The organism is Dorea sp. OM07-5, assembly GCF_003481355.1.
GTDB lineage: Bacteria > Bacillota > Clostridia > Lachnospirales > Lachnospiraceae > Dorea_D > Dorea_D hominis.
Window position 1 is genome coordinate 384 of the sequence record NZ_QUKZ01000017.1, and the last position, 57,671, is coordinate 58,054.

The 57,671-nt window shown below is 41.9% G+C and carries 56 protein-coding genes and 2 pseudogenes (1 of these 58 only partly in view); 52 read left to right on the plus strand and 6 right to left on the minus strand.

Annotated elements, in window-relative coordinates:
- Positions 1–151 precede the first annotated feature (151 nt).
- Positions 152–802: a GntR family transcriptional regulator gene (locus DXC04_RS13045; RefSeq protein ID WP_021861294.1), complete on the minus strand. Its 651-nt coding sequence runs from the start codon at positions 800–802 to the stop codon at positions 152–154.
- Between the two features lie 397 nt (positions 803–1,199).
- Here DXC04_RS13045 and proC point away from each other — a divergent pair, with 397 nt between their 5' ends.
- The 6 genes from proC to feoB all read left to right on the plus strand — a co-directional run bounded on the left by proC (position 1,200) and on the right by feoB (position 7,643).
- Complete coding sequence (gene proC, locus DXC04_RS13050; protein ID WP_021861295.1) at positions 1,200–1,994, plus strand: pyrroline-5-carboxylate reductase; 795 nt, start codon at positions 1,200–1,202, stop codon at positions 1,992–1,994.
- Positions 1,995–2,408: 414 nt separating this feature from the next.
- Positions 2,409–2,627, plus strand: a complete 219-nt coding sequence (locus DXC04_RS13055) for a cation transporter (protein ID WP_021861296.1) — start codon at positions 2,409–2,411, stop codon at positions 2,625–2,627.
- Between the two features lie 57 nt (positions 2,628–2,684).
- On the plus strand, positions 2,685–4,553 hold the full coding sequence (locus DXC04_RS13060; RefSeq protein ID WP_118661184.1) for a heavy metal translocating P-type ATPase: 1,869 nt from the start codon (positions 2,685–2,687) through the stop codon (positions 4,551–4,553).
- Between the two features lie 324 nt (positions 4,554–4,877).
- The gene (locus DXC04_RS13065) at positions 4,878–5,090 is read left to right on the plus strand and encodes a FeoA family protein (protein WP_021861298.1); all 213 of its coding nucleotides are present in this window, start codon (positions 4,878–4,880) and stop codon (positions 5,088–5,090) included.
- Between the two features lie 68 nt (positions 5,091–5,158).
- Positions 5,159–5,380 (plus strand): FeoA family protein, encoded by a 222-nt coding sequence (locus DXC04_RS13070; protein ID WP_021861299.1) that lies wholly within the window; start codon positions 5,159–5,161, stop codon positions 5,378–5,380.
- A 79-nt stretch (positions 5,381–5,459) separates the two neighbouring features.
- Positions 5,460–7,643, plus strand: a complete 2,184-nt coding sequence (gene feoB / locus DXC04_RS13075) for a ferrous iron transport protein B (protein WP_118661185.1) — start codon at positions 5,460–5,462, stop codon at positions 7,641–7,643.
- Positions 7,644–7,762: 119 nt separating this feature from the next.
- Here feoB and DXC04_RS13080 read toward each other — a convergent pair whose 3' ends face one another.
- A complete protein-coding gene (locus DXC04_RS13080) occupies positions 7,763–8,128 on the minus strand; it encodes a metal-dependent transcriptional regulator (protein ID WP_021861301.1) in 366 nt (121 codons plus the stop codon).
- A gap of 201 nt (positions 8,129–8,329) precedes the next feature.
- Between DXC04_RS13080 and DXC04_RS13085 the strand changes: the two genes are divergently transcribed.
- From DXC04_RS13085 to DXC04_RS13100, 4 genes are all read left to right on the plus strand, one after another.
- Positions 8,330–8,467, plus strand: coding sequence for a FeoB-associated Cys-rich membrane protein (locus DXC04_RS13085; RefSeq protein WP_021861302.1), 138 nt, complete (start codon positions 8,330–8,332; stop codon positions 8,465–8,467).
- An 18-nt stretch (positions 8,468–8,485) separates the two neighbouring features.
- Entirely contained in the window at positions 8,486–8,929 is a 444-nt protein-coding gene (locus tag DXC04_RS13090; protein ID WP_021861303.1) for a transcriptional repressor, read from the plus strand.
- Positions 8,930–8,990: 61 nt separating this feature from the next.
- The gene (locus DXC04_RS13095; RefSeq protein WP_021861304.1) at positions 8,991–9,356 is read left to right on the plus strand and encodes a heavy-metal-associated domain-containing protein; all 366 of its coding nucleotides are present in this window, start codon (positions 8,991–8,993) and stop codon (positions 9,354–9,356) included.
- A gap of 91 nt (positions 9,357–9,447) precedes the next feature.
- Positions 9,448–10,059, plus strand: a complete 612-nt coding sequence (locus tag DXC04_RS13100; protein ID WP_118661186.1) for a DUF3841 domain-containing protein — start codon at positions 9,448–9,450, stop codon at positions 10,057–10,059.
- A gap of 112 nt (positions 10,060–10,171) precedes the next feature.
- Here the strand turns inward: DXC04_RS13100 and DXC04_RS13105 are convergent, their stop codons facing one another.
- Positions 10,172–11,287, minus strand: coding sequence for an acyltransferase family protein (locus tag DXC04_RS13105; RefSeq protein ID WP_117538388.1), 1,116 nt, complete (start codon positions 11,285–11,287; stop codon positions 10,172–10,174).
- Positions 11,288–11,531: 244 nt separating this feature from the next.
- Here DXC04_RS13105 and DXC04_RS13110 point away from each other — a divergent pair, with 244 nt between their 5' ends.
- From DXC04_RS13110 to DXC04_RS13120, 3 genes are all read left to right on the plus strand, one after another.
- Positions 11,532–12,245: an IMP cyclohydrolase gene (locus tag DXC04_RS13110; RefSeq protein ID WP_118661187.1), complete on the plus strand. Its 714-nt coding sequence runs from the start codon at positions 11,532–11,534 to the stop codon at positions 12,243–12,245.
- A 53-nt stretch (positions 12,246–12,298) separates the two neighbouring features.
- A complete protein-coding gene (locus DXC04_RS13115; protein WP_021861308.1) occupies positions 12,299–13,477 on the plus strand; it encodes a phosphoribosylaminoimidazolecarboxamide formyltransferase in 1,179 nt (392 codons plus the stop codon).
- 91 nt (positions 13,478–13,568) lie between these two features.
- Positions 13,569–14,963 carry an NAD(P)/FAD-dependent oxidoreductase gene (locus DXC04_RS13120; RefSeq protein WP_117538390.1) on the plus strand — a complete coding sequence of 465 codons (1,395 nt, stop codon included), beginning with the start codon at positions 13,569–13,571 and terminating at the stop codon, positions 14,961–14,963.
- Here DXC04_RS13120 and DXC04_RS13125 read toward each other — a convergent pair.
- The gene (locus DXC04_RS13125) at positions 14,953–15,492 is read right to left on the minus strand and encodes a TetR/AcrR family transcriptional regulator (protein ID WP_021861310.1); all 540 of its coding nucleotides are present in this window, start codon (positions 15,490–15,492) and stop codon (positions 14,953–14,955) included. The two genes, DXC04_RS13120 and DXC04_RS13125, sit on opposite strands and share 11 nt — an antisense overlap.
- A gap of 119 nt (positions 15,493–15,611) precedes the next feature.
- Between DXC04_RS13125 and DXC04_RS13130 the strand changes: the two genes are divergently transcribed.
- The 17 genes and pseudogenes from DXC04_RS13130 to hflX all read left to right on the plus strand — a co-directional run bounded on the left by DXC04_RS13130 (position 15,612) and on the right by hflX (position 31,728).
- A complete protein-coding gene (locus DXC04_RS13130) occupies positions 15,612–16,475 on the plus strand; it encodes a DegV family protein (RefSeq protein ID WP_021861311.1) in 864 nt (287 codons plus the stop codon).
- Position 16,476: 1 nt separating this feature from the next.
- Positions 16,477–16,602: pseudogene (locus tag DXC04_RS13135) on the plus strand (LysR family transcriptional regulator); the annotation flags it as partial.
- 267 nt (positions 16,603–16,869) lie between these two features.
- A complete protein-coding gene (locus tag DXC04_RS13140) occupies positions 16,870–18,207 on the plus strand; it encodes an MATE family efflux transporter (RefSeq protein WP_118661199.1) in 1,338 nt (445 codons plus the stop codon).
- A 37-nt stretch (positions 18,208–18,244) separates the two neighbouring features.
- Complete coding sequence (gene eno, locus DXC04_RS13145) at positions 18,245–19,594, plus strand: phosphopyruvate hydratase (protein WP_021861313.1); 1,350 nt, start codon at positions 18,245–18,247, stop codon at positions 19,592–19,594.
- A gap of 86 nt (positions 19,595–19,680) precedes the next feature.
- Positions 19,681–19,926: a preprotein translocase subunit SecG gene (secG, locus tag DXC04_RS13150; protein ID WP_117538392.1), complete on the plus strand. Its 246-nt coding sequence runs from the start codon at positions 19,681–19,683 to the stop codon at positions 19,924–19,926.
- Positions 19,927–20,018: 92 nt separating this feature from the next.
- On the plus strand, positions 20,019–22,166 hold the full coding sequence (gene rnr, locus DXC04_RS13155; protein ID WP_118661188.1) for a ribonuclease R: 2,148 nt from the start codon (positions 20,019–20,021) through the stop codon (positions 22,164–22,166).
- Positions 22,159–22,629, plus strand: coding sequence for an SsrA-binding protein SmpB (gene smpB, locus DXC04_RS13160; RefSeq protein WP_021861316.1), 471 nt, complete (start codon positions 22,159–22,161; stop codon positions 22,627–22,629). The genes rnr and smpB overlap by 8 nt, the downstream gene beginning before the upstream one ends.
- A 22-nt stretch (positions 22,630–22,651) precedes the next feature.
- Complete coding sequence (locus DXC04_RS13165; RefSeq protein ID WP_117538395.1) at positions 22,652–22,891, plus strand: hypothetical protein; 240 nt, start codon at positions 22,652–22,654, stop codon at positions 22,889–22,891.
- Positions 22,892–22,948: 57 nt separating this feature from the next.
- Positions 22,949–23,626 carry a response regulator transcription factor gene (locus DXC04_RS13170; protein WP_117538396.1) on the plus strand — a complete coding sequence of 226 codons (678 nt, stop codon included), beginning with the start codon at positions 22,949–22,951 and terminating at the stop codon, positions 23,624–23,626.
- Positions 23,627–25,111 (plus strand): sensor histidine kinase, encoded by a 1,485-nt coding sequence (locus DXC04_RS13175; protein WP_021861319.1) that lies wholly within the window; start codon positions 23,627–23,629, stop codon positions 25,109–25,111.
- Between the two features lie 96 nt (positions 25,112–25,207).
- Positions 25,208–25,813, plus strand: coding sequence for an imidazole glycerol phosphate synthase subunit HisH (hisH, locus tag DXC04_RS13180; protein WP_021861320.1), 606 nt, complete (start codon positions 25,208–25,210; stop codon positions 25,811–25,813).
- A gap of 15 nt (positions 25,814–25,828) precedes the next feature.
- Positions 25,829–26,590, plus strand: a complete 762-nt coding sequence (hisF, locus tag DXC04_RS13185) for an imidazole glycerol phosphate synthase subunit HisF (protein WP_118661189.1) — start codon at positions 25,829–25,831, stop codon at positions 26,588–26,590.
- 96 nt (positions 26,591–26,686) lie between these two features.
- On the plus strand, positions 26,687–27,355 hold the full coding sequence (locus DXC04_RS13190) for a uracil-DNA glycosylase (RefSeq protein WP_021861322.1): 669 nt from the start codon (positions 26,687–26,689) through the stop codon (positions 27,353–27,355).
- A 232-nt stretch (positions 27,356–27,587) separates the two neighbouring features.
- Positions 27,588–27,947 (plus strand): ArsR/SmtB family transcription factor, encoded by a 360-nt coding sequence (locus DXC04_RS13195; protein WP_021861323.1) that lies wholly within the window; start codon positions 27,588–27,590, stop codon positions 27,945–27,947.
- 42 nt (positions 27,948–27,989) lie between these two features.
- Positions 27,990–29,852 carry a heavy metal translocating P-type ATPase gene (locus DXC04_RS13200; protein WP_021861324.1) on the plus strand — a complete coding sequence of 621 codons (1,863 nt, stop codon included), beginning with the start codon at positions 27,990–27,992 and terminating at the stop codon, positions 29,850–29,852.
- Between the two features lie 75 nt (positions 29,853–29,927).
- Positions 29,928–30,452 carry a tetratricopeptide repeat protein gene (locus DXC04_RS13205; protein WP_118661190.1) on the plus strand — a complete coding sequence of 175 codons (525 nt, stop codon included), beginning with the start codon at positions 29,928–29,930 and terminating at the stop codon, positions 30,450–30,452.
- A gap of 34 nt (positions 30,453–30,486) precedes the next feature.
- Positions 30,487–31,728 carry a GTPase HflX gene (gene hflX, locus DXC04_RS13210; protein ID WP_118661191.1) on the plus strand — a complete coding sequence of 414 codons (1,242 nt, stop codon included), beginning with the start codon at positions 30,487–30,489 and terminating at the stop codon, positions 31,726–31,728.
- Here hflX and DXC04_RS13215 read toward each other — a convergent pair.
- A complete protein-coding gene (locus tag DXC04_RS13215; RefSeq protein ID WP_118520683.1) occupies positions 31,707–32,549 on the minus strand; it encodes an AraC family transcriptional regulator in 843 nt (280 codons plus the stop codon). The genes hflX and DXC04_RS13215 overlap by 22 nt on opposite strands.
- A 168-nt stretch (positions 32,550–32,717) precedes the next feature.
- Between DXC04_RS13215 and dapF the strand changes: the two genes are divergently transcribed.
- From dapF to addA, 3 genes are all read left to right on the plus strand, one after another.
- A complete protein-coding gene (gene dapF, locus DXC04_RS13220; protein WP_021861328.1) occupies positions 32,718–33,575 on the plus strand; it encodes a diaminopimelate epimerase in 858 nt (285 codons plus the stop codon).
- Between the two features lie 61 nt (positions 33,576–33,636).
- Positions 33,637–37,101 (plus strand): PD-(D/E)XK nuclease family protein, encoded by a 3,465-nt coding sequence (locus DXC04_RS13225; RefSeq protein ID WP_118661192.1) that lies wholly within the window; start codon positions 33,637–33,639, stop codon positions 37,099–37,101.
- A complete protein-coding gene (gene addA, locus DXC04_RS13230) occupies positions 37,101–40,718 on the plus strand; it encodes a helicase-exonuclease AddAB subunit AddA (protein WP_118520679.1) in 3,618 nt (1,205 codons plus the stop codon). The genes DXC04_RS13225 and addA overlap by 1 nt, the downstream gene beginning before the upstream one ends.
- A gap of 21 nt (positions 40,719–40,739) precedes the next feature.
- Here addA and DXC04_RS13235 read toward each other — a convergent pair whose 3' ends face one another.
- Positions 40,740–41,285 carry a hydrolase gene (locus tag DXC04_RS13235; RefSeq protein ID WP_118661193.1) on the minus strand — a complete coding sequence of 182 codons (546 nt, stop codon included), beginning with the start codon at positions 41,283–41,285 and terminating at the stop codon, positions 40,740–40,742.
- A 227-nt stretch (positions 41,286–41,512) separates the two neighbouring features.
- Here DXC04_RS13235 and DXC04_RS13240 point away from each other — a divergent pair, with 227 nt between their 5' ends.
- The 19 genes and pseudogenes from DXC04_RS13240 to purM form a co-directional block, all read left to right on the plus strand.
- Positions 41,513–41,722: a small, acid-soluble spore protein, alpha/beta type gene (locus tag DXC04_RS13240; RefSeq protein WP_118520677.1), complete on the plus strand. Its 210-nt coding sequence runs from the start codon at positions 41,513–41,515 to the stop codon at positions 41,720–41,722.
- Positions 41,723–41,858: 136 nt separating this feature from the next.
- Positions 41,859–42,557, plus strand: a complete 699-nt coding sequence (locus tag DXC04_RS13245; protein ID WP_117538405.1) for a WecB/TagA/CpsF family glycosyltransferase — start codon at positions 41,859–41,861, stop codon at positions 42,555–42,557.
- A gap of 173 nt (positions 42,558–42,730) precedes the next feature.
- Positions 42,731–43,819 (plus strand): PucR family transcriptional regulator, encoded by a 1,089-nt coding sequence (locus tag DXC04_RS13250; protein ID WP_117538406.1) that lies wholly within the window; start codon positions 42,731–42,733, stop codon positions 43,817–43,819.
- Positions 43,820–43,850: 31 nt separating this feature from the next.
- The gene (ftsE, locus tag DXC04_RS13255; protein WP_021861335.1) at positions 43,851–44,537 is read left to right on the plus strand and encodes a cell division ATP-binding protein FtsE; all 687 of its coding nucleotides are present in this window, start codon (positions 43,851–43,853) and stop codon (positions 44,535–44,537) included.
- Entirely contained in the window at positions 44,527–45,435 is a 909-nt protein-coding gene (gene ftsX / locus DXC04_RS13260; protein ID WP_118661194.1) for a permease-like cell division protein FtsX, read from the plus strand. The genes ftsE and ftsX overlap by 11 nt, the downstream gene beginning before the upstream one ends.
- 79 nt (positions 45,436–45,514) lie before the next feature.
- The gene (locus tag DXC04_RS13265; protein WP_117538408.1) at positions 45,515–46,624 is read left to right on the plus strand and encodes a murein hydrolase activator EnvC family protein; all 1,110 of its coding nucleotides are present in this window, start codon (positions 45,515–45,517) and stop codon (positions 46,622–46,624) included.
- A gap of 16 nt (positions 46,625–46,640) precedes the next feature.
- Positions 46,641–47,813 (plus strand): S41 family peptidase, encoded by a 1,173-nt coding sequence (locus tag DXC04_RS13270; RefSeq protein ID WP_118661195.1) that lies wholly within the window; start codon positions 46,641–46,643, stop codon positions 47,811–47,813.
- Between the two features lie 124 nt (positions 47,814–47,937).
- The gene (locus DXC04_RS13275) at positions 47,938–49,233 is read left to right on the plus strand and encodes a dihydroorotase (protein WP_021861339.1); all 1,296 of its coding nucleotides are present in this window, start codon (positions 47,938–47,940) and stop codon (positions 49,231–49,233) included.
- A 78-nt stretch (positions 49,234–49,311) separates the two neighbouring features.
- Positions 49,312–50,232: an orotidine-5'-phosphate decarboxylase gene (gene pyrF, locus DXC04_RS13280; RefSeq protein ID WP_021861340.1), complete on the plus strand. Its 921-nt coding sequence runs from the start codon at positions 49,312–49,314 to the stop codon at positions 50,230–50,232.
- Between the two features lie 11 nt (positions 50,233–50,243).
- On the plus strand, positions 50,244–51,029 hold the full coding sequence (locus tag DXC04_RS13285; protein WP_021861341.1) for a dihydroorotate dehydrogenase electron transfer subunit: 786 nt from the start codon (positions 50,244–50,246) through the stop codon (positions 51,027–51,029).
- A complete protein-coding gene (locus DXC04_RS13290) occupies positions 51,029–51,931 on the plus strand; it encodes a dihydroorotate dehydrogenase (RefSeq protein ID WP_021861342.1) in 903 nt (300 codons plus the stop codon). The genes DXC04_RS13285 and DXC04_RS13290 overlap by 1 nt, the downstream gene beginning before the upstream one ends.
- 114 nt (positions 51,932–52,045) lie before the next feature.
- Positions 52,046–52,450, plus strand: a pseudogene (locus tag DXC04_RS13295) (sugar transporter); the annotation flags it as partial.
- A 178-nt stretch (positions 52,451–52,628) separates the two neighbouring features.
- Positions 52,629–53,309, plus strand: coding sequence for an orotate phosphoribosyltransferase (gene pyrE, locus DXC04_RS13300; RefSeq protein WP_021861344.1), 681 nt, complete (start codon positions 52,629–52,631; stop codon positions 53,307–53,309).
- Between the two features lie 17 nt (positions 53,310–53,326).
- Positions 53,327–53,479, plus strand: a complete 153-nt coding sequence (locus DXC04_RS15740) for a hypothetical protein (protein WP_021861345.1) — start codon at positions 53,327–53,329, stop codon at positions 53,477–53,479.
- Positions 53,480–53,511: 32 nt separating this feature from the next.
- Entirely contained in the window at positions 53,512–53,976 is a 465-nt protein-coding gene (locus DXC04_RS13305) for a VanZ family protein (protein ID WP_021861346.1), read from the plus strand.
- Positions 53,960–54,304 carry a DUF6142 family protein gene (locus tag DXC04_RS13310; RefSeq protein WP_021861347.1) on the plus strand — a complete coding sequence of 115 codons (345 nt, stop codon included), beginning with the start codon at positions 53,960–53,962 and terminating at the stop codon, positions 54,302–54,304. The genes DXC04_RS13305 and DXC04_RS13310 overlap by 17 nt, the downstream gene beginning before the upstream one ends.
- A complete protein-coding gene (locus DXC04_RS13315) occupies positions 54,305–56,353 on the plus strand; it encodes an aminopeptidase (RefSeq protein ID WP_118520665.1) in 2,049 nt (682 codons plus the stop codon).
- Between the two features lie 42 nt (positions 56,354–56,395).
- Positions 56,396–56,905 carry a 5-(carboxyamino)imidazole ribonucleotide mutase gene (purE, locus tag DXC04_RS13320; RefSeq protein ID WP_021861349.1) on the plus strand — a complete coding sequence of 170 codons (510 nt, stop codon included), beginning with the start codon at positions 56,396–56,398 and terminating at the stop codon, positions 56,903–56,905.
- 23 nt (positions 56,906–56,928) lie between these two features.
- Positions 56,929–57,671: the 5' portion of a phosphoribosylformylglycinamidine cyclo-ligase gene (gene purM, locus DXC04_RS13325; RefSeq protein ID WP_117538415.1), read on the plus strand. 283 nt of this gene lie beyond the right edge of the window; the window shows 743 of its 1,026 coding nt (coding positions 1–743); it begins with the start codon at positions 56,929–56,931; its stop codon lies beyond the right edge, outside the window.

Below are 57,671 nucleotides of genomic sequence, written 5' to 3' on the forward strand. Positions count from 1 at the left end.
ACTATGGCTTACAGGTTTTTCTGTTTCTTCTACAACAGCCAGAGGAAACTGTCTGTGCCGGGTTTTGTAATATTATATAAATAAAAAAGATATCTGATAAAGTAATGAGTAATTACAAATCGGATATCTTTTTTGTGCTGTAATATAGTAGCTAAATATTGCGCGGACCATTTAAAGCAGCGGATTTTCCTGTACCGAAATGGTCTGCTTTTAATATTGCAAAAGCTTTTTCGTAATTGCCTTTGCGCATGTACTGAATCATCTTCTTGAGGTTATCATTTGTCTTCGGGATTGCCATACCATTTTTAATAGAATACTGTCCGATCCGTACAAGTTCTGTCAGATTATTTTCATAGATGCGGTTGATTCGTTCATTTTCAAAAATACTGATGATCTCCCTGTGCATGGCTGCGTCTGCCAGTTCCCAGTTGTAGAGATCTCCGGCAGCCGCACACATACGCACGACTTTTTCCTCAATACGATAGGAATATTCCTCGTATCTGCCGGATGTGAAGATGAGCTCGAAAGCCGCACCTTCAAATAATTCACGGATTTGATAAATTTCCGTGATATCCTCATCTGTAATTTCTTTTACCATCATAGATTTGTAATAGTCGGAAACAATCAGACCTTCATTCTGTAGCATCTGGATAGCGGATCGCACAGGACTGCGGCTCATACCAAGTTCTTTTGTAAGTTTTGCTTCCGTTAGAGTCATTCCCGGCGGATAAGTCAGATTCATAATATTTTCTTTAATAATTGTATAGGCACGATTTGCCAGTGATATATTTTTCTCAGCCATTATACACCTCTTCGTTGTTGTAAGAGTCGTTAATAAAGTATATATAATTATAATTGTATACAAATTATAACGATTTTTAGCGCAAAATTCAATATTAAAATTAAAAAATAGTGTTGACTTTTATAGAAAGTAGTGTTATAGTCACCATAGAAACAAGTTGTATACAAATTTGCGAAATGTATACCATTTTTTCTTTGAAACCATTTCACATTTAAGGAAAGCAGACAGCGATAGCTTCTGCAAGTACAGGATTATATTGTGGATCATAGAGAAGATATGAGGAATTATATCATTTGAAAAAGTGAAGGATACGAGGAAGCATATAATTTAAGAAGAGAAGTGAGAGATATAAGAAGGGAAATGGAACATAACCGCAGGAAAAAGGAAGGTATTTATAATGAAATTAGGATTTATCGGAACAGGCAATATGGCTTCAGCAATCATGGGTGGAGTAATTAAAAAAAATATTTTCCCGGCAGAGGAGATTATCGGAGCAGATTTATTTGCACCGGGACGAGAGAGGGTAAAAGAGCAGTTTGGAATTAACGTTACAGATAGTAATAAAGAAGTTATTGAAAAAGCAGAAGTTGTAATCTTATCTGTAAAACCACAGTTTTATGCAGATGTAATCGCTGAGATCAAAGATATTGTAAAACCGGAGCAGTTAATCATTACAATCGCACCAGGTAAGACATTAACATGGCTTGCTGATCAGTTTGGAAAAGCTGTGAAGATCACACGTACAATGCCGAATACACCGGCTATGGTTGGAGAAGGTATGACAGCAGCATGCCCGAACGAGCATATGACGGAAGAAGAGATTGCATATGTGAAGACAATTCTGGAAAGCTTCAGCAGAGTAGAAGTTGTACCGGAGAAATTGATGGATGCAGTAACAGCAGTCAGCGGAAGCTCACCGGCATATGTATATATGATGATTGAAGCTATGGCAGATGCAGCAGTTTCTGGTGGAATGCCAAGACCGCAGGCATACAAATTTGCAGCACAGGCTGTTCTCGGAAGTGCGAAGATGGTACTTGAGACAGGTAAACATCCAGGAGAATTAAAAGATATGGTATGCTCACCGGCAGGAACAACAATTGAGGCCGTACGTACTCTGGAAGAACTTGGTTTCAGAAGCTCTATTATCGAAGCAATGAAAGTTTGCGAAGAAGTATCTAAGAGCATGTAATGATGCCAGGGGCAATAAACTAAAAACATGATGCACTTGCAGATGAGTGGCTCAGGGCAACTTTTGAATCTAACATCATGTAATATAGAACCTTCTTAAGTTGAGGATTAAAAAGAATATCGGGGAAAAAGCAACTGTTTTACGAAGTATAATCGTGAGGCAGTTGCTTTTTGTGTACGAAGTATACTAATCGAGTAGGGAATGCCTGCTCGATTTAAGGCTACGAGGAAAATGCATGAACTTGTGCGGATGAATTTGTGTAAGCGAGTTGTATATAATGATTGGAAATTTCCATAATAATTTCCGCAAAATATATTGACAGAACTGTAAGCAGGAGTATAATAAAAACAAACATATGAATAACTGTTCATATGATAAAACGAAAATAAGGGATATTTAAAGGAGAACAAAATTATGAAAAAAACTTACAAAATCGATGTTGACTGTGCAAACTGTGCAAACAAAATGGAAGATGCAGCAAAGAAGACAGCAGGAGTGAAAGATGCAACTGTAAACTTTATGGCATTAAAGATGATCGTTGAATTTGAAGAAGGTCAGGATCCGAAAGCTGTTATGCCAGAAGTTCTGAAAAACTGTAAGAAAGTAGAAGATGACTGCGAGATATTTTTATAAGATTTCGGTGGGAAGATTATAAAATAAGATTTGCAAGTATTATTGGGAGGTCCGGTAATGAATAAGAAGCAGAAAAAAGTATTTATCAGAATTATTATTGCATTTGCATTAATCATTATACTGAAATGGATTCCGGTAGAAGGATATGTAAGATTTGCACTGTATATGGTTCCGTATCTTGTCATTGGCTATGATATTTTGAGAAAAGCCGGGAAGGGAATCTTGAACAGACAGGTCTTTGATGAAAATTTCCTGATGGCAGTAGCGACAGTTGGTGCCATTGCACTGGGAGATTATACTGAAGGTGTATCCGTTATGCTTTTCTATCAGATCGGTGAGTTGTTCCAGAGCTATGCAGTTGGTAAGAGCCGCCGTAATATCAGTGAATTGATGGATATTCGCCCGGACTATGCAAATATCGAAAAAGATGGACAGTTAGAACAGGTAGATCCGGATGAAGTTGAAGTAGGAACGACAATCGTGGTACAGTCCGGAGAAAAGGTACCAATCGATGGTGTGATCCTGGAAGGAAGTTCCACTCTTAATACAAGTGCACTGACAGGAGAAAGCCTTCCGCGCGAAGTGAAGGCGGGAGATGAGATCATCAGCGGATGTATTAACATGACAGGTGTACTTAAAATATGTACAACGAAAGAATTTGAAGAATCTACAGTATCAAAGATCCTGGAATTGGTGGAAAATTCAAGCTCCAGAAAATCAAGATCCGAGAACTTTATTTCAAAATTTGCTAAATATTATACACCTGCAGTCTGCTACGGTGCGCTGGCACTTGCAGTTCTGCCACCGCTGGTAAGAATGATTGCTCTGGGACTTGCACCAGAATGGGGAGACTGGATTTACCGTGCACTTACATTCCTTGTAATCAGTTGTCCGTGCGCATTGGTAATCAGTATTCCGCTTAGTTTCTTTGCCGGTATTGGCGGAGCAAGTAATCAGGGGATTCTGGTAAAGGGTTCTAACTATCTGGAGACACTCGCTTCTACAAAATATGTAGTATTTGATAAAACAGGTACAATGACGCAGGGAGTGTTTGAAGTCAGTGGTGTACATCATAATGAGATGGATGCAGAGAAGCTCCTGGAATATGCAGCGCTGGCAGAGTGCTCATCCTCACATCCGATCAGTAAGAGCTTACAGAAGGCTTATGGAAAGTCGATTGACCGTAACCGTGTGACAGATATTGAAGAGATTGGTGGAAATGGAGTAACTGCCAAAGTAGATGGAATCTTGGTTGCAGCAGGAAATGTGAAACTTATGAAGAAACTTGGAATCTCCTATATGGATTGCCACAGTGTGGGAACGATTGTCCATATGGCAGTTGACGGTAAATATGCAGGTCATATTCTTATTTCTGATTTGATCAAACCACATGCAGCACAGGCAATAGCAGAGTTAAAGCGTGCAGGTGTTAAGAAAACGGTTATGCTGACCGGAGATGCTAAAAATGTAGCAGAGCAGGTGGCAGAAGAACTTGGAATCCAGGAAGTACACAGCGAATTACTGCCAGCCGACAAAGTAGCAAAAGTTGAAGAACTGTTGAAACAGAAGACAGAAAAAGAAAAGCTTGCATTTGTCGGCGACGGAATCAATGATGCACCGGTACTTTCCAGAGCAGATATCGGTATTGCAATGGGTGCGCTTGGTTCAGATGCAGCAATTGAAGCGGCAGATATTGTGCTGATGGATGATGATCCGCTGAAAATTGCAAAGGCGATCAAAATTGCAAGAAAATGTATTCGAATTGTTTATCAGAATATTTATTTCGCACTTGGAATCAAGGGAATTTGTCTGCTTCTCGGAGCAATCGGTGTTGCAAATATGTGGATGGCTATTTTCGCAGACGTAGGAGTTATGGTGATTGCCGTATTAAATGCGATCCGCGCATTGTTTGTGAAAAATATATAATACTCGCTTCAAATATAAGTATAAAATCGTATAATAAAAAAGAAGTGATAACACAAATGTTCTTGTGTTATCGCTTTTTTTTATTAAAAATGCCATAGTACCAAGAAAAAACTGCGGCGGCAGATTTCTGATTTTGATGTAACATCCAGAAAATGTTGAAAATTCTTTGGCTTTTGCATGATTAAGTTATAATGACATTGATAGATGACACGGCTATTGAGAAAATATAATCAATAAAAATATTGACAGAAAAGATAAATTAGCATAAACTAACTAAAGTAAAATGAAAACGTTTATCATTAATATGTAGAAGGAAGGGGTAAGATGATGCCGTTAGCAATGGTAAAACCAGGTGAAGAATGTACAATTAAAAAAATTGGTGGAAAAGAAGAGACACGCCGGTTTTTGGAAAACCTTGGATTTGTAGTCGGAGGTATTGTAACGGTCGTGTCGGAAGTCGGAGGTAATCTGATCATTAATGTGAAAGATTCCAGAGTTGCCCTCGGTAAAGATATGGCAAATAAAATCATGGTATAATCCATGAAGCTCGTTCCGAAGGAACATAAAAAGATAACAATAAAGGTATGAAAGAAGGGATTAAGGGAATGAAAACTCTGAAAGATGTAGCCGTTGGGAAGACTGTCAAAGTTGCAAAGCTTACTGGTACTGGTCCGGTAAAAAGAAGAATCATGGACATGGGTATTACAAAAGGTGTTGAGATCTTTGTAAGAAAAGTAGCACCGCTTGGTGATCCGGTCGAGGTAACTGTAAGAGGATATGAACTGTCCTTAAGGAAAGTAGATGCCGAAATGATTGAGGTAGAATAAATTTTTAACCAGTAGTTAGCAGATGCTAACAAGACAGGCGAAACAAGCAGAAAGCAATAATTAATGAAGGAGAAAAAATATGTCAGTAAAAATTGCGCTTGCAGGTAATCCGAATAGCGGTAAGACAACATTATTTAACGCACTGACTGGTTCCAATCAGTTTGTTGGTAACTGGCCGGGAGTTACAGTAGAGAAAAAGGAAGGTAAGTTAAAAGGACATAAAGATGTTGTAATCATGGACTTACCGGGTATTTATTCATTATCTCCATATACACTGGAGGAAGTCGTAGCAAGGAACTATCTGATCGGTGAGAGACCGGATGCGATCATCAATATTGTAGATGGTACAAATATTGAGAGAAACTTATATCTGTCTACACAGATCATGGAACTGGGAATCCCGGTTGTTATGGCAATCAACATGATGGACATTCTTGCTAAGACAGGAGATAAAATCCATCTTGACAAATTAAAAGAAAAACTTGGATGCGATGTAGTTGAGATTTCTGCATTAAAGGGAACAGGAATCAAAGCAGCAGCAGAGCAAGCTGTTAAACTTGCTAACCAGAAGAGTGCAGGGGCACCGGTTCACGAATTTTCAACAAAAGCTGAGAGTGTGATCGAGCAGGTTGAAGGAAAGCTTTCAGGAATCGTATCTGATGATCAGAAGAGATTCTTTGCAATCAAACTTCTGGAGAAGGATGACAAGATTCAGACACAGATGAAACAGACAGTTGATGTTTCTTCTGAAATTAAAGAACTGGAAGATGCATTTGATGACGATACAGAAAGTATCATCACAAATGAGAGATATGTATACATTTCTTCTATTATCGGAGAGTGTGTTACAAAAGCGAAAAAAGGTGAGAAGCTTACAACATCTGATAAAATTGACCGTATCGTTACAAACAGATGGCTTGCGCTTCCAATCTTCGCAGTCATCATGTATGCAGTATATTATGTATCTATTTCAACACTTGGTGGAATTTTAACAGACTGGACAAATGATACACTGTTTGGTGAGTGGATCATTCCGGCAGCACAGAGTTTCTTTGAAGGAATTGGCTGCGCAGACTGGTTAACGGGTCTTATCGTTGACGGTATCATTTCCGGTGTCGGTGCCGTACTTGGTTTCGTACCGCAGATGTTAGTTCTGTTTTTCTTCCTTGCAATCTTAGAGTCTTGTGGATACATGGCACGTGTTGCATTTATCATGGACAGAATCTTCCGCAAATTCGGTCTTTCCGGAAAATCTTTCATCCCGATACTGATCGGTACAGGATGTGGAGTCCCTGGAGTAATGGCTTCTCGTACAATTGAGAACGACAGAGACCGTAAGATGACAATTATGACAACAACATTTATCCCATGTGGAGCTAAACTTCCGATCATTGCCCTGATCGCAGGTGCGCTGTTCAGAAATGCTTCATGGGTTGCACCAAGTGCATATTTTGTAGGAATCGCTGCAATTATCTGTTCAGGTATCATGCTGAAGAAGACAAAAATGTTTGCCGGTGAGCCGGCACCGTTCGTAATGGAGCTGCCTGCTTATCATATGCCTACAGCAGGAAATGTATTAAGAAGTATGTGGGAGCGTGGATGGTCTTTCATCAAAAAAGCTGGTACGATCATCACACTTTCAACTATCGTTGTTTGGTTCTTATTGAACTTCGGATGGACAAACGGACACTTTGGAATGTTGAACTTTGACGGACTTGAAGGAGCAGCAATGGAAGCAGCCCAGGCTCAGTGTGTTCTTGCTAAGATCGGAAACCTGATTGCATGGATCTTCGCACCACTTGGATGGGGTAACTGGAAAATGGCAGTTGCAGCTATCACAGGTCTTGTAGCAAAAGAGAACGTAGTAGGTACATTCGGACAGTTATTCGGATTTGCAGAAGTTGCAGAAGACGGAAAAGAAATCTGGGGAACACTTGCAAGCAGCATGACTCAGATTGCAGCTTATTCCTTCCTCGTATTCAACCTTCTGTGTGCACCTTGCTTCGCAGCAATGGGAGCTATTAAGAGAGAGATGAACAACATTAAATGGTTCTGGTTTGCAATCGGATACCAGTGTATCCTTGCTTATCTTGTATCTCTGTGTATTTATCAGTTCGGTACCCTGGCAACAGGCGGTGGATTCGGAATCGGTGTAGTAGTAGCAATCCTGATTGTGATCGGATTCTTATACATGCTCTTCCGTCCATACAAAGAGAGCCAGACTTTAAATGTTAATATCAAGACTACAGCAAAAGCAAAATAAGCCATAGGTATACATACGTCTAAAAAAAGCAGTTGATTCTAAGTGAGTCAACTGCTTTTTATTAGTGCGACGGAGAAATGTGTCATGCTTGCATGGCAACATTTGACGAACGCATTATTTTAACGCTCTGCAATGTATTTTTTAATCGCTTCAAAACTCTGTCCGCTTATTACATGTTCAATACGGCAGGCATCTTCAACAGCAATGTCGGCATCGACACCGATGGATGTTAGCCAGCCGGTAAGGAAAGTATGACGTTCATAAATCTTGTTTGCAATCTCCAGACCACTTCCTGTCAGATGGATATGTCCGTTCTCGTCTACTTTAATGTAATTGTCAGCACGCAGATTCTTCATAGCGACGCTGACGCTTGGCTTTGAGTAGGATAACTCCTGGGCAATGTCGATCGAGCGTACATTGCCAAGACGGTTTTGAAGAACGAGGATCGTTTCCAGATAGTCTTCGGCAGATTCCCTTATAACCAATACAGATCACCTCTTTTCATATGAAATCTTTTGTTTCCAACATTTAAATTCATTATAGCACAGAAATAAAGTGTCAGCAACGAAACAATAATTATCAGAAAATGATAAAAAATATTTAATAATGGTATTGACAGACAATGATGGTTAGCATATACTAACTATTATAAAAATGAAAATACTTATCATTTAGGAGGCGATCATATGGCAACTTTTATTGTCGGAGCAGTAGTACTTGCAGTTGTTGGACTGATTATCAGAAGTATGGTTAAAGATAAAAAGAACGGAAAATCATTACAGTGTGGATGTGATTGTAAACATTGTAATGGACATTGTCACTAATCGGGGAGGAAGGTACCTATGGCATACGAAAATTCCAATCAGAATTATCAGAGAACGAAGATGCAGAAAGATATGATCATCAAGCGGCTGAGAGAGGAAGGGTGCAGAATCACCAAACAGAGACGGATGCTTCTGGATGTGATTCTGGAAGAAGAGTGTTCCTGCTGCAAAGAGATTTATTATCGGGCATCCAAGGTAGATCCGGGTATTGGAACGGCTACGGTTTATCGTATGGTAAATAAGCTGGAAGAGATCGGAGCTATCAGCAGGAAGAACATGTATAAGATCTCATGCGGTGCAGAGTGTGACCGTGAAGATGCATGTACGGTGGAATTTGATGATAATACAGTAAAGCATTTTTCAGCAAAGACATGGAATCGCGTGATTCTGGCAGGCTTGAAAGCATATGGCTATGTGAATGATCAGAAGATCCGCAGTGTAGAGATGCAGTCTTGCATGTAAGAGTCATAGCAGATCCAGAAGAGACAGTAATATAGAAAAAAGACAATGGGAAGGAATTGCAATGGCAACAATCGTAATTTGTCTGATTCTGGTTGTAATTTGTATAGTCGGAATCAGAAGTATGATAAATCGAACAGCACACGGCTGTTGCGGCGGTGGCGGAGATAATGTGAAGAAGGTTAAGGTTAAAGATAAGAATGTGTCACATTATCCGTACACATGTACAGTCGGAGTCAGTGGAATGACCTGTTCTAATTGCAAAAAGAGAGTTGAGAATGCATTTAACGAAAAAGAAGGTGTTTATGCAGTCGTAGATCTTGCGAAAGCGCAGGCAGTTATACATATGAAGGAAAAAATGCCGGAAGATGAGATTATGAGCACGATTTGGCAGAGCGGTTATGAACCGGACGGATTAAAATTTTCCTAAAAGAAAATGACATTTCTATCTTGACGCTTTATAATAAAACCAGAGGAAAGAGCGGATAAAGTGATCTGCAGACGGATAAGGAGGAAATGTCATGGGGAAGATGATAAGACTGTATACCAGACAGAACGATAAGACACTCAGGCAGCTTGAGCGGGATGGAAGAATTATCAACCACCGCGTATATGTAGAGATGCATTTTGGAGATATTGCTCCACTCTTTATGGAAAGTTATGACTGGTTTACAAAAGAAGCAGCGAAGATGCTTCCAAAGCCGGAAGATGTGCATGCACCGATCTGGTGTTCCATCAGCAAAGATAACTGTTTAAAACCGATTCCGGGAACCGTCGTGTATGTACTGGAAGTACCGGAAGATAAGGTTATTTATTTTGACGATGTGAAATGGGATTATGTACTGAACCGGATATACCTGCCGAATAATGACGAAGATGCGGCGGCCTATAAGAAGCATCTGAAAGAGATCGGAGTAAGCAACAGTTTTGAATTTTTTGAAGGACGTTATAAAGGAATGTATCCGGAAGAAGTTGCAAAGATTCGGGAGAGCTGGAAGAGAGCATTCCGGATTGATAAATGGACAATCTTCAATGTTTGTGGCAATATCTGGGAAATCAGAAAAGAGTGGGTGCGTAAAATCGTTCATCCGGGAGAGGAGATTCCGGATGATACAGATCTGATTGAAGGATAAAGGTATAAAGACAATATACGTCATCACCATAAAAAGAAGACTTCTGAAGTACAGAGGTCTTCTTTTTATATGAGTGCGCCAGGCGGCGTACGTCGCTAATGAAGGAAAGTCTTTAATCTGCTCTGTTAGTGGAAAGGGTACAGCTAAACAACTGCAGCGTTCCAGGTTCCAGTGCCGGATTGGAAACTTCCAGATAATGCACAGGAAGAAAACGGAACGGGAAAGCCAACTGTTGTATGGAAAGTTTAAGTACTGCAGGAAGATTGGAAACCAAGCCGGTCAGTCTGCTGAATGGCAATGCAGAAAACAGCAGTGCCAGAGCCGTACAGAAGAAGAGCAGAATGAGAGATTCTGTCAGAGTATCCACATGATCCAGCAGTGTTGTACATTCTTTCAGATAAGAATAGGTCAGTCCATGAAACAGATAAATTGCCATTGTCCGGCTTCCAATATAGGAAAGCAGATTCTGGCGGTCTGTGATAAGACTAAAAATAGCAAATGTAAGAATGAAGCTTACTGCATAACAGAATAACCGGCAGAAGATTCCTTCGGCGTTTGTCTGTCCTAAGAAATCATAATTGTATCTGCCATAAAAAATTTTCGGCGAATATTCTGTGTGTGTTTCATCTAAAATCAAATAAAGAATAAATGTTGCAATAACACATGCGGAAAAGAGCTGGCATTTTCTTGTGCGGAGAGTATTCAGAGTATCTCTGGAAAATATAGTTCCGGCGAGGAAAAATGGATAAAATACAAGAATCCTCGGCAGGCTTAAAAAATTGTCAGCCATATCACTGCATCCGATCAAGAGCCCAAGTCCGACAGAAAGCAACATATAGTATGGAAGCTTTTTGAAATACGGTGTGACAGCTCTCCATGCAAATAAAGCCAAAATATACCAAAGGGAGAACTTCGGATATAACAGATATAAGCTGGTTTCTTTATGAAGTACATAAATATAGAAAAAATAATATATAAATTCATAAATCAAATACGGAATAACCAGTTTTTGAAATAATTTTGCAAAAGTCAGTTCACGTTTGGAAAAATAGCCGGATATGAAAATGAATGCCGGCATATGAAAGGACACAATCAGCCATTTTAAAGTATATAAAAAATCATTATTGCGATAGGATGGCTCGGTAAAATGTCCGATGATGACCAGAATGATCAATAATACTTTGTAGTTATCGAATAAATAATCTCTTTGTCTGTTCTTTGATTCCATAATATCTGCTCCTGGATTAGCGAATAGATTTTAAAACCGCATTTATTTTACTCTTTTTTATTTCTGCGTACAAGATAAAAATTGCATAAAAATGTAATAAAATTGTAATATAATCTTAACAAAATTAATGCTTTTCAGAGCAAACAAAAGAAAGAGTTCGGTTGTTGACACTTGTATCAATTCCAGATTTCTTATATAATGAATGCACAGCTTAAAACCAATCAGAAGAAGGAGACGTATTCTTATGGAAATGTTAGCAATTGAAAAAGAACTGAAAGAAAATTCCTATCCAGGAAGAGGTATCGTTATAGGCAGAAGTGCAGACGGAAGTAAAGCTGTAACTGCCTATTTTATTATGGGAAGAAGTGAGAACAGCCGGAACCGTGTGTTTGTAGAAGACGGACAGGGAATCCGTACGCAGGCATTTGATCCGGCGAAACTGACAGATCCGAGCCTGATTATCTATGCACCGGTTCGTGTACTGGGGAATAAGACGATCGTTACAAACGGAGATCAGACCGATACGATCTATGAAGGTATGGATAAGCAGATGACATTCGAACAGTCATTGAGAAGCCGTGAATTTGAACCGGACGGACCGAACTATACACCACGTATTTCCGGTATTATGCATATTGAGAATGGAAAATACAACTATGCCATGTCTATTCTTAAGAGTAATAATGGTGATCCTTCCGGATGTAACCGCTATACATTTGCATATGAGAATCCGGCAGCAGGAGAAGGACATTTCATTCATACATACCAGCATGATGCCAATCCACTGCCAAGCTTTGAGGGAGAGCCGAAGCTTGTTCAGATCCCGGATGGAATCGATGCATTTACAGAGCTTCTGTGGAACAGCCTGAATGAAGACAATAAAGTATCTTTATTTGTACGTTATATTGATATCGAAACAGGAGAGTATGAGACAAGAATTGTCAACAAGAACCAGTAAGAACAGAATATAGAGAATATAGAAATCACATATGAAAAGTCAGGAGTGTAAACATGAAAGAATTAGAATTAAAGTATGGTTGTAACCCGAATCAGAAACCATCTAAGATCTATATGAAGAATGGAAAAGATCTGCCGATCCAAGTGTTAAACGGACGTCCGGGATATATTAATTTCCTGGATGCGTTTAATGGATGGCAGCTTGTAAGTGAGCTTAAGAAAGCAACCGGACTTCCGGCAGCAACTTCTTTTAAACATGTATCACCGGCAGGCGCTGCGGTAGGTCTTCCGCTGAGCGATACACTGGCTAAGATTTACTGGGTAGATGATCTTGGAGAGTTGTCTCCGCTAGCAAGTGCTTATGCAAGAGCAAGAGGAGCAGACCGTATGTCTTCCTTCGGTGATTTTATTTCGTTGTCTGATGTGTGCGATGTAGATACTGCAAAGCTGATCAAGAGAGAAGTGTCAGACGGTGTGATCGCACCGGGCTATGAGCCGGAAGCACTGGAGATTTTAAAAGCAAAGAAAAAAGGCAATTACAATGTTATCCAGATCGATCCGGATTATGTACCGGATCCGATGGAACACAAAGAAGTATTTGGAATTACTTTTGAGCAGGGACGAAATGAATTAAAGATTGATGATGATTTCTTTGCTAAGATTGTGACTGAGAATAAAGAACTGACAGAGCAGGCAAAGATCGATCTTGCGATCTCTATGATCACTCTGAAATATACACAGTCAAATTCCGTATGCTTTGTCAAAGACGGACAGGCAATTGGTATCGGAGCAGGACAGCAGTCACGTATCCACTGTACACGTCTGGCAGGTCAGAAAGCAGATAACTGGTGGTTAAGACAGTCTCCGCAGGTAATGAATCTTCCGTTTGTAGATGGAATCCGCCGTGCAGACAGAGATAATGCGATCGATCTTTACATTGGTGAAGATTATATGGATGTACTTGCTGACGGGGCATGGGAGAATATTTTCAAAGAAAAACCGGAAGTATTTACAAGAGAAGCGAAGAGAGAATGGCTGGATAAGCTGACAGATGTATCACTTGGATCGGATGCCTTCTTCCCATTTGGGGATAATATTGAACGTGCCCACAAGAGCGGTGTAAAATACATTGCACAGCCGGGTGGCTCTGTACGTGACGACAATGTGATCGATACATGTAACAAGTATGATATGGTAATGTCGTTTACAGGTATTCGTCTGTTCCATCACTAGATCCATTACCAGAACAGCCGGGGAGTTCTCACCGGTTTGTTCTGTGCCATAGGAGTGTGGCACGAATATAAAACCAGGAAGGTGAAAATAATTGAATAATCAATATGATGTAATTATTATAGGAGCAGGTCCGTCAGGAATTTTCTGTGCCTATGAACTGACGCGGCAGAAACCGGATCTGAAAGTCCTTATGCTGGAAAAAGGAAGATCTATAGAAAAGCGACAGTGTCCGAAGCGTAAGACGAAAGTCTGCGTGGGATGTCAGCCGTGTTCCATCACAACCGGATTTGCAGGAGCAGGAGCATTTTCCGATGGAAAATTATCGCTGTCACCGGATGTCGGCGGTACACTGCCGGAGATTTTAGGATATGAGAAAGCAGAAGAACTGATTCATGAGGCAGATGATATTTATCTGAAATTCGGAGCAGATAAGAAGGTATACGGCATTGAAGACTATGAGGCAATCGAAGCAATTCGTACTAAAGCAATCCGTGCGAATCTGAAGCTGATCGAATGTCCGATCCGTCATCTGGGAACGGAAGAAGGTTATAAGATTTATACAAGACTGCAGGAACATCTGATAAAGAGCGGTGTTGAGATAAAATTTATGACAATGGTGAAGAACATTCTGGTAGAAGATGGTGTTGCAAAAGGTGTGCTCACGGAGCAGGGCGAGGTGTTCTATGCACCGGAAATTGTAGCCGGAATCGGTCGTGAAGGTTCTGAGTGGTTTTCGCATATCTGTAAGGAACATGGCATCGATACCAAGAATGGTACAGTAGATGTCGGTGTTCGTGTGGAAGTGCGTGATGAGATCATGAAGGAACTTAATGAGAAACTGTATGAAGCAAAGCTTGTATACTATACACCAACCTTTGATGATAAAGTGCGTGTATTCTGTACGAATCCGTCAGGAGAAGTTGCGACAGAATATTATGATGACGGGCTTGCCGTTGTAAACGGACATGCTTATAAATCAAAAGATATGAAGACAAAGAATACAAACTTTGCACTTCTTGTATCCAAGAATTTTACAGAGCCGTTTAAATCACCAATCGAATATGGTAAACATATCGCACAGCTTGGCAATATGTTAAGTGACGGTAAGATCCTGTTACAGAGATACGGAGATTTCCGCAGGGGAAGAAGAACAACAGAAGAGCGTCTTCACCGTAACAATATTACGCCGACACTGAAAGATGCAGTGCCGGGAGACCTGTCACTGGTATTTCCACACAGAATCATGGTTGCGATTGACGAGATGATCCAGGCACTTGATAAAGTAACACCGGGTATTGCGTCGGATGAGACATTGCTGTATGGCGTGGAAGTGAAGTTCTATTCCAATAAAGTTGTAGTTGGACAGGATTTTGAGACCAGCATCAAAGGATTACGTGCGATGGGAGACGGTGCTTCCATTACAAGAGGACTGCAGCAGGCATCTGCGAATGGTCTGTGGGTAGCGCGCTGTATCCTTAATCAGTAGTCAGAGAAAGAAGAATCTGTACGATTTCATCGACAGGTTCTTTCTTTTTTCCTTTTTCCCATTCGATGAATGTATTTAAAAGTGCACCTGCGTAAAAATACAGTTCATAGATAGAACCGGAGTAATAAGGAGCGACATAAATACGCATATAGTCATTGATGGCATTAATCATAAGGGAGTACAAACCGGCTTTTTCCAATGTCAGAAACAGAGAAGTGTACTGATCAAAATAATGCAGTGCCTGACGGATCGATGTCTCACGGCGAAGCATGACAAGGGTAATGTCTTTCGGGCAGACTTCCTGATAACCGTCAATGACTTCCTGCAGATAGTTGCCGAGAGCTTCGGTTTTATCTTTGAAATAGTGGTAAAAAGTCATGCGGGATACGCCGGCAGTTTTTACAATGTCGGAGATGGTAATGGAATCAAAGTCTTTTTTGTAAACGAGAGCAATGATCGCTTCTCCGATACACTGTCGGGTAAAACGTGTCCGTTTTGTATATTTTCTGGAAAATAATTTTCGTGTCATGAGAAGGCTCCTTTCTTACACTTTCACGTCTTTTGTAAATTGTATCACAGATATGTATGAGATACAATTAAATGTAGTAATAAAAACTACGTGATAAAGATGAAGGGAAATTATTTAGAATGAGCAAGATTGTGATTTTAGCCGAGACGGGTTCGGATATAACAGAAGAAGTGGCGAAAGAATATGGGATAAAATTAGTGCCGATGCATGTCTCCTTTGGAAAAGATACGAAGGATGACGGAACATTTCCGGCAGAAGAAATCTATGCGTATTATGAGAAGACCGGTGAGTTGCCGCGGACAAGTGGAAGCGTACCGGAAGATTTCCGGCGTGTGATCGCAGAAATCAGAGAGGAAGATCCGGAGTGTGAGCTTTTATATCTGGCATATTCAGCAGTGACAACCTGTTCTTACCAGAGCGCCCAGATTGCAATTGATACAGATGATATTGAAAGAATTGCCTGTGTGGATACAAAACATGTGGCAGCAGGTCAGTATATGGTGGTGGTTGAAACCGCAAAAGCAATTAAGGCGCATCCGGAGTGGACACTTTCTGAGGCGAAAGAAGCGGCGGAGAAGATTTCAGCAAGTGTACATATGTGTTTTATACCTGATACATTGAAATTCTTAAGAGCAGGCGGAAGAGTCAGCAATGGTGCGGCAATTGCAGGAGAGTTGTTAAAACTGCATCCACAGATTGAGATCCTGGATGGATATTTGCAGGCAACGAAGAAGCATCGTGGCAAAATGAAGAAGATTGCAGTAAAAGTAATCCCGGAATATATCAAAGAACAGAAACTGGATCTTAGTGAATTGTATCTGATCTGGTCTCCGGGAATGGATGAACATACAAAAGAAATTGCAGAAAATGCCGCAAAAGAGTGTGGTGTGAAGAAAATCACATGGGTGCGTACCGGGGGTGTGATCACCTGTCACGGAGGTCCGGGAGCATTTGGCGTGGTAGGAATCTGCAGGGAAGGATAATATGACATTACAACATTTAAAATATATTCTTACAGTGGCAGAGAAAGGCTCGATCAGTGAAGCCGCGCGGGAATTGCATATTTCACAACCCAGCCTTTCCAGTGCGATCAAAGAAGTGGAGAAGGAACTCTGCTTTCCGGTAATTTCCGTATCATCAATGTTATGCTGTCTCTGACTCTGCTGGAATGTGTTGCCGGAATGTTACGTGTTTAAAAAAAGATGATTTTCACCTCGGGAAGATACACCGCTGGATCATGTGCTGGCCGGTTAAAGTGTGAACAAGTGATGCTGGTTTACAGAAGTAAAACAGAAGTGTTATACTTATTGCGGTATGAGTAATTGAAAATCTAAAGGAGAGGTGAATCAATTGAAAAAGAATAAATATGAAATTGATATGTGCAATGGAACCATTATGGACAAATTGATTTCTTTTTCTGTGCCGTTAATTTTGTCCGGAATCTTACAGCTTTTGTTTAATGCGGTAGATATTATTGTGGTTGGAAGATTCAGCGGAAGTCAGGCACTGGCAGCTGTCGGTTCAACAACAGCACTTATTAATATTTTTACGAATTTATTTATCGGAATATCACTTGGGGCAAATGTGCTCGCAGCAAGATTCTATGCAGCACAAAAAGATAAAGAAATGTCGGAAACGGTACATACAGCGATTATGCTGGCGCTTATAAGCGGTGTAGTAATGTTGTTTGTCGGTATCTTTTTTGCCAGAGGTGCGTTGGAACTTATGGGAACACCGGATGATGTTATCGGTCAGTCCACTTTATATATGCGGATTTATTTTGCCGGGATGCCATTTTTTATGCTGTATAACTATGGTGCGGCGATCCTTCGTGCAGTCGGAGATACAAAGCGGCCATTGTTGTTCCTGATCGTATCAGGTGTTGTCAATGCGTGTCTGAATCTTTTTCTCGTTATTGCTTTTCATCTGGGCGTTGCCGGAGTGGCAATCGCAACTGTTACTGCGCAGGGAATTTCCTGTGCGCTTGTGCTTCGCTGTCTGCAACGGTCACAGGCAAGTTATCAGTTACGTTTCAGAGATCTTAAGATTCGTGGCTGCTATGTGCAGCAGATTTTCCAGGTAGGACTGCCGGCGGGAATCCAGAGCACAGTTATTAATTTTTCCAACGCATTATTACAATCTTCGGTAAACTCTTTTGGTTCAATTGCAATGGCAGGGTATACAGCAGCCAACAATTTGTTTGGATTCCTGTATGTGTCAACGAACTCGATCACACAGGCATGTATGAGTTTTACAAGCCAGAATTACGGAGTCGGTAAATGGAAGAGAATGGATCGGGTACTGTTTGACTGTATAATCTTATCGGTTGTAGTTATGCTGACTCTTGGCGGTGGAATGTATTTCTTCGGACCGGAGGTACTGAAAATATATACAACGAATCCGCGGGTTATCAGTTGTGGAATGGAAGTTCTGACTTATACGACACTTACTTATTTTCTGTGTGGTATCATGGATCTCCTTCCGGGAGCTCTTCGTGGTATGGGATATTCATCTGTGCCGATGATCCTGTCAATCATAGGAACAGTAGGTACGAGAATTGTATGGATCTTTGGAATCTTCCCGAGCCATCGTTCACTGGATATTTTATTTATTTCTTATCCGGTATCATGGATGATAACGATTGTGCTTCAGGTCATCTGTTTTTATTTTGTGCGACGGAAAGTTCATGCACGTCCGGGTGTATCAGAAACGTAAAACCGGTGCATAATATCCTCTGTAAGGAGGGAAAAACATGTACAAATATTTACCGATCACGGATTTGTACGCAAGAGAAATCCTGGACTCCAGAGGTAATCCGACTGTAGAAGTAGAAGTGCTTGCGGCGGATGAATTTTGTGGCAGGGCGTCTGTGCCGTCTGGTGCATCGACCGGGCGTTATGAGGTCGTGGAACTAAGGGATGGCAGGCAAAGGGAGAAGAACCTGGAAAAGAAACCGGGAATAAAACATACAAAAGAACGATACGGCGGTATGGGAGTGGAGCTGGCAGTAGACCATGTAAATTCCAGAATTGCACCGGCGGTGATTGGGATGAATGTTTTTGATCAGGCAGCAGTCGATGAGATGCTGAAAAAACTGGACGGAACGAAAGATAAATCCAATCTGGGAGCCAATGCAATGCTTGGAGTATCCATGGCAGTTGCAAGAGCGGCTGCAAATTCACTTGGCATACCGCTGTATTCATATCTGGGCGGTGTAAATGTGAAGATGCTTCCGGTTCCGATGATGAATATTATGAATGGGGGAAAACATGCCGACAATACGATCGATATCCAGGAATTTATGATCGTACCATCTGGAGCAGAGACATATAAGGAAGGACTAAGGATGTGTGCGGAAGTGTATCAGATGCTGAAAAAGATCCTGAAAGAAGAAGGATTAAGCACTGCGGTCGGTGACGAAGGCGGGTTTGCACCGGATCTTCCGGATGCCGGGACCGTGTTGGAATGGATGGAAAAAGCAGTGCGGCGTGCCGGATATGAACCGGGACAGCATATTACGTTTGCACTGGATGTGGCAGCGAGCGAACTGTATGATTCTACTTTTCAGAAGTATGTATTCGAAGGAGAAGGAAAGATGCAGGGGAAACCTTGCGTCCGGTCATCTGAGGAACTCATTGATTATTACGAAGAGCTTCTGGAACGTTTTCCGATTGTATCACTGGAAGATCCACTGGACGAAGAAGATTGGGATGGCTGGGAACTGATTACGACAAGGCTTGGGCTTCATACACAGCTTGTGGGGGACGACTTGTTTGTGACAAATACGAAGAGGCTGAAAAAAGGAATCAGGAAAAAAGTTGCAAATGCGATTCTGATCAAAGTAAATCAGATCGGGACGCTAACAGAAGCGTTTGATGCGATTGAACTGGCAAAGCGCGCCGGATATCAGACAATCATATCACACCGATCAGGAGAAACTGCGGACACGATGATTGCAGATATTGCGGTTGCATTTCAGGCAGGACAGATTAAAACCGGAGCACCGTGCAGAATGGAGCGGGTAGAAAAATATAATCAGTTACTGCGGATTGAGGAACGGCTGGGAGAGATTGCACAGTATCCTACAAAAACGCGGAATTAATCACAGGAAAACCGGAAAATAAAGCTTGCGAATCTACCGCCTCTATGATAAAATATACATGGTTTATCCGCAGGAGGTGTAAAGGGATGGATATTTTAAAAACGATTTTAATGATTATATTTGCAATAGATTGTATCGCATTATCAGCTATCGTGTTGATGCAGGAAGGTAAGACACAGGGACTTGGTTCCATCGGAGGTATGTCAACAGACACATACTGGGGACAGAACAAGGGACGTTCTATGGAAGGAGCACTTGTAAGAGGTACGAAGATGCTTGCGATTCTTTTTATTGTGCTGGCAGCAGTGTTGAATTTAAAAGTATTTGCGTAGATTGCAGATGATGAGAATGAATGGGTAGGGCACTCCTGTATGGGGGTGCCTTTTTTCTAATATTAAATGGATTTATGGAGGATTTGTAAGACGTGGATAAAACATTTGAAAAAAGAAAAAAGGTTGTGCACGATCTGATCTGTGACGATTTGTATACACCTATGAAATTTAAAGAACTTGCAGTCCTTCTGCAAGTTGCAAAAGAGGACAGAGATGCTCTTCGTATGATTCTGGAAGAGCTGGAAGAAGAAGGAAAAATATATCTTTCCAAGCGTGGGAAATACTGCAAAGGAGAGGCGAAGAAACTGACAGGAAGATACCGTGCTAATCAGCGTGGCTTCGGCTTTGTTGTAGTAGAAGACGATCCGGACGATACGTTTATCGCTGAGGAGAATGCAGGTGGTGCGCTGGACGGCGATGTGGTTGAGTTTACGATTATCCGTTCTCCACAGGGGCGAAGTAAGGAAGGCAAGATCACAAAAGTTCTGGAGCATGAGCTTAAGACCGTCGTAGGGCTTTATCATAAGCGTAAAGGAAAAAGCTATGGATTTGTGCTTCCGGATAATTTGAAGATATTAAAGGATATATTTGTACCGGCGGAAAAGGATAAAAGTGCATTGGATGGACAGAAGGTTGTCGTGAAGCTTACTTCCTACGGGGATGACAGACATAAACCGGAAGGAGAGATTACAGAAGTTCTTGGCTATGCAAATGAGCCGGGAACAGATATTTTGTCGATCGCCAAAGGCTACAATCTGCCGACAGAATTTCCGGAGAAAGTGCTGAACCAGGCAGAGCGCGTGGCTAAGCCGGTCAGTGAGGCAGACCGCGTGGGGCGCAAGGACTTAAGAAACTGGCAGATGGTTACCATTGACGGAGAAGATGCGAAAGATTTGGATGATGCAGTTTCGCTTGTAAAAGAAGGAGAGAATTATATTCTCGGCGTTCACATTGCAGATGTGACAAATTATGTGCAGGAGAACAGTGCACTGGATCGAGAAGCCTTGAAGCGTGGAACGAGTGTATATCTGGCAGACCGCGTGATACCGATGCTTCCACAGACATTGTCCAATGGGATCTGTTCGCTGAATGCAGGAGAAGACAGACTGGCACTGAGCTGTATTATGACAGTCAGCCCGAAGGGTGTTGTGATTGATCACGAAATCACTGAGACGGTGATCCATGTAGACCGGAGAATGAGTTATACCAGTGTAAATAAGATCCTGACAGAAGAGGACGAGGAAGAATGCAGAAAATACGAAGAACTGGTCCCGATGTTCAGACAGATGGAAAAGTTATCGGGAATCTTAAGAGCACACAGAAAACAGCGTGGAGCGATTGATTTTGATTTTCCGGAAGCAAAAGTAATTCTGGATGAAAAAGGCAGACCGGTTGAGATTCGTGCATATGAGAGAAATGTGGCTACGAAGCTGATTGAGGATTTCATGCTGCTGGCAAATGAAACAGTGGCAGAAGACTATTACTGGCAGGAGTTGCCATTTGTATACCGTGTGCATGAAGCACCGGATGAGGAAAAGATGCAGGCACTTGCGCTGTTTATCAATAATTTTGGATATTCCCTGCATCTTGGCGTAAATGAAATTCGACCAAAAGAAATACAAAAGTTGCTTAGCAAAGTTGAAGGCACACCGGAAGAGCCACTGATCAGCCGTCTGGCATTAAGGTCTATGAAACAGGCAAAATATACACCGGAAAATGCCGGACATTTCGGGCTGGCAGCTTCCTATTATACCCATTTCACGTCACCGATAAGGAGATATCCGGATCTTCAGATCCATAGGATCATCAAGGATAATTTAAGAGGCAGGATGACACCGGAAAAACGTGCGCATTATGAAGCAATCCTTGAAGAAGTGACAAAACAGTCCAGTGAAATGGAACGAAGAGCAGAAGAGGCAGAGCGTGAGACGGTCAAGCTGAAAAAGACGGAATACATGGAAAAACATATCGGTGAATACTTTGATGGCGTGGTTTCCGGTATTACGAAGTGGGGTGTATATGTAGAACTGGAGAATACGATAGAGGGACTGGTACACGTTGTAAATATGACAGACGATCATTATGAGTATTATGAAGAACGGCATGAGATGGTCGGCATGCATACAGGAAAGACTTATAAGCTTGGACAGCGTGTGAGAATTTGTGTACTGGATACAGACAGATTCTTACGGACAATCGATTTCAAATTTGCAAGGGAAGGGGAAAAACAGGATGGCTAAGGCAAATGGCAAGATGATTGCCAATAATAAAAAAGCATACCATGATTATTTTATATTAGAGAATTTTGAAACAGGAATTGCGCTTCATGGAACAGAAGTAAAGTCCCTGCGTATGGGAAAATGCAGTATCAAAGAATCCTTTATCCGTATTGAAAACGGAGAAGTGTTTATTTACGGCATGCATATCAGTCCATATGAGAAGGGAAATATTTTTAATAAAGATCCGCTTCGTGTACGGAAACTTCTGATGCACAAATCAGAGATCAATAAACTGATCGGTAAGACAAAAGAAAAAGGAATGGCGATCGTGCCGCTCAAAGTTTATTTCAAAGGCAGTCTTGTAAAAGTAGAAATCGGTCTTGCCAAAGGTAAGAAACTGTACGACAAACGACAGGATATTGCGAAGAAAGACCAGAAGAGAGAAGCGCAGAGAGATTTCAAAGTGCGGAATCTTCGCGTATAGTGCACGAAAGGGAGGAACACGAATGGTACCGGTAAAAAAAGAAGATTTACGGAAAATGGTAACACAGAAGACGCTGGATATTTACGAAGATCTGACACCGCAGCTCATCCAGCTCATCGATCAGACGAAGCATGATGATTCTCTTTCAGAGGCACAGAAACAGGATGAGATTTCTCTTCATATGATGGGATATATCAAGTCCTGCACGAATGAGATCATTATTGAAGTACTTGCGGAGATCCTTGGAATACAGGAAGATTAATTCACAGAACAGACAAACTTTTTTGGTAGTATAAGATACAAAGAAGGAGGGTTTTTGATGGATAAGATCAAAATACTGGTAGTAGATGATGAGAGCAGGATGAGGAAGCTTGTAAAAGACTTTCTTGAAAGAGAAGGATTTGAAGTACTTGAAGCCGGAGACGGAATGGAAGCGATGGAGATTTTCTATGAAGAGAAAGAGATTGCTCTGATTATTCTGGATGTGATGATGCCGAAGATGGATGGATGGCAGGTATGCCGGGAAGTAAGACAGAGTTCCAAAGTGCCGATTATTATGCTGACAGCAAGATCGGAAGAGCGGGATGAACTGCAGGGATTTGATCTCGGGATTGATGAATATATTTCCAAACCGTTCAGCCCGAAGATCCTCGTTGCCCGTGTAGAAGCGGTACTTCGCAGAACACATGGCATAGATGCTTCTTCTGTAATGGATGCAGGCGGAATTGAGATTGACAAATCGGCACATATGGTTAAGATCGATGGCAAAGAGATCGACCTGAGTTTCAAAGAATTTGAATTACTTACTTATTTTGTAGAAAATCAGGGAATTGCGTTGTCCAGAGAGAAAATCCTGAACAATGTGTGGAATTATGATTATTTCGGAGATGCAAGAACGATTGATACGCATGTAAAGAAACTTCGGAATAAATTAGGCGACAAAGGCAATTATATCAAAACCATCTGGGGTATGGGCTACAAATTCGAGGTGGAATAGATGAAAAAACAGTCGATTAAAAGGCAGATGATTGCTGTATTTATATGCATGATCGTTTGTATGATTGGCGCAATGTGGATCACAAATGTACGTTTCCTGGAACCTTATTATGTAAGAAATAAGCAGACTGAATTTATCAAAATGTACAAGGAACTTCGTACGGCGATAAAAAAAGACAACATTACAGACAATACGGTATCTAACCGTATTCAGAAAATGGCAGAAAAGAATAATATATCATTTCTGGTGTTAGATAACAGGAATTCCGATTCGGATGATGTGAGTATTATAACGAATGTACATGATAAAGATCTGCTCCGGAAGCAGCTGATGGGATACCTTCTTAATCAGGCACAGAAAAATGGCAAAGTTCTTTTAAAGAAAAAGAATTATCAGATCCGGCAGACAAAAGAGCCGTGGACGCAGACCGAGTATATTGAAATGTGGGGAACATTCTCAGACGGTGAGACTTTCCTGATTCGGAGTCCATTGGAGAGTATCAAAGAAAGCGTACAGCTATCGAATCGGTTTCTCCTTTACATCGGAGCTGCTGCGCTTATTATCTGTGCAATTCTTGTATGGTTTTTCTCAAAGCGTCTGACGGCGCCTGTAAGAGAACTGGCTACATTATCAGAGAAGATGGCAAATCAGGATTTTGAAGCGAAGTATACCGGAGGAGGACCTAGTGAGATCGCGGAACTGGGCGAGAATTTCAACCAGATGTCGTGGAAACTGGAACGCTCGATTTCGGACTTAAAGAGTGCTAATAATAATTTGCAGAAAGACATTGAACAGAAAGAAAAACTGGAACAGATGCGTAATGATTTTCTGGGAAATGTATCCCATGAATTAAAGACGCCGCTGGCGTTGATACAGGGATATGCCGAAGGATTGAAGGACGGCGTGACCAGCGATCCGGAAAGCATGGATTTTTACTGTGATGTGATTATTGACGAAGCTAGCAAGATGAATAATATGGTTCGTAATCTGCTGACGCTTAACCAGCTGGAATTTGGCGATGAGGATATTACTTTTGAACGTTTTGATTTGACAGCAGTAATCAGAGGCGTGATCCAGAGTATGGATATCATGGCACAGCAGGGTAATGCTACGGTGAACTTTCGGCGAGATGAACCGGTCTATGTATGGGCAGATGAATTCAAAGTAGAACAGGTAATTCGTAATTATATGAGCAATGCTTTCCACCATCTGAACGGAGAGAAGATTGTGGAAGTAAAGATTTATATGGAGGAAAGCAGAGCGAAAGTAACAGTGTTTAACACAGGATCGCCGATCCCGGAAGAAGATCTTAACCATATCTGGGATAAATTTTATAAAGTGGATAAGGCGCATACAAGAGAGTATGGTGGTAATGGAATCGGTCTTTCTATTGTAAAAGCGATCATGGAATCCTTCCATCAGGAGTATGGTGTGAAGAATTATGAAAATGGCGTGGAATTCTGGTTTACACTGGATCGGAAGTAGGAAAGTTTCATATCGACAAGCTATAAGGGATGTGCTATTATTTTAACGTGGCAAAGTGATAAAATGGTAAAACGTACTGATTAGGAGTAAAAACATATGATAGCAATTATTGATTATGATGCCGGTAATATTAAAAGTGTAGAGAAGGCAATGATCCGTCTGGGACAGGACGTCTGCATTACAAGAGATAAAGAACGGATTCTTACAGCAGACAAAGTTATTCTTCCGGGTGTGGGAGCCTTTGGTGATGCAATGGGAAAGATTCATCAGTACGGACTGGAGCCGGTGATCCATGAAGTAGTGGAGAGAGGAACGCCGTTTCTCGGAATCTGTCTTGGCTTACAGCTCTTGTTTGAACGAAGTGATGAGACACCTGGAGTGGAAGGACTTGGCATTTTAAAAGGTGAGATTTTAAGAATTCCGGATTACCCGGGACTTAAGATACCGCATATGGGTTGGAATTCCCTGGATTTTCAGAATGATGGAAGACTGTTCAAGAATCTTCCGGAACATCCATATGTATATTTTGTACATTCTTATTACCTGAAGGCGGCTGAGGAAGATATTGTAACTGCGACAACCGAATACAGCACACATATTCATGCATCGGTGGAGAAAGGCAATGTATTTGCATGTCAGTTCCATCCGGAGAAGAGCAGTGATATCGGACTTCAGATTCTGAAAAATTTTGTGGAATTATAAGCGGAGGTAGTTTAGATGCATACAAAGAGAATTATTCCATGCCTGGATGTAAATAACGGTCGGGTAGTAAAAGGTGTGAATTTTGTAGATTTGAAAGATGCCGGAGATCCGGTTGAGATTGCGAAAGCGTATGATCAGGCCGGAGCAGATGAACTGGTATTTCTGGATATTACGGCATCTTCCGATAATCGTGGAACGGTCGTAGATATGGTGCGAAAAGTTGCTGAGAATGTATTTATTCCATTTACAGTTGGCGGTGGAATCCGTACCGTGGACGATTTTAAGGCACTTCTGCGCGAGGGAGCAGACAAGATTTCCATCAATTCTTCGGCAATCAATACACCGAATCTCATTTCTGAAGCGGCAGACAAGTTTGGAAGTCAGTGTGTAGTTGTTGCAATTGATGCAAAGAAGCGGGCAGATGGAAGTGGCTGGAATATATACAAAAATGGCGGACGTATAGATGTCGGCATTGATGCGCTGGAATGGGCACGCAAGGTAGAAAGCCTTGGAGCAGGAGAAATCCTGTTGACAAGCATGGATTGCGACGGAACAAAAGCGGGATATGATCTGGCACTTACAAGAGCCATTGCGGAAGCGGTAAATATTCCGGTAATCGCATCCGGTGGAGCCGGAACGCTGGAACATTTCTATGAAGCACTGACGGATGGAAAGGCAGATGCAGCACTGGCGGCTTCGCTGTTCCATTACAAAGAACTGGAGATCAAAGAAGTAAAACAGTATCTGCGAGAGAAAGGCGTATCCGTGCGTTTGTAGGCACAGGAGCCGGACAGATGATATTGAATAATATATAGGAAAATACATAAGAAATGAAACTGCCATATAGCAGTAAGAGAAAAGAAGGAAAAGAGTATGTCTGCGATTAACAATGACTGGTTAGATGCGTTAAAAGGGGAATTTAAGAAACCTTATTATAAAGAATTATTTAATAAAGTGAATGAAGAATACCGGACGAGGCTTATCTTTCCGCCGGCAGATGATATTTTCAATGCATTTCATCTGACACCGCTCAGTAAGGTAAAGGTTGTAATTCTTGGGCAGGATCCGTATCATAACAACGGACAGGCACATGGACTTTGCTTTTCGGTGAAAAAAGGTGTGGAAGTACCACCGTCACTGGTGAATATTTATAAAGAACTGCACGATGATCTTGGATGCACAATTCCAAATCACGGATGCCTTACGAAGTGGGCAGAGCAGGGAGTGCTTATGCTGAATACGGTATTAACGGTGCGTGCGCATCAGGCAAATTCCCACCGTGGGATCGGCTGGGAAGAATTTACCGATGCGGCAATTATGGCGCTCAACAGTCAGGACCGTCCGATTGTATTTATCTTATGGGGCGCTCCGGCACAGCGGAAAGCCAGAATGCTTGATAATCCGAAGCACCTAATCTTAAAGGCACCGCATCCGAGTCCGCTGTCGGCATACCGTGGATTCTTCGGGAGCAAGCCGTTCAGTCAGACGAATGATTTCCTGAAGGAACATGGGATCGAGCCAATTGACTGGCAGATTGAGTAGGCGGAAGAAGTGATAGGAGAATGTTGATGCTAGAAGAGAAGAAGGCTCTCACTGCTGTTAGCGGCAGTGAGAGCCTTCTTACGAATATAAATCGTTACAATTTTCTTAATTTTCCTTGTATTTTGTTGCAAACAGTTGAAATGCCGGTTTTGTTTTGGCATAATATATCAGATGAGAGATGGTTCATATTTTCATAGGTTATGGATCTCTTGAATCGATGGGAGGACAGACCATGAAAAAGACAGAAGTAGAATGCTGTGACGTTACATGCGTGCACAACCAGATTATAGAGGCAGTAAAAGAGAAGATGCCGGCGGAAGAATTGCTGAATGAACTGGCGGATTTTTATAAAGTATTCGGAGATGCAACAAGAATCAAGATCTTATGCGTGCTGCTCCGATCAGAGATGTGTGTGTGTGACCTGGCAGAGATGCTGGGGATGACGCAGTCGGCGATTTCACATCAGCTTCGTGTATTAAAGCAGATGAAGCTGGTGAAAAACAGAAGAGAAGGAAAAACAGTTTATTATTCACTTGCGGATGGACATATTCAGAATATTATCAGCCAAGGAATGGAACATATTATGGAGTAGTTTTTACAGGCTTTTTAGTGAAAAAAGAAAAGGGAAAATGATATGACAGAGCAATTAAAAAAACAAAGTATGATATATGGAGTCGGCGTTGTTATTTATCTGGCGGCTGTTATTGTGACATCGAATTTTACGATAGAAGATGAGATTAAATTCGTCTGGTTTCTGATCGCATATCTGATCGTCGGTTTTGATGTATTTAAAAAACTTCGAGACAGGATTCTGGAACTGAAATTTTTAACAGAATATACGCTGACGACGGTTGCGACGATCGGAGCTTTCGGTATTGGAAGATATACAGAAGGTGTACTTGTCATGATCCTTTTTGAGCTGGGAGTTATTTTTGAAGCATATTCCACAGACAATGCCAAACGATCCATTGAAGAGATGATTGATATTCGTCCGGCATTTGCGATCCGTAAGACAGATGGCGGAGAAGAACAGATCGATCCGATCGATCTTCAGGTTGGAGATATCATTGTGATCAAGCCGGGAGAACGTGTGCCGGTTGATGGAATAGTAGAAGCTGGATCTACGCTTCTTGACATGAAAGCGGTTACCGGTGAGTCTATGCCAAGAAGAGTTTCTGAAGGAAATAAGATCTACAGTGGATGTATTAACTTAAGCGGTGCAGTAGAGGCAAAGGTTCTGAAAGTATATCGTGATTCAACAGTCGCACAGATCATGGAACTGGTAGAGGAAGCACAGAATAAGGAATCCGAGAGCGAAAGTTTTGTTTCCAGATTTTCAAGAATATACACACCGGCAATGGTGCTGTTAGCACTCTTTGTTATGATCTATCCGCCGCTTACATTTTCTTATCATAACTGGAATATATGGATTTACAGAGGACTTATTTTCCTGATCGTGGCATGCCCGACAGCACTTGTAATGTCGATTCCGATCGCGTTCTTAGGAGGAATTGCATCGGCGGCAAGACAGGGAATCGTAATCAAGGGAGCCAACTATCTGGAAGACCTTTCCAAGGCAGATACATTTGTATTTGATAAGACAGGAACACTGACAGAAGGAGAATTTTCGGTTCAGGAGATTTATGCAGAGCAGGGAACAGAAGAGGAACTTTTAAAGATTGCGGCGCATGTGGAAAGCTATTCCAATCATCCGATCGCACAGTCACTCCTGAATGCCTATGATGGCGAGATTGACAAAGATCTCGTATCCAATATTAAGCAGATTCCGGGATATGGTCTTTCCGGAGATTATGATGGAAAGCGAATCCATGTCGGAAACTTCCGGTTGATGGAAAAATATGATATTGAAGTAGATGAATTTGATAGTACAGGAACGGTTGTCTATGTCAGCGTGGGAACAGAATATATGGGTGCGATCATCATTGAAGATGCGATTAAATATCGTGCGAAGTGGACGATGAAATATCTGAAAGATAAGTGTAAAGCTGTGCTTGTTATGCTGACTGGTGATACAAGGAGCGCAGGATATGCGGTGGCAAAAGAACTGAAGATGGATTATGCATATACAGATCTGATGCCTTCAGACAAATTAGAACAGCTGGAAGATTTCCTGACGATCCAGGATGATATGGAGAAATTGGTCTGCGTCGGAGACGGTGTAAATGATGCCCCGGTACTGGCACGTGCAGATATCGGAATCGCGATGGGAGCGTTAGGTTCTGCACTGGCAATTGAAGCGGCAGATATTATTTTACTGGAAGATGAATTGCCGAAAATCGTAGATGCGATCAAAATTTCCAAAGAAACACTCCGGGTAGTAAACCAGAATATTGCTTTTGCGATTGCAGTGAAAGTGATCATTGTACTGCTTGCACTGGTTGGATACTTTGGAATGTGGGAAGCGATCGTTGCAGAAGTCGGCGTTGTATTTGCAGCGATTATGAACGCAGTCTATGTCGTGAAATATTATGCATAGACTGTGGAATATATTTTGAGAGAGAATCACTATTTGCATATAAACATGTAGGAAAGCAAAAGGAGACAGATCATAATGAAGAGATTGGCAGCAGTGATATTGACAGCAAGTATGGGACTTGCGCTGGCAGGATGTTCCGGCAATCCTTACAAAGAGGGTTTCAGCCAGTTAGAGTCCAAAGAATATAAACAGGCAGAAGCAAGCTTCAAAGAAGCAGTGAAACAGGACAAGAATACAGCAGATGCATACCGTGGAATCGGAATTGCCTGCTGGGAGCAGAAGGAATATAAGGCTGCATTAAAAGCATTTAAAAATGCAGTTAAAGCAGGAACAAAAGAAAATGCCACACTTTATAATTTGATGGGTGGCTGTGCACTGAAACTTGATGATGGAAAGAGTGCACTTTCCTATTATGAGAAAGGTCTGGCAGCATCCGGAAGTTCAGATGAGTTGAAAAAGGAAATGGAATACAATGTTATTGTTTCCTATGAGAAGATGCAGAACTGGGAAAAAGCAAAGTCAAAACTGAATGAATATCTGGAAAAATATCCGGATGATGAAACAGCAAAAAAAGAAGTGGAATTTCTGGAAACAAGATAATCAGTTATAGAACCAGATAAAATAGAGGTTTCGTATGATAGAATTAAAACAGGATAAAGAGAGAGTGATCCTGGTAGGAGTGGAACTTCCGGGAGAAGAAAGCATGGAAGATTCGCTTTCGGAACTCTCTGAACTGGCAACCACAGCAGGTGCAGAAACGGTCGGTCGTGTGATCCAGAACCGGGAGCAGGTGCATCCGGGGACTTATGTTGGGAAAGGAAAGATAGAAGAGATCAAAGATCTGTTATGGGAACTGGAAGCAACAGGTATTATTTGTGATGACGAACTTTCACCGGCACAGATGAAGAATCTGCAGGATGAACTGAATGTGAAGGTGATGGATCGTACACTTCTTATATTGGATATATTTGCAGCCAGAGCTTCTACAAGTGAAGGTAAGATTCAGGTAGAACTGGCACAGTTAAAGTACCGGCAGACAAGGCTGACCGGATTTGGTACGGCAATGTCAAGACTTGGCGGCGGTATCGGAACGAGAGGACCGGGAGAGAAGAAACTGGAGATGGACAGACGTCTCATTAAAAGCCGGATTGCAGCATTGAACCGGGAATTAAAAGAAGTAAAACGCCACCGTGAAGTGACAAGGGAGCAGAGAAGCAAAAGTTATGTGCCGGTAGTTGCAATCGTTGGATATACGAATGCCGGAAAGTCTACACTTCTTAACCGGCTGACGGGAGTGGATATTCTGGCGGAAGATAAGCTGTTTGCAACATTAGACCCGACAACAAGAGGTTTAAAATTGCCGGGAGGTCAGGAAGTACTTCTGACAGATACAGTCGGATTTATTAAAAAACTTCCACATCATCTGATCGAAGCATTTAAGAGTACACTGGAAGAAGCAAAATATGCGGATGTAATCCTGCATGTAGTAGACACATCCAGTCCACAGATGGACAGTCAGATGTACACCGTGTATGAGACATTATCGAACCTTGGTGTAAAAGACAAAGCGATCATCACGGCGTTCAATAAACAGGACAAGTTAGAAGATGCACCGTTGATCCGGGATTTTAAAGCAGATTATACGGTTAAAATTTCAGCAAAGACAGGAGCCGGACTTACCGACCTGACAGATACGATTGAAGCGGTGTTAAGAGAGCAGAAAGTATTTCTTGAATGCCTGTATGAGTACCGGGATGCGGCAAAGATCCAGCTCATCCGCAAGTACGGAGAGCTGCTGGAAGAGAAGTATCAGGAGGATGGTATCTTTGTAAGAGCCTATGTCCCGGCAGAACTTTACTCGAGAGTCACTGTCTGACTCGGAGATTCAGAAAATAATTTGCGGTATGCACGCTGGAACGTGGAATAGTCGTGATAACCGCAGTCATAACATACCTGTGCGGCAGGAGTGCCGGACAGGAGCATTTCTTTTGCGAGCAGGAGCCGTTTCTGGGTAATGTAATTCCCGATGGTATAACCGGTTTCCTGCTTGAACTGTCTCATCATATAATATTTGCTGATATAAAAATGTTCAGCAAGAATATCAATATTCAAATTTTCACTCAGATGATTATTAATGTAGTCAAGAATATGGATGATCTTTGCATTGCAGTTATCTGTATCAATAAATTCCAGCCTGTTTTTCAGGGCGGCACGGTTTAAGTGGATCATAAATTCCAGAAATAATACCTGCCGGTACAGACCAGAAGCATAACTATCATCAGAGAAAGATTTCTCCAGCCGGGTAATGGAGCGGAAAAGAGAGCTTTTTTCGAGTGATGGAATACGAAGCACGTTAGAATGTTCTTTTGCGGCACGCTGAAAACAGAAACTCAGATCATAATCCTTATTTTTATAAGCTTGGATAAATCCTGGTGCAATATAAACAATAATACGTTCATAAAGAACCGAATTATCCACTTCGAGTCTATGAATATCATTATGATTGACTAGAACGATATCATAAGGTTTTAAATCATAGGATTTTCCTTCGATCATATAGTTGACCTTTCCTTTAATAAAAATCGTGATCTTGTTAAAGTCATGATAATGGTATTCGACTTCCTTCGTCTCACGGTCCGTCAAGTGAAAAAGCCGGAATTCACTGTTCAGATAGCCTTTTTTCATATATGTGTCCATGGAGAAATGCTCCTTTTGTCGTTTTTTCTTATATCATAGAATAAAATAGCACGATTTGCAATGCAAATAGCAATATTTGCGTTGAAAAGGAAAATCATGCCTGCTATGATGAGTACAGAAGCTATGAGAAAAAGAAATCACAAGATTTCTGCAAACCGGAGGTATGTTATGAAAGTTGTATTAGAGCGTTATCATGGACTTGGAAATGATTATGTTGTATTTGATCCAAATAAAAATGAGCTGGAATTAAATGAAAGAAATGTCCGGAGGATCTGTGACAGAAATGCGGGACTTGGCTCTGACGGAGTTCTGGAAGGACCGATTTTAAAAGAAGACGGAATGTATGTGAAAGTATGGAATCCAGACGGAAGCGAATCCGAGACGAGTGGAAATGGTGTTCGTATTTTTGCAAAATATCTCAAAGATGCAAGTTATGTACAGAAAAAGAATTTTAAATTATATACAGGAAACGGACCGGTTGAAGTAACATTTTTAAATGAAGATGGTAGCAGACTTCGCGTTTCCATGGGAAAACTTTCATTCTGGAGTGATGATATTCCGGTAACTGGAGAACGAAGAGAAGTCATTAATGAAGATATGGTATTCGGACGTACGTTATATCCGGTTACCTGTGTAAATATCGGTAATCCGCACTGTGTAATTCCGATGCGCGAGATCTCCAAACCACTTGTTACGAAGATTGGTGACTATGCAGAGATCGCAAGATATTTTCCAAATCGTATTAATACACAGATTATGAAAGTGATCGACAAAGAAAATATTGCGATTGAAATCTTTGAGCGAGGCGCAGGTTACACACTTGCATCCGGAACAGGAGCGTGTGCGGCAGCCGGAGTTGCATACAAACTGGGCATGACGAACAGCAAAGTGATCGTGCATATGCCGGGTGGAGAATTACAGGTAGAAGTAGAAGATGATTGGAATGTCTATATGACAGGAGATGTTTTCTATGTTGCGAAGATGACTCTGAGCAATGAATTTGCAGAGAAGTTAAGAGCTTTATAAAAATGTGTGGGGTAGATTTGTACCATCTAATAAGATATACTAAGGCATAGGAGGAAAACCTATGCCTTTAAAATTTGTATTGGGACCATCGGGGTCCGGAAAAACTTATCAATTATATAAGAATGTGATCGCTGAGTCGAAAGCGCATCCGGAGGAGAATTTTATTGTTCTTGTACCGGAGCAGTTTACGATGCAGACGCAAAAAGATCTTGTGACGATGCATGACAGACACGCAATCATGAACATCGATGTATTAAGTTTTGTGCGTCTTGCATACCGCATATTTGAAGAGACAGGAGCCGGTACACTTCCGGTGCTGGATGATGAGGGAAAAAATCTGATCCTGCGTAAGATTGCAGGCAATCATGAAAATGAATTACAGATGCTCCGCGGCAACATTCGCAAGCTTGGATATATCAGTGAAGTCAAATCGGTGCTGTCGGAATTTGCACAGTATGATATCGGGGAAGAAGAGATTGACCGTGTGATGGAAAATGCCGGCAGAGAGTCAAGACTGTATTATAAGCTGGCAGACATGAAAGTTCTATACCGCGGGTTTCAGGACTATCTGAAAGAACGGTATATTTCCAAGGAAGAACTGTTGGACGTATTAAGCCGTGTCGTATGTAAATCGGAAATATTAAAAAACAGTACGATCGTTCTGGATGGATTTACCGGATTTACACCGGTACAGAACCGCTTGCTTGGAGAATTGATGAAGCATTGTCGGAAAGTTATGATCACTGTAACGATCGATCCGGCGGAAGATCCGTACCGCTATGAACATCCATATCAGTTATTTGCGCTTAGTAAACATATGGTTACATCCATGATACAGCTGGCGAAAGAAAATCAGATCGAGGTCGAAGAGCCCATGGAGCTGTTTGATAAGATCCCGTATCGTTTCCGTGATAATCCGGCACTTGCATTTCTGGAAAGAAATCTTTTCCGCTATCGGAAAGAAACTTATGAAGGAGAGCAGGATGCGGTTAAGATCCATGTGGCGAGAGAGCCGGGGGAAGAAGCACTGGCGGCGGCGCAGCAGGTGCGCGCTTATATGCGGGAGAATGGATATCGCTGCCGTGAAATTGCTGTGATCGTCAGCGATATGGAGATGTATGCCGAGGCACTGGAACAGGCATTTGCGCTGTATGAGATCCCGGTATTTATGGATCACAAGAGAAGTATCCTGTTAAATTCATTCGTAGAGTATATACGAAGTCTCCTTGGAATGGCAGAACAGAATTTTACATATGAAAGTGTATTTCGTTTTCTGCGTACGAATCTGGCGGGATTTACCCATGATGAAGTGGACGAACTGGAAAATTATGTCATCGGTATGGGAATCAAAGGCTATAAACGGTGGCAGGAGAAATGGATCCGCAGATTAAAAGATATGAAAGAAGAGGATCTGGAACGGCTGAACCATTACCGCACCAGATTCGTAGAAAAAGTGGATAATTTCGTCTTTGTATTAAAGCAGCGGAGGAAAACTGTCAAAGATATTACAATGGCATTGTATGAATTTATGGTGCAGGAGCAGTTGCAGGAGCGGATCGCAGAGCAGGAGCAGAAATTCCGTGAAAATGGTGAACTGGCACTTGCGAAAGAATATGCACAGGTTTATCGGATTGTTATCGAACTGATTGATAAATTTGTCGAGCTTCTCGGTGATGAACAGGTGAGCCTGAATGAATATTGCAAATTGCTGGATGCAGGGCTGGAAGAGGCACGTGTCGGTGTCATCCCGCCAAGTATTGACCAGGTTGTGATCGGAGATATGGAGCGTACGCGTCTGAAAGACATCCGTGCACTTCTCTTTGTCGGGGCAAATGATCTGCATCTTCCGGGAAATCTTCTGCGTACCGGTCTGTTGTCAGAGCCGGACAGGGAACAGTTCCAGAACCAGAAGCTGGCTCTGGCTCCGGGTGGAAAAGAGCGGGCATATGTACAGAAGTATTATCTCTATATGAATCTTACAAAACCATCGGAAAAGCTGGATATATTCTATAGCAAGGTATCTTCCGATGGTAAAAATATGCGACCGGCGTATCTGATGCAAGATTTAAGAAAAATGTATCCGGACATGAAGATCATAGAGGAAGAAGAAAAAAGCTTCGCAGAGAGGGAATTTACCGAGAAGCTGGGAATCACCTGTCTGATACGGGGGCTGCAGGAAAGTAATGGAGAACTTGATCCACTCTGGTGTGAACTGTACACCTGGTATAAGAAACATCCAGAATGGCAGCAGACAGTAGAAAGCTTACTGGAAGCCGGCTATTACCGTATGCCGATGGATGGACTTACGAGACAGGTGGCAGAGAAGTTATATGGAAAATATTTTACAGATAGTATATCGAGAATGGAGCGGTTCAGTATCTGCGCATTCGCACATTTTCTGACATACGGGCTCCGTCTGAAAGAACGGTCGGAATATGATTTCCAGTCTGTGGATTTTGGAAATGTGTGTCACCGTGCACTGGAACTGTACTCAAGAAAACTGGAGCACACCGGAGAGAGCTGGACAGAAGTTGAAAATAAAATAAGAAAGCAATATATTGATGAGTCGGTGGATGAGGCAATTACAGACTATGGCAATTCGGTTCTCTACAGTTCATCGCGGAACGAATATCTTGTAGAGCGTATGAAGAGAATGCTGGAACGCACAATCTGGGCACTGACAGAACAGCTTGCACAGGGGGATTTTGCGCCTTCTGCATATGAAGTCCGCTTTACAAATGGTAAAATTGACCGTGTCGATACCTGTGAGGATGAGGATAAAGTTTATGTGAAAGTTATGGACTATAAAACCGGCAGCAAAGAATTTGATGTAGTTTCGCTGTATCAGGGATTGCAGCTTCAGCTGATGGTTTATATAAAGGCGGCAGTGGAAAGAGAAGAGAAAAGACATCCAGGTAAAGAGATCGTACCATCAGGCGTATTTTATTATCGCATCCAGGATCCGCTTCTGGATGGAAAAGTCATGGATGAAATTCTGCGTGGAACCGAAGAGGAAAAGAAAGAACAAATGGAAAAGGAGATGTTAAAAGTACTCCGTCCGGATGGTCTGGTCAATCTGTCCGGTGAGAATCTTAAACATTTACAGAAAATACAGTCTGGTGATTCTGTTGCAGTTCCGGTTAAATATACAAAATCGGGATCGCTTTCCAAAACATCCAAAGTGGCTTCAGAGACAGATTTTGATACATTGATGCGATATGCCCAGAAGAAAGTGGAAGAGATCCATCAGAAAATTGCAGATGGTGAAGTTGCTGCTCTGCCGTACCGTCAGGGAATGGAGACAGGATGTGACTATTGTAAATATCGGCACATCTGCGGATTTGACCTGAAAGTTCCGGGTTATCATTATCGGAATCTGGAAAAATTATCAAAAGAAGAAGCAATCCAGAAAATGACCGCAGAAGTCGGGACTGGTTTAAAACAGCCGGAAAAATCTAAAAAAACTGGAATGGCAGAGAAAGAAGAACAGCCAGATAAAGAAAAGAACAGCAAGGAGGAGCAGTAATGGGTGTGACATGGACGCCGGAACAACAGAAAGTAATTGATTTGCGTAACCGGAATATACTTGTGTCGGCGGCAGCAGGCTCCGGGAAAACGGCAGTTCTGGTAGAACGGATCATAACGATGCTGACGAAAGATGAGCCGCCGATCGATGTAGATCAGCTACTTGTTGTGACATTTACAGAGGCGGCGGCAGCGGAGATGAAAGAAAGAATCCGTGCGGCCATAGAGCAGAAATTGGAAGAAGAGCCAGATAATGAACATCTGAAACGGCAGGCAACACTGATTCATAATGCACGTATTACGACAATCCACAGCTTTTGCCTGTCTGTGATCAAGGATCATTTTTATGCAATCCATCTGGATCCGGGATTCCGGATCGGAGAGGAAGGGGAGCTTAAGCTTCTGTGTCATGATGTGCTCGGAGAAGTGCTGGAAGAAGAATACACAGAGGGGAGACAGCGTTTCCTGGATTTTACGACTGCATATGGAGATGGAAAGAATGATAAGAAGATCGAAGAACTGATCCTTAAAATATACGAATATTCCAGAAGTTATCCGGATGCAAAAAAATGGATACATGACTGTGCAGAAAGCTACCGGGTTAAAGATTTTGATGCACTGGAAGAGACAGAATTTATCCGTGTCATCAAAGATCAGGTGAGCCGTTATCTTAAGGATGCGGCGAATAAAATCCGGCAGGCAATGAAGATCTGTACCGGGGAAGCTGATGGACCATATATGTATGAGACGGCGCTGGTAAATGATTCGCAGTTGATTCAAAGTTTAAGATCAAAAGATACATTTCTTGAGATGTCAACGGTGCTGGACAAGGATTATAAATGGACAAGGCTTCCGGGCAACAGAGATGAAAACGTATCTGAGAATAAAGCAAACCAGGTAAAATATTTAAGAGATACGGCAAAGAAGATCATAAAAGAAATGAAAGAGCAGTTCTTCTATGCACCGTCTTTTAAATTGCTGGAAGACTTAAATGCCAGTGCGCCGATGATGGAAGAACTGGCAGATCTGGTATGCAAATTTGCAGATCGCTTTGAAGAGAAAAAACGAAGCAAAAATATGATTGATTTTTCCGATATGGAGCAGTATGCCCTGCAGATTCTGACAGAAGAAAAGGATGGCAGACTTGTGCCGTCACCGATCGCAAAAGAGTACCAGAGACAGTTTGTGGAAATCATGATCGATGAATACCAGGACAGCAATCTAATCCAGGAAGCGCTTCTTACAAGTGTTTCTACAATATGGGAAGATAAGTATAATATTTTCATGGTTGGTGATGTAAAGCAGAGTATTTATCGTTTCCGTCTGTCCAGACCGGAGATTTTCATGAATAAATATAATACATACAATAAATACGAAAGTAAAAAACAGCGGATCGATCTGCATAAGAATTTCCGAAGCCGTAAGGAAGTGTTGGACAGTGTGAATTTTATTTTCCGTCAGATTATGACGGAAAAATTAGGAGGGATCGACTATGACGACGATGCAGCGCTAAATGTAGGAGCTGACTATAAAAAGACCGGAGAAAATGCGACGGAAGTGCTTGTTGTCGATACTGATATTCGCGACAATGATCATAAGAAAGTAAAAGGGATCAATGAAAGGGAGATAGAAGCAAGAGCAATTGCGGGGAAAATCCGTTCCATGATGGAGGATAACTTCCGCGTGACAGATAAAGAGAGTGGAAAACTTCGCCCGCTTCAGTACCGCGATATTGTGATCCTGACAAGAAGTTCGAGAGGATTTTCAGATGTATTTGTGGAAAGCCTCGGGCAAGAAGGAATCCCGGCGTTTGCGGGAACAAAAGAAGGATATTTTGCCACACAGGAGATCGGAGTACTGTTGGACTATCTGCGTGTGCTGGATAATGCAAGACAGGATCTGCCACTGACGGCAGTGTTGACGTCACCAATCGGTGGATGCAGTGCAAAAGAGCTTGCACTGATTCGTAGCTCATGTCCGGAAGAACCATTTTATGAAACAGTGCGCAGATACCGAGCAGAAGGAACGGAAGAAGAGCTTAGAGACAAACTGGAAAACTGCCTTTCGGTGATGGAGAAAATTCGTGAGATCGTGCCGTATACACCGATGCATGAATTATTACAGCGTGTGTTGGATGATACCGGATATGCAATGTATATGTCAGCAATGCCGGGAGGTATCCAGAGAAAAGCCAATATTGATATGCTGATGGAAAAGGCGAAAGCTTTTGAAAGCACCAGTTACAAAGGGCTGTTTCATTTTGTGCGCTATATGGAACAGCTGCAGAAATATGAAGTGGATTATGGAGAGGCGAATGTCGAGGAAGAGCAGGCAGATACTGTGCGTCTTATGACAATCCATAAAAGTAAAGGACTGGAATTTCCAGTTGTATTTGTAGCCGGTATGGGGAAACGATTTAACATGCAGGATATTAACAGCCGTGTTGTTTTGAATTCCAAATTCGGTGTGGGTCTGGAAGTTGTAGATCTGAAGCAGCGGACGAAGCGGGCGAGCCTGTTAAAGAAAACGATCCGGCAGGAAGAAAAACTGGATTCGCTTGGAGAAGAACTCCGAGTTCTCTATGTTGCCTATACAAGGGCAAAAGAGAAATTGATCATCACAGGAACGATGTCTAATCTGGAAAAGAAGCAGGCAGAATATGAAAGTGTGCAGGAAGAGTCGGATATGAAATTTGATTTCCTACGTCTGAGCAAAGCGACAACGTACTGGGATTTTGTACTGCCGGCAGTATTACGGGCTCCGCGGTCTGTACCGCTCAGACTGAAAGTGCTGAATATGTATGACATCATTGCGGGACAGGCAGAAGCGCAGGTGAAGAGTCAGATAGAAAGAAGTGTACTGGAAGACTGGGATACAGAGCGTGTATATGATGAAGAGATGCATGAAAATCTTAGGAATCAGTTTGCGTACAGATATCCACATGAAAACAGCCAGACACGAAAGTTGAAATTCTCCGTTTCGGAATTAAAGAAACGGATTTATTTACAGGAATCCGGAGAAATGGAGGACAGCGAGCAGCTTTACGAAGAAACGGAACTGCAGCCGATCCTTCCGAAATTTATGGAGGAAGAGGTGCCGCTTACAGGAGCATCCAGAGGTACCGCTTATCACCGTGCACTGGAGCTCCTGAATTTTGCAGAAGACTATGATACTGAGAAACTGAAAAATTGCCTTAGGAAGTTTACAGAAGATGGGAAGATGACGGACGAGATGCGAAAGGCTGTCTGCATTCGGGATTTCTTGAAATTTTTACAGACAGACAGCGGAAAACGGATGCAGGTATGTGCAAAACAAAACCGCCTCTTTAAAGAGCAGCCATTCGTACTCGGAGTGCCGGCAACGGATCTGTGGAAGGAAGAAGAGGAAGGCGAACTTGTTCTTGTTCAGGGAATCATAGATGTGTATTTTGAAGAAGAGGACGGATTGGTTGTGCTGGATTATAAGACAGACCGTGTCCGTGAAAGCAGAGAACTTGTAGAACGTTATCATGGACAGCTTGATTACTACGCCAGGGCACTGGAACAGGCGACCGGTAAAACCGTAAAAGAAAAGATCATCTATTCCTTTACCCTTGGCGAAGAAATTCATCTGCCATAAAAGAAAATAAAAAGTTTACAATTAAGGACGGAATGTTTTCAGTGCTTCGATGGTCTGGGCAATCAGATCTTCCAGAGTCCAGCCGAGCATATCAGCACCGCGTTCGATTACTTCGCGGGAACATCCGGCTGCAAAATTTTTGGATTTGTATTTTTTCTTAACAGATTTTAAAGTCAGATCCTGAACGCTTTTGGACGGTCGCATAACAACGACTGCACCGATCAGTCCGGTCAGCTCGTCAACGGCATAAAGCACCTTTTCCATTTCGTGTTCCGGTTGTATGTCAACAGTAATTGCATAACCGTGACTTGCTGTGGCGTGGATGATTTTTTCATCTGCGCCATTTTCTTTTAAGATTTCTTGCTCTTTGATGCAGTGCTGATCCGGATATTTCTCAAAATCCAGGTCGTGCAGGATCCCTACGACTTCCCAGAAATCTTTCTCATCACCATATCCAAGTTTCTCTGCAAAATAGCGCATTGTTTTTCCGACAATATCTGTGTGTTCCAGATGAAATTCATCCTGATTATATTCTTTCAATAATGTCCATGCCTGTTCCTGTGTCATATATATACCTCCTGGATGTTATTGCTATAATGATGTCAGGGTCAAAAGATGCCATACGAATTGTTCCGTACTTCGTATTCCACAATTCTATCTGACATTATTATAGCACGGTATATAAGTTCCACACTAATAAGAATCTTTTTTGGCAGACTATAGAAAAAAGTTATTACACGAATATTTTAAAAATGTTATGGAAATACTTTCAAAATAATGAAAGGGGTAATATTATGACTGCAAAAAAGAAAGATCCGATACGGCTGGATCAGATCACGCCGGAAGAGAAAATGAAATATGAAGTAGCAGAGGAGCTGGGACTGCTTGATAAAGTGCTGGCAGAGGGATGGAAATCTTTATCATCCAAGGAAACCGGACGGATTGGCGGGAAGCTGGCAGGACGCAGGCGTCGGCAGCAGCAAAGCGCTGTGAAAGAGGAGTAAAAGTAACAAAAGTATTACGAATGTTAATTAGTATGAACATTTACAGGGAAAGCTTGAAAACAGAAAGCCCTTTTGCTATAATCGAAAAGCTTGATTAGAAGAGTAAAAGATTCGGGATATAGCGGGTGCAGAGAAGATGGACAGCAAGATTAATGTTTTAGGTATATATATAGACAATTACACAGGCAAAGAAGCTATGAAAGAAGCGGTCGGATACATGGAGTCTGATCCGGTTAATATTGTAGAACTTCTTACAGTAGATGCAGTGATGGATGTAGATCTGCAGCAGGAGACGAAGGAACAGCTTAGAAGTTTCGATCTTGTGCTGGCAGGAGACAAGACAATTCTGGAAGCAGCGGATGTGGAAGAGAAGCGTTGTCTGCAGGAGACAGAGAATCATTTATTTATGAAGATGTTCCTGAGATATTTGCATAAGAACCATAAGCGGGTATATCTTCTTGTTGAGACACAGGAAGAGGGAGAAGCATTTTTTCAATATCTGGAACACTATTATAGAGGAATCCAGATTGTTGGGATGGCGAAAGTTTCTGCAGAAAACAGAGCGGATGATATGCTGGTGAATGCGATCAATGGTGCAGAGACAGACTGTGTACTTTCTATGTTATGTTCGCCGCTTCAGGAAGATTTTGCGGCAAAGAACAGAGCACTTCTCAATACGAGAATTCTTTTCGGTATGGGAAAAGCAGCTCCGCCGTGGAAAGAGACCAGCTTTGGAAAGGAAAAAGTCACCCGATTCTTTACCCGGAGAATTTTCAGAAAAGAGATGGAAAAGCAAAAGGCAGAGAGCGACAGGAATGTCGGGGCAGACATTTAAAAGACATACAGATACAGAAAGAAAAAAGTGAGGAAATCAACAAAAAATTGTGATTTCCTCTTTATTTTTTTGTTGATATATATTAATATAGGTCTAGTAATATGCAAATTCACTTAAGATAGAGTAATTTTGTTGTGGAAAATGCATATTGAAATGAGTGGAGGAGATAACCTATGATATCTAATCAAATACTTCAAAACACGATTGAAGGATTGAAAGGGATTACTAGAATTGACTTTTGTATTATGGATACAGATGGTAAGGCCCTTGCAAGTACATTTTCAAAACAGGAGAATTACGAAGACGAGATTCTGTCTTTTGTGGAATCTCCGGCAGACAGTCAGGTAGTACAGGGATATCAGTTCTTTAAGATCTTTGATGAACACCAACTGGAATATATCCTGCTCGCGAACGGCGGCGGAGAAGATGTCTATATGGTGGGCAAGATCGCAGTGTTCCAGATCCAGAATCTTCTGGTAGCATATAAAGAACGGTTTGACAAAGACAATTTCATAAAGAACCTGTTGCTTGATAACCTGTTGTTGGTGGATATTTACAATCGTGCCAAAAAATTACATATTGACACGGAAGTAAGACGTGTTATCTTTATTATTGAGACAAAACACGAGAAGGACAGCAGTGCCCTTGATAATGTGCGCTCACTTCTTGGCGGTAAAGCCAAGGATTTTGTAACAGCGGTAGATGAGAAGAATATTATAGTTGTGAAGGAACTGGAGCCGAATGACGGACATGCAGAATTGGAGAGGATTGCGCAGAATTTCTATAATCTGCTTCGCAATGACGGAGAAGAAGATATTCTGATCGCGTATGGTACGGTTGTCAGTGACATCAAAGAAGTATCGAAGTCTTACAAAGAAGCCAAACTGGCACTTGATGTGGGTAAGATCTTTTTTGGTGAGAAGAATATTATCGCATACAGTGCGCTTGGCATTGGGCGACTGATCTATCAGCTTCCGATTCCTCTGTGCAAGATGTTTATCCGTGAGATTTTTGAGGGGAAATCACCGGATGATTTTGATGAGGAAACATTGACTACGATCAATAAGTTCTTTGAGAATAACCTCAACGTGTCAGAGACTTCAAGACAGCTCTATATTCACCGTAATACATTAGTTTACCGTTTGGATAAACTTCAGAAAAGTACGGGACTTGATCTTCGTGTATTCGAGGATGCTATTACATTCAAGATTGCACTGATGGTTGTAAAATACATGAAATATATGGAGTCGCTGGAATATTAAATTGCTGGAGTATAATAATTAGGAGGAACATATGATTGAATTAAGAGAAGTAACGAAAGAGTACTCAAAAGGGGTTGCAGCCCTTAATGGTATCAATCTTAAGATTGAACAGGGCGAATTTGTCTTTATTGTTGGAGACAGTGGTTCCGGTAAGTCTACTCTGATTCGTCTGATCATGAAGGAGTTAGATCCTACTTCAGGCACGATCATTGTAAATGGACATAACTTGAACCGTATGAAACATAAAAAGATTCCGTTGTACCGGAGAAAACTGGGCGTTGTATTTCAGGATTTCCGCCTTTTGAAGGATAGAAATATCTATGAGAATATTGCGTTTGCCCAGAGAGTAACCGAGACATCGACAAGAATTATTAAGAAAAAAGTGCCGGCTGCGCTGTCCCTTGTAGGACTTGCACAGAAGTACAAATCATTCCCGAAGGAATTATCCGGTGGAGAGCAGCAGCGTGTTGCAATCGCGAGAGCAATCGTGAATGAACCGGCAATCCTTCTGGCGGATGAGCCTACCGGTAATCTCGATCCGACGAACTCATGGGAAATCATGAAGCTTCTTGAAGAGGCGAATGACCGTGGAACAACTGTACTTGTTGTTACACACAACCAGGAGATTGTAAACGAGATGAAAAAGCGCGTTGTAACGATGAAGAAGGGTGTTATCGTCAGCGACGAGAAAAAAGGTGGGTATAATAATGAGAATTAGCACAGTTGGATATTCGATGAAACAGGGTGTGAAGAACATCGGCAGAAATAAGATGTTCTCCATAGCATCTATTGCAACGATGTCAGCTTGTATTTTCCTTTTTGGATTATTCTATTCGATTGTAATGAACTTTAATTACATTGTAGACAAAGCAGAGCAGGGAGTTGCAATTACAGTATTTTTTAACGAGGATGCAACACAGGAACAGAAAGATAAGATCGGAGAGGATCTTAAGAAGGAAGACGGAGTTCTGGAAGTGAACTATATCAGTGCAGAAGAAGCATGGAATAAGTTCCAGGATGACTACTTCGGAGACTCCAAAGAAGCGGCAGAGGGATTTAAAAATGATAATCCACTGGCAAATTCAGACAACTATGAAGTATACATGTCAGATGTATCCAAGCAGAAACAGGTCGTATCTTATGCAGAGAAACTGGACGGTGTACGGAAAGTCAACAAGTCAGATACGGTAGCCAAGACTCTGACAAGTGTGAACAAACTGGTTGGTATCATTTCGGCAGCGATTATTTTGATCCTGCTGGCTGTATCTATCTTTCTGATCAGTAATACAGTAACAATGGGTATTACAGTAAGACGGGAAGAGATTGCGATCATGAAATACATCGGAGCGAAGGACGGTTTTGTGCGGGCACCGTTCGTATTTGAAGGTCTTCTGATTGGTGTGATCGGTGCGATCATTCCACTGGTAATGTTATATTTTATGTATGATAAAGCAGTAAGCTATGTGATGACAAGATACAGTCTGCTGAATAATATCGTGGACTTCCTCCCGGTAATGAGAGTATACCGTACACTTTTACCGGTCGGTATTGCTCTTGGAGTAGGTATCGGTTTCCTTGGAAGTACATTTACAATCCGCAAACATCTGAAAGTTTAGTTGCTTTAGCGTACGAAAGAAGCTGTCAGTGACAGGTTCTTCAGATAGCACAAGGGTGTAATTAATAAGGGAGACACAGATGAAGAAGAGAAAAAGAATCCTCAGTCTGTTATTGGTATGTGTTCTGTGCTTCAGCATGACAGGGCAGGCACAGGCATCAAAGATCAGTGCCGCTAAGAAAAAAGCGCAGGTGTTACAGTCGAAGAAAAAAGAGGCAGTAGCAGAGAAGAAAAAACTTCTGGAGCAGTTGGAATCTGTATTGGATGAGATGGAAACAACAAAGAAGAAGATCACTGCCAAAGAAGATGAGATCAGTAAAAAAGAAGATGAACTACTGATTGCGCAGGTAGATGAAGACAATCAGTATGAAGACATGAAGAAACGTATCAAATATATGTATGAGAATGGCAATGCTAAATTCATCGAGATTCTTTGCCAGTCGAAGTCGTTGAGTGACTTTCTGAATAATGCAGAGTACATATCGACGATTTCTTCATATGACAGAACTATGTTGAAAAAGTTCCAGAAAGTTGTAAAGAATGTGCAGGCGCAGGAAGAAGTCCTGAAAAAAGAGAATGCCGAACTGGAAAAGATGCAGGATAATCTGATCGCAAAGCAGAGTACTGTAAAACAGATGCTTTCGGATAAGAAGAATGAGATTGCCGGAATCCAAAAGGATATTAAAAAGAATGCAAGCAAGCTGAGCGCGCTTGAACAGGCAGCGGCAGATGCTGCAAGAAAGAAGCAGGAAGCAGCGAGTTCTTATTCATCCGGAGCGGGTGCGTCTGTCGTATCCGGTAATGGAACTTTCACACATCCTTGTCCGGGATACAGTCGCATATCCAGTTATTTCGGATATCGTGAACAGCCACTTGCCGGAGCCAGCACAAATCACAAAGGAATGGATTTTGCGGCGCCGACCGGTACACCGATTTATGCGGCGGCAGGAGGTACTGTAGTATCTGCCGGATACAGTGGCAAAGCCGGTAACCTGATCGTAATCAATCATGGGAACGGATTATCTACTTACTATATGCACTGCCACAAGATTTACGTCCGGGCAGGGCAGAAAGTAAGCAAAGGACAGAATATAGCAATTGTAGGAACAACGGGTAATTCAACAGGACCACACCTGCATTTCCAGGTTATGTCCGGCGGAGTACCGGTGAACCCGTTGAAATATTTATAGAATAGGACTGACGATTGTGGAACATAAAAAAGGATTTATAAAAGGGGCGCTTGCGGGCGCCCTTCTGACATTATTAGTTGTGAGCCTTGCAGCCTGTGGACTGCAGCATATCAATGAAGGAATCATATCATCTGATACAGAGACGAAGTTATCTTATTTGAAAAAACTGATTGATGAGACATATCTGCATGACGTAAAAGAGAAAGATCTCAATGAAGGCATTTACAAAGGCTATGTAGAAGGACTGGGGGACCAGTATTCTGCTTATTACGACAAAAAGGAAACAAAAGAGTTGTCGGAAAGCCTGGATGGTTCTTTCAGTGGTATCGGTGCTGTTATGACGCAGGATGCCAGCAGCGGAGTGATCACGATCACACAGGTATACGATGATTCGCCGGCAAAGAAAGCAGGAATTAAGGCTGGAGATATCTTGTACCGAGTAGAAGAGAAAACGGTGACAGGAAAAGATCTGGACAAAGTTGTTTCGTGGATCAAAGGTAAAAAAGGAACAAAGGTCAATCTGACACTGCTTCGTGGAACGAACAGTGATAAGATTAAAGTGACAGCTACACGTGACGTGATCAATGTTGAGACAGTGAAATATAAAGTGCTGGAAAATCAGATTGGATATATTTCCATTTCAGAGTTTGATTCTGTGACAGGTGCTCAGTTCGCAAAAGCATTGAAACAGCTGCAAAAGAAGAATATAGAAGGACTGGTCGTAGATTTAAGAAACAATCCGGGAGGAAGTCTCTCTACGGTGTGTGATATTCTTGACAGCATCCTTCCAAAAGGACTGATCGTTTACACGAAGGATAAGAATGGAAAGAAAGAAGAATATACATCGGATGAAAAACACCGGTTAAACCTTCCGATGTCTGTGCTGGTAAATGGTCAGAGCGCAAGCGCATCAGAGATTTTTGCCGGAGCAGTACAGGATTATGGCAAAGCTGAGATTATAGGAACACAAACTTACGGAAAAGGTGTGGTACAGAATCTGTTTGATCTGAAAGATGGCACCTGCGTAAAATTAACGACATCCGAGTATTTTACACCGAAGGGCCGCAACATTGACGGCAAAGGAATCACGCCGGATGTAAAGATCGAATATAAATATAATGCCAAAGATCCAAAGGCAGACAATCAGCTTGATAAAGCGGTGTCTGTTGTAAAAGACAAAATAAAATAATCGATGAAAATAAAGGGAATGCTTTTTTGGCATTCCCTTTTAACATGCCATGTGATAGAATAAAAACGAAAATTTTTCTAAATGAAATCCTGGGAAATCATTTCCGGAAGAAAGGATTATAGATATGACAGTTTTAATTAAAAATGGACATGTTGTAGATCCACTCACAAAAAAAGATGGAGTATACGATGTGTTGGTAGAAGGAAAGAAAATTCAGAAAATTGCAGAGAAGATCGATGAGAAAGCGGACAGAGTGATCGATGCAAGAGGAACTTATGTGTTGCCGGGATTTATTGATCTGCATGTACATCTCAGAGATCCGGGACTGGAATACAAGGAAACACTGGAGACAGGCGGAAGAGCGGCGGTACACGGTGGTGTGACGACAATCTGTGCGATGCCGAATACGAAACCGGTGATCGACAGCCGGGAGAAAGTAGAAGCTGTGCATGAAAGAGCCGTGAAAGAATCACCGGCACATGTTATCCAGCTTGGCGCAGTTACCTGTGGACAGGAAGGAAAAGAACTGGCTGATATTGCAGGAATGGCAGCGGCAGGATGCCATGCGATCAGTGAAGACGGCAAATCTGTAATGAATGCATCTTTATACCGTAAAGGGATGAAAGAAGCGAAGAAGGCAGGAATCAGTGTATTTGCACACTGCGAGGACATTACCATGGTCGAAGGAGGCGTGATGAATGCAGATGAGAATGCGAAGCGTCTCGGACTTAAGGGAATCACAAACTCTGTAGAAGATGTGATCGTTGCAAGAGATATCCTGCTGGCGAAAGAGACAGGCGTACGTCTGCATCTGTGCCACTGCTCTACAAAGGACAGTGTGACGATGGTAGAGATGGCGAAAAAAGAAGGACTTCCGGTAACGGCAGAAGTATGTCCGCATCATTTTATACTGACTTCAGATGATATCAAAGAAGATGATGGAAACTTCAAGATGAATCCGCCGCTGCGCAGCAGAGAAGATGTTGAAGCGCTCCGCATGGGACTTAAGAATGGAATTATGGATGTGATTTCTACAGACCACGCACCACATTCTGAAGAAGAGAAGAACCGTTCCATTGAGAAAGCATCTTTTGGTATCGTAGGTCTGGAGACTTCGGCAGCGCTTACTTATACAGAACTGGTGAAGACAGGCGTGCTCAGTATTATGGACATGGCAGAGAAGATGAGTTATAATCCGGCGCAGATATTGGGGCTTACTGAAAAAGGAGCAGTGGCAGAAGGAAAGATTGCGGATCTTGTAATCTTTGATCCGGATGCTAACTATAAGATTGATAAGAATACATTCTTTTCCAAAGGGAAGAACACACCGTTTGACGGAAGAGAAGTATACGGCCGGGTAGAATATACACTGGCGGATGGTGAAATCGTATATGAGTATCAGGATACCAGAAAGGTGTAGTATGCAACAGCATGCAAGTGTTAGGGCAGAGTATCTTACGATGTGTAACAGTACAGAGAATATAGGAGGAATAAGAGGATGATCAACAAATTAGTAGCAAACATTAAGAAGACAGGGGCACCGATCGTAGTAGGGCTTGATCCGATGTTAAATTATATTCCGGAGCAGGTACAGAAAAAAGCATTTGCTGAATATGGAGAGACGCTGGAAGGTGCAGCAGAAGCAATCTGGCAGTTTAACAAAGCAATCGTAGATAATACTTATGATTTGATCCCGGCTGTAAAACCGCAGATTGCCATGTATGAGCAGTTTGGCATTCCGGGAATGCAGGCATTCAAGAAAACTGTAGATTACTGCAAAGAGAAAGGACTTGTAGTGATCGGAGATATCAAACGTGGCGATATCGGATCAACATCCGCAGCCTATGCAGTCGGACATCTTGGAAAAGTTGCAGTCGGAAGCAAGAGCTATGCAGCATTTGATGAAGATTTTGCAACAGTGAATCCATATCTTGGATCTGATGGTGTGAATCCATTTCTGGATGTATGTAAAGAAGAGAAGAAAGGAATCTTCGTGCTGGTTAAAACATCCAATCCATCCAGTGGCGAATTCCAGGATCAGAAGATCGACGGACGTCCGCTCTATGAACTGGTTGGAGAGAAAGTGGCCGCATGGGGCACAGAAGCAATGGGAGACGAATACAGCTATGTAGGAGCCGTTGTTGGAGCAACTTATCCGGAGATGGGTAAAGTACTGCGTAAGATCATGCCGAAAGCATACATTCTTGTTCCGGGATATGGTGCACAGGGTGGAAAAGGAAAAGATCTTGTACACTTCTTTAACGAAGACGGACTCGGTGCGATCGTGAACTCATCCAGAGGAATCATCGCTGCATACAAGCAGGAGAAATATGCAAAATTCGGAGCAGAGAATTTTGCAGATGCATCCAGAGCAGCAGTAGAAGACATGGTTGCAGATATCAAAGGAGCACTTGGTTAAGGAGAAAATAAATGGCTAAAATGGAAAAAGAACAGGCACGTGTCATCTCTCAGGAGATGCTGGCTGCCGGTATATACAGTATGTGGATTCAGACAAAGGCTGCAAAAAATGCAAAACCGGGACAGTTTATATCCATGTATACAAATGACGCAGGTAAATTATTGCCGCGTCCGATCAGTATTTGTGAGATAGACCGTGAGAGTGAGAAACTTCGTGTAGTATACCGGGTAACCGGAGAAAACACAGGTACAGAGCAGTTTTCAAAACTGCAGGCGGGGGATACAATTGATATTGTTGGATCTCTTGGCAATGGATTTCCGCTTGAGAAAGCAAAAGGGAAAAAAGTATTTCTGATGGGTGGAGGAATCGGAGTGCCGCCGATCTTACAGCTTGCTAAGGAAATGGAATGTGAAAAGAAGCGGATCATTGTCGGTTACCGGGATGCGCAGACATTTCTGAGAGAAGAGTTTGAAGCAAACGGAGAAGTTTATATTGCAACAGAAGACGGAAGTGTAGGAACAAAGGGCAATGTTATGGATGCAATCCGGGAAGCAGCTCTGGAAGCAGAGATTATTTACGCTTGTGGACCGGCTCCGATGCTTCGTGCGATCAAAGCATATGCAGCAGAAAATCAGATTGAATGTTATATATCTTTAGAAGAACGGATGGCATGCGGAATCGGTGCCTGTCTGGCGTGCGTCTGCAAATCAAAAGAAAAAGATGCACACAGCAATGTACATAACAAACGGATCTGTAAAGACGGACCGGTATTTCTTTCTACGGAGGTGGAAATCTAATGGACATGAGAGTGAATATTGCCGGAGTAGAATGGAAGAATCCGGTTACTGTAGCATCCGGAACGTTTGGATCAGGAGAAGAGTTTTCCGATTTTGTAGATTTGAATAAGTTAGGTGCAGTAACAACAAAAGGTGTGGCAAATGTACCGTGGTCCGGTAATCCGACTCCGCGTGTAGCAGAAGTATACGGCGGCATGATGAATGCAATCGGATTACAGAATCCGGGAATTGAGCTGTTCTGCGAGAGAGATATCCCGTTTCTTAAAAAATACGATACAAAGATTATTGTCAATGTCTGCGGACATGCACCGGAAGAGTATCTTGCAGTTGTAGAAAGACTTGCAGATGAACCGATCGACATGATGGAGATCAATATTTCCTGCCCGAATGTAAATGCAGGCTTTCTCGCTTTTGGACAGGATGCCGGTCATGTAGAAAAACTGACTGCCCAGATCAAGAAGATTGCAAAACAGCCGGTTATCATGAAACTGACACCGAACGTAACGGATATTACGGAGATTGCAAAAGCGGCAGAAGCAGGCGGTGCAGATGCAATTTCTCTGATCAATACATTAACAGGAATGAAGATTGATATTAACCGAAAAACATTTGCACTTGCAAATAAGACCGGGGGCGTGTCAGGTCCAATCGTGCATCCAATTGCTGTGCGCATGGTTTATCAGGCAGCACAGGCAGTGAAGATTCCGATCATCGGAATGGGGGGGATCCAGTCGGCGGAAGATGCGATTGAATTTTTACTTGCGGGTGCAAGTGCCGTTTCTGTAGGAACAGCGAATTTCTATCATCCGAATATCACAGAAGAAGTGGTTGACGGAATCCGTGCATATATGGAGAAGAATGGCTTTGATAAAGTTTCGGATATGGTAGGGATTGTAAAATAAAACGGATGTCGAAATATAGAAAAAAACAATAAATACCATACAAAAAAACAATTGGATTTTGCCGGAGGACAGCTTTATACTAAAAGAAGATGTAAATGTAGGAGGTAATGAAGTATGTCAATTACAGCTGAAACAGCGAAAGCGCATGCAAAAGACCCTGCAGTTCTTTGCTGCAGAGCAGAAGGTGGAATTACAATTGAACCGGCTAACCTGGAAGATCCGGCAATCTTTGATGAATTAGTAGATTCTGGATTATTAAATCTGGATGGATGTCTTACAATCGAGCAGGTACTGGGAGCAAAACTTACAAAGACAAGTGATTCTCTCTGTCCACTTACTGTAGACAACGTAGAAGGAATCAAAGAAGTTACAGAAGAAGTACCGGCTGAGGAAGCACCGGCAGAAGAAGCTGCAGTTGCTCCGGAAGTGAATGTAGAAGGTGCAGCAGTGACTGTAAAACATGGAAAGGTAGTTATTTCTATCAAAGAAGGAAAAGATATTTATCTTGAACTGCCAGTCTAGTATTAAAAAGGGATGTAAGAAAACTGTCGTACGTTTCGCGTACGGCAGTTTTTTTTGTGTCGCGTTTTCCACACGTTGCCTGTAAAGAAAAATTGTGTTATTATTTAGTATAATCTAAAAAAATAAGAGCAGAACTGTAAGAGCAAAACTGCTCATTCATACGGAGGATAGAAAGATGGAGAGCTACAAACAGGAATTTATTAAATTTATGGTAGAAAGCGATGTGCTGAAATTTGGAGAATTTACATTAAAGAGTGGAAGAAAGTCCCCTTTCTTTATGAATGCAGGAGCATATGTGACAGGCTCCCAGCTTAAGAAACTCGGAGAATACTATGCAAAAGCAATCCATGATACATACGGAGATGATTTTGATGTGTTGTTCGGACCGGCATATAAAGGTATTCCACTTGGGGTTGTAACTGCAATTGCATACAGTGAATTATATGGAAAAGAAGTACGTTATTGCTCTGACAGAAAAGAAGAGAAAGATCACGGTGCAGATAAAGGAAGCTTTCTTGGAAGCAAATTAAAAGACGGCGACCGTGTGATCATGATCGAAGATGTTACAACATCCGGTAAATCCATGGAAGAGACAGTTCCTAAGGTAAAAGGCGCCGCTGATGTTACAATCGTGGGACTTATGGTTTCTTTAAACCGTATGGAGGTTGGAAAAGGCGGAGAAAAATGCGCACTCGACGAGATCAAAGACTTGTACGGATTCGATACTGCAGCGATCGTTACAATGGAAGAAGTTACAGAGTGTCTGTATAACAAAGAGTGTAACGGAAAAATTGTGATCGATGATACATTAAAAGCAGCAATTGACGCATATTATAAACAATATGGAGCGAAATAATAACGGAGGATTTCACTATGAATGAGAAGATATATAAATCCATGACTTTTGCAGGAGTTTCTAATATTGCAGTTGGAGTTATCGTAGCAGTGGTAGGTGTTGTCACGGGAATTATTACGATCATTAGCGGTGCCCGTCTGCTGAAAGAGAAGAAGAAGCTTACATTTTAAGCATGGACAGATAAATAAGGGGAGTGTACAAAGTGAATTCGGGCAGTAGAAAGAGAATTCGTATATTAGGGAAGATATTATTCGTATTATATATTATTTTTATTATCTATTTCCTGCTTTTTTCTGACTGGTACGGACGTACCGGTCAGATGCAGGAGTATCATTATAATCTCGTATTATTTAAAGAAATTAAAAGATTCTGGTATTATCGGGATCAGGTAGGCATGTTTGCAACATTTACGAATCTGTTTGGAAATGTTGTGATTTTTATTCCGTTTGGATTTTTTATGCCGATGGCAAGCAAACACAGAAGTTTTCTGGCTACATTGTTTTACAGTTTCGGGTTGAGCTTGTGCGTTGAAAGTTTTCAGCTGATCACGAAAGTCGGATGTTTTGATGTGGATGATCTGTTGCTTAATACGCTTGGCGGTGTGGCAGGATATCTGATATTTATCATCTGTGTGGCACTAAGGAGGATACATGGTCGTAAAAAATAAACAGAAAAGAAAAATGATGCGGACCAGATTCGGACAGTCACCAAGGAGACATTCCAGAAAAGGAATGAAATCATGTATACTTGCAGCGCTGTCATTTCTGCTTCTGGTTTTTATGATCTGGATTTCATTTTGTTTAAAAGGAAATGTAAATATCCTGGTCGGTTTTGCAGGACTGTTTACTATGGTGATGGCAGGATATGGCATTTATCAGGGCGTTACAGGACTGAGAGAAAGAGATAAAAATTACATTACGTGCAAAGTGGGAATTGCAGTCTGCAGCGCACTTTTCCTTGGCATGTGCGCAATATTTATCAGGGGGCTTGTTTAGATGGTGGAAGAAAGATACAATCTGGTGGTAGACAGAATTGGCGATATTAAGGAAGAAAGAACGGTGGATGTGAAGTTCCGTGACTATTTTGTAAAAGTTGCGGAATTTATTCATCTTATTGATGGGACGAAAAAGAAAATAGAGGATCATACATTTGATGGGATGCAGATAGAAGAACTGGCTGCATGGAACAAGAAGCTTTACAGCGATATCCTTCCGGAACATTACCGGGAGAGCTATGCAAATCCGGATTATGCGGTGGCGCAGCTTGGAGAAGCGTATGGAAGCACACTCAGTGCGCTGTATGCGGAAATACGTGCAGCAATCGTGTATGTATATGAAAAGAAAACAGAATATTTAGATATTCTGTTTGAACTTTTTATAGAGGTATATAATCAGTTCGAGGAAGAAGAAATGCCGGAGCCACATGTGTTAAAGGAGATCCTGTACTGGTACGCCAGCGATTACTGTGATGTTTTTGTGGCAGACCGCATCCATGAGCAGGTAGATGCTACACAGTCTTTTGCAGCAGATCTAATCCTTGGAAGTGATCTTGCAGATCTTCGTTATCTGTATCGCTTTGGAGAGTATATCAGTGACAGTGAGCTGACAACTGCAAAATATCTGTTGTCACTGGATGAAACAACAATTCAGAAGATGGCAGATGTATACACAGAAGGATACCGGATCGGTTTTGTGAATACCGGAAAAGATCTGTCTAAGAAAAAGACGGTCAATATCCGTTATGTATTAGGCTTTGAACGTGTTGTCAAAAAAGCAATTGAGAATTTTGATAAAATGGGGCTTAAGCCGGTTATTTACCGGAGTGGTGTCAGCATGCTGACGAAGAGACAGCATTTGAAGATTGGATACTATGGAGCTATTGCAAATAAACAATATGAGTATGATCACAGAAATGACCAGGCGTTATTTTTGGATAAGAAATTTGTGGAACGCAAATTAGAAGTGATCGCGACTACTTACGAACATCTGAAAGAAGAAGCGGGAGCTTTTGCAGGACCGGCATGCATAGAGATGTTTGGAGAAGTTCCGTTTGTGCCGGAGCAGAAAGAAACAGCTCTGAAATTAAGCGAGAAACAGCAGGAGTTGTCCGTATTTTTTGACGGACGTCAGAGTCGGCTTACGAACACTTATATTCCGGGAGATGAGAGAAGTTTTACGATCATTGCGTATCCGGTGCCGGAGATCGGAGAAGATTACGAGGAGATATTCCAGGAGATTATCCGGATCAATACGCTGGATGCGGGATTGTATGAACAGGTTCAGCAGACACTGATCGATGCACTGGACCGAGGAGAGTCCGTGCATATCTGCGGGGAAAATGGGAACCGTACTGACCTTACTGTACAGCTACACACGCTGAGTGATCCGGAAAAAGAGACAATTTTTGAAAACTGTGTTGCTGATGTGAACATTCCGGTGGGAGAAGTATTTACATCACCGGTACTGGAAGGAACAAACGGTGTACTGCATGTGAGCAAAGTTTATCTGAATGAGTTACAGTACAAAGATCTGGAAATTACATTTTCCAATGGAATGGTTGCAGATTACCGGTGTAGCAATTTCGAACGCGAGCTGGAGAATAAGGAATATATCCGGGATAATGTTTTGTATCGTCATGACACACTGGCACTTGGAGAATTCGCAATCGGAACAAATACGACTGCTTATCAGGCGGCAAAAAAATATGGCATTGAGGATAAAATGCCGATTCTGATCGCAGAGAAGATGGGACCACATTTTGCAGTGGGGGATACCTGCTATAGTTGGTGTGAGGATATAGCGGTTTACAATCCAAATGGGAAAGAAATCATAGCAAGAGATAATTCGGTCTCAATCCAGAGAAAAGAGGATTTGGGAAAGGCGTACTATCACTGCCATACAGATATTACCATTCCGTACGAAGAACTTGGAAAGATCGAAGTAAATAAAAAAGACGGCGGTCATATTTTACTTCTGGAACATGGAAGGTTTGTTCTGCCGGGTACGGAGATTTTAAATGAGCCATTGAAAAATATAGATAAATAATGTAATATTTTCAATAGTAGAAGAACAGAAAGGAAGAGAAAAATGCCAAAAGTAGGAATTGTGATGGGCAGCGACTCGGATTTAAAAGTAATGAGCAAAGCTGCAGCGATGTTGGAAAAATTAGGGATTGATTATGAGATGACGATTATCTCAGCGCACAGAGAACCAGATGTTTTCTTCGACTGGGCGAAATCCGCAGAAGGAAAAGGAATTAAAGTAATCATAGCAGGTGCAGGTATGGCAGCACATCTTCCGGGAATGTGTGCGGCATTATTCCCGATGCCGGTTGTAGGAGTGCCGATGTCAGGTAAGAACTTGGCGGGTGAAGATGCACTGTTTTCAATTGTACAGATGCCACCTGGAATCCCGGTTGCCACAGTAGCAATTGATGGTGGTATGAACGCAGCAATTCTTGCAGCTAAGATTCTTGCAGTTTCAGACGCAGAGCTTCTTGAAAAGCTTAAAGCTTATACAACAGAGATGAAAGAGACAGTACAGGCAAAAGCTGCAAAACTGGATGAAATCGGATACGAAGCATATTTAAATAAATAAAACATACACAAAGGAGACGAGTTATGGATTACAAAAAAGCTGGTGTCGATATTGAGGCAGGTTATAGATCAGTAGAACTGATGAAGGAGCATGTAAAGAAAACAATGCGTCCGGAAGTTTTAGGCGGACTGGGAGGATTCTCAGGAGCATTTTCTCTTACAAAGATTAAAGAGATGGAAGAGCCGGTGCTCTTATCCGGAACAGATGGATGTGGAACAAAAGTGAAACTTGCCATGGTCATGGACAAGCATGATACGATCGGGATCGATGCAGTAGCAATGTGTGTCAATGATATTGCATGTGCAGGTGGAGAACCGTTATTTTTCTTGGATTATATTGCGTGTGGCAAGAATTATCCGGAGAAGATCGCAGCAATCGTAAGTGGTGTTGCAGAAGGATGCCTTCAGTCAGAGGCGGCGCTGATTGGTGGAGAGACAGCAGAGCATCCGGGACTTATGCCGGAGAATGACTATGATCTGGCTGGTTTTGCAGTTGGTGTCTGCGATAAGAAAGATATGATCACAGGGGAGAATTTAAAAGCAGGCGATGTACTGATTGGTATGGCGTCCAGCGGTGTACACAGTAATGGTTTTTCTCTCGTCCGCAAAGTTTTTGAGATGACAAAAGAATCTCTGGATACTTATTATGATGAACTTGGCAAGACGCTTGGAGAGGCGTTACTTGCTCCGACAAGAATCTATGTAAAAGCTTTAAAGAATGTGAAAAATGTCGGTGTAACAGTAAAAGCCTGCAGCCATATTACCGG

Coding starts and splice junctions, on each gene's coding strand:
- ftsX (WP_118661194.1), top strand. CDS start 44,527: ATGAGAATTAGCACAGTTGGATATTCGATGAAACAGGGTGTGAAGAAC.
- DXC04_RS15740 (WP_021861345.1), top strand. CDS start 53,327: ATGAATGAGAAGATATATAAATCCATGACTTTTGCAGGAGTTTCTAAT.
- purE (WP_021861349.1), top strand. CDS start 56,396: ATGCCAAAAGTAGGAATTGTGATGGGCAGCGACTCGGATTTAAAAGTA.
- hisH (WP_021861320.1), top strand. CDS start 25,208: ATGATAGCAATTATTGATTATGATGCCGGTAATATTAAAAGTGTAGAG.
- DXC04_RS13070 (WP_021861299.1), top strand. CDS start 5,159: ATGAAAACTCTGAAAGATGTAGCCGTTGGGAAGACTGTCAAAGTTGCA.
- hflX (WP_118661191.1), top strand. CDS start 30,487: ATGATAGAATTAAAACAGGATAAAGAGAGAGTGATCCTGGTAGGAGTG.
- DXC04_RS13125 (WP_021861310.1), bottom strand. CDS start 15,492: ATGACACGAAAATTATTTTCCAGAAAATATACAAAACGGACACGTTTT.
- DXC04_RS13240 (WP_118520677.1), top strand. CDS start 41,513: ATGACTGCAAAAAAGAAAGATCCGATACGGCTGGATCAGATCACGCCG.
- DXC04_RS13310 (WP_021861347.1), top strand. CDS start 53,960: ATGGTCGTAAAAAATAAACAGAAAAGAAAAATGATGCGGACCAGATTC.
- addA (WP_118520679.1), top strand. CDS start 37,101: ATGGGTGTGACATGGACGCCGGAACAACAGAAAGTAATTGATTTGCGT.
- pyrE (WP_021861344.1), top strand. CDS start 52,629: ATGGAGAGCTACAAACAGGAATTTATTAAATTTATGGTAGAAAGCGAT.
- DXC04_RS13055 (WP_021861296.1), top strand. CDS start 2,409: ATGAAAAAAACTTACAAAATCGATGTTGACTGTGCAAACTGTGCAAAC.
- pyrF (WP_021861340.1), top strand. CDS start 49,312: ATGATCAACAAATTAGTAGCAAACATTAAGAAGACAGGGGCACCGATC.
- DXC04_RS13190 (WP_021861322.1), top strand. CDS start 26,687: ATGTCTGCGATTAACAATGACTGGTTAGATGCGTTAAAAGGGGAATTT.
- DXC04_RS13085 (WP_021861302.1), top strand. CDS start 8,330: ATGGCAACTTTTATTGTCGGAGCAGTAGTACTTGCAGTTGTTGGACTG.
- DXC04_RS13105 (WP_117538388.1), bottom strand. CDS start 11,287: ATGGAATCAAAGAACAGACAAAGAGATTATTTATTCGATAACTACAAA.
- DXC04_RS13095 (WP_021861304.1), top strand. CDS start 8,991: ATGGCAACAATCGTAATTTGTCTGATTCTGGTTGTAATTTGTATAGTC.
- DXC04_RS13165 (WP_117538395.1), top strand. CDS start 22,652: ATGGTACCGGTAAAAAAAGAAGATTTACGGAAAATGGTAACACAGAAG.
- DXC04_RS13265 (WP_117538408.1), top strand. CDS start 45,515: ATGAAGAAGAGAAAAAGAATCCTCAGTCTGTTATTGGTATGTGTTCTG.
- DXC04_RS13110 (WP_118661187.1), top strand. CDS start 11,532: ATGGAAATGTTAGCAATTGAAAAAGAACTGAAAGAAAATTCCTATCCA.
- DXC04_RS13045 (WP_021861294.1), bottom strand. CDS start 802: ATGGCTGAGAAAAATATATCACTGGCAAATCGTGCCTATACAATTATT.
- DXC04_RS13285 (WP_021861341.1), top strand. CDS start 50,244: ATGGCTAAAATGGAAAAAGAACAGGCACGTGTCATCTCTCAGGAGATG.
- DXC04_RS13195 (WP_021861323.1), top strand. CDS start 27,588: ATGAAAAAGACAGAAGTAGAATGCTGTGACGTTACATGCGTGCACAAC.
- DXC04_RS13275 (WP_021861339.1), top strand. CDS start 47,938: ATGACAGTTTTAATTAAAAATGGACATGTTGTAGATCCACTCACAAAA.
- ftsE (WP_021861335.1), top strand. CDS start 43,851: ATGATTGAATTAAGAGAAGTAACGAAAGAGTACTCAAAAGGGGTTGCA.
- DXC04_RS13205 (WP_118661190.1), top strand. CDS start 29,928: ATGAAGAGATTGGCAGCAGTGATATTGACAGCAAGTATGGGACTTGCG.
- DXC04_RS13115 (WP_021861308.1), top strand. CDS start 12,299: ATGAAAGAATTAGAATTAAAGTATGGTTGTAACCCGAATCAGAAACCA.
- eno (WP_021861313.1), top strand. CDS start 18,245: ATGTACAAATATTTACCGATCACGGATTTGTACGCAAGAGAAATCCTG.
- DXC04_RS13065 (WP_021861298.1), top strand. CDS start 4,878: ATGATGCCGTTAGCAATGGTAAAACCAGGTGAAGAATGTACAATTAAA.
- DXC04_RS13140 (WP_118661199.1), top strand. CDS start 16,870: ATGTGCAATGGAACCATTATGGACAAATTGATTTCTTTTTCTGTGCCG.
- DXC04_RS13170 (WP_117538396.1), top strand. CDS start 22,949: ATGGATAAGATCAAAATACTGGTAGTAGATGATGAGAGCAGGATGAGG.
- DXC04_RS13245 (WP_117538405.1), top strand. CDS start 41,859: ATGGACAGCAAGATTAATGTTTTAGGTATATATATAGACAATTACACA.
- DXC04_RS13225 (WP_118661192.1), top strand. CDS start 33,637: ATGCCTTTAAAATTTGTATTGGGACCATCGGGGTCCGGAAAAACTTAT.
- DXC04_RS13235 (WP_118661193.1), bottom strand. CDS start 41,285: ATGACACAGGAACAGGCATGGACATTATTGAAAGAATATAATCAGGAT.
- smpB (WP_021861316.1), top strand. CDS start 22,159: ATGGCTAAGGCAAATGGCAAGATGATTGCCAATAATAAAAAAGCATAC.
- proC (WP_021861295.1), top strand. CDS start 1,200: ATGAAATTAGGATTTATCGGAACAGGCAATATGGCTTCAGCAATCATG.
- feoB (WP_118661185.1), top strand. CDS start 5,460: ATGTCAGTAAAAATTGCGCTTGCAGGTAATCCGAATAGCGGTAAGACA.
- secG (WP_117538392.1), top strand. CDS start 19,681: ATGGATATTTTAAAAACGATTTTAATGATTATATTTGCAATAGATTGT.
- DXC04_RS13060 (WP_118661184.1), top strand. CDS start 2,685: ATGAATAAGAAGCAGAAAAAAGTATTTATCAGAATTATTATTGCATTT.
- DXC04_RS13175 (WP_021861319.1), top strand. CDS start 23,627: ATGAAAAAACAGTCGATTAAAAGGCAGATGATTGCTGTATTTATATGC.
- DXC04_RS13130 (WP_021861311.1), top strand. CDS start 15,612: ATGAGCAAGATTGTGATTTTAGCCGAGACGGGTTCGGATATAACAGAA.
- DXC04_RS13315 (WP_118520665.1), top strand. CDS start 54,305: ATGGTGGAAGAAAGATACAATCTGGTGGTAGACAGAATTGGCGATATT.
- DXC04_RS13100 (WP_118661186.1), top strand. CDS start 9,448: ATGGGGAAGATGATAAGACTGTATACCAGACAGAACGATAAGACACTC.
- DXC04_RS13200 (WP_021861324.1), top strand. CDS start 27,990: ATGACAGAGCAATTAAAAAAACAAAGTATGATATATGGAGTCGGCGTT.
- DXC04_RS13215 (WP_118520683.1), bottom strand. CDS start 32,549: ATGGACACATATATGAAAAAAGGCTATCTGAACAGTGAATTCCGGCTT.
- dapF (WP_021861328.1), top strand. CDS start 32,718: ATGAAAGTTGTATTAGAGCGTTATCATGGACTTGGAAATGATTATGTT.
- DXC04_RS13290 (WP_021861342.1), top strand. CDS start 51,029: ATGGACATGAGAGTGAATATTGCCGGAGTAGAATGGAAGAATCCGGTT.
- DXC04_RS13090 (WP_021861303.1), top strand. CDS start 8,486: ATGGCATACGAAAATTCCAATCAGAATTATCAGAGAACGAAGATGCAG.
- DXC04_RS13250 (WP_117538406.1), top strand. CDS start 42,731: ATGATATCTAATCAAATACTTCAAAACACGATTGAAGGATTGAAAGGG.
- hisF (WP_118661189.1), top strand. CDS start 25,829: ATGCATACAAAGAGAATTATTCCATGCCTGGATGTAAATAACGGTCGG.